This window comes from Bradyrhizobium sp. CCBAU 53415, assembly GCF_028128735.1.
In the GTDB taxonomy this organism is placed as follows: Bacteria; Pseudomonadota; Alphaproteobacteria; order Rhizobiales; family Xanthobacteraceae; genus Bradyrhizobium.
The window spans coordinates 170,245-227,286 of record NZ_LBJF01000027.1 but is presented as its reverse complement, the minus strand read 5'-3'; the positions used below and the strand labels follow the sequence as shown (position 1 = coordinate 227,286).

48 protein-coding genes are annotated in these 57,042 nt (G+C 65.8%); 24 read left to right on the top strand and 24 right to left on the bottom strand.

Annotation, left to right across the window (positions count from 1 at the left end; genetic code table 11):
• Positions 1-414 precede the first annotated feature (414 nt).
• The 4 genes from XH87_RS29330 to XH87_RS29315 are packed head-to-tail and all read left to right on the top strand — an operon-like array spanning position 415 to position 3,742.
• Positions 415-930: a winged helix-turn-helix transcriptional regulator gene (locus XH87_RS29330; protein ID WP_271589915.1), complete on the top strand. Its 516-nt coding sequence runs from the start codon at positions 415-417 to the stop codon at positions 928-930.
• A 1-nt stretch (position 931) separates the two neighbouring features.
• Positions 932-2,194, top strand: a complete 1,263-nt coding sequence (gene fabF, locus XH87_RS29325; RefSeq protein WP_271589914.1) for a beta-ketoacyl-ACP synthase II — start codon at positions 932-934, stop codon at positions 2,192-2,194.
• Positions 2,195-2,238: 44 nt separating this feature from the next.
• Entirely contained in the window at positions 2,239-2,871 is a 633-nt protein-coding gene (locus XH87_RS29320; protein WP_271589913.1) for a LysE family translocator, read from the top strand.
• Complete coding sequence (locus tag XH87_RS29315; RefSeq protein WP_271589912.1) at positions 2,864-3,742, top strand: alpha/beta fold hydrolase; 879 nt, start codon at positions 2,864-2,866, stop codon at positions 3,740-3,742. Before XH87_RS29320 ends, XH87_RS29315 begins: the two co-directional genes overlap by 8 nt.
• A gap of 112 nt (positions 3,743-3,854) precedes the next feature.
• Here the strand turns inward: XH87_RS29315 and XH87_RS29310 are convergent, their stop codons facing one another.
• From XH87_RS29310 to XH87_RS29300, 3 genes are all read right to left on the bottom strand, one after another.
• Positions 3,855-4,739, bottom strand: coding sequence for a 4-(cytidine 5'-diphospho)-2-C-methyl-D-erythritol kinase (locus XH87_RS29310; protein WP_271589911.1), 885 nt, complete (start codon positions 4,737-4,739; stop codon positions 3,855-3,857).
• Between the two features lie 28 nt (positions 4,740-4,767).
• Positions 4,768-6,564 carry a tetratricopeptide repeat protein gene (locus XH87_RS29305; protein ID WP_085973531.1) on the bottom strand — a complete coding sequence of 599 codons (1,797 nt, stop codon included), beginning with the start codon at positions 6,562-6,564 and terminating at the stop codon, positions 4,768-4,770.
• Positions 6,565-6,853: 289 nt separating this feature from the next.
• Entirely contained in the window at positions 6,854-8,515 is a 1,662-nt protein-coding gene (locus XH87_RS29300; RefSeq protein WP_271589910.1) for an electron transfer flavoprotein-ubiquinone oxidoreductase, read from the bottom strand.
• Between the two features lie 135 nt (positions 8,516-8,650).
• Here XH87_RS29300 and XH87_RS29295 point away from each other — a divergent pair, with 135 nt between their 5' ends.
• The gene (locus tag XH87_RS29295; protein WP_271589909.1) at positions 8,651-9,457 is read left to right on the top strand and encodes a uracil-DNA glycosylase; all 807 of its coding nucleotides are present in this window, start codon (positions 8,651-8,653) and stop codon (positions 9,455-9,457) included.
• A gap of 145 nt (positions 9,458-9,602) precedes the next feature.
• On the opposite strand, the gene XH87_RS29290 is transcribed toward XH87_RS29295, so the two are convergent.
• From XH87_RS29290 to XH87_RS29275, 4 genes are all read right to left on the bottom strand, one after another.
• On the bottom strand, positions 9,603-11,111 hold the full coding sequence (locus XH87_RS29290; protein WP_271589908.1) for a glycosyltransferase family 39 protein: 1,509 nt from the start codon (positions 11,109-11,111) through the stop codon (positions 9,603-9,605).
• A gap of 147 nt (positions 11,112-11,258) precedes the next feature.
• On the bottom strand, positions 11,259-12,131 hold the full coding sequence (locus XH87_RS29285; protein ID WP_271589907.1) for a ribonuclease HII: 873 nt from the start codon (positions 12,129-12,131) through the stop codon (positions 11,259-11,261).
• A gap of 72 nt (positions 12,132-12,203) precedes the next feature.
• Positions 12,204-12,659, bottom strand: coding sequence for a VOC family protein (locus tag XH87_RS29280; RefSeq protein WP_197967985.1), 456 nt, complete (start codon positions 12,657-12,659; stop codon positions 12,204-12,206).
• Positions 12,660-12,682: 23 nt separating this feature from the next.
• On the bottom strand, positions 12,683-13,849 hold the full coding sequence (locus XH87_RS29275; protein WP_158671892.1) for a PA0069 family radical SAM protein: 1,167 nt from the start codon (positions 13,847-13,849) through the stop codon (positions 12,683-12,685).
• 218 nt (positions 13,850-14,067) lie between these two features.
• Here XH87_RS29275 and XH87_RS29270 point away from each other — a divergent pair, with 218 nt between their 5' ends.
• The 4 genes from XH87_RS29270 to XH87_RS29255 all read left to right on the top strand — a co-directional run bounded on the left by XH87_RS29270 (position 14,068) and on the right by XH87_RS29255 (position 21,310).
• The gene (locus XH87_RS29270; RefSeq protein WP_271589906.1) at positions 14,068-16,482 is read left to right on the top strand and encodes a phosphoketolase family protein; all 2,415 of its coding nucleotides are present in this window, start codon (positions 14,068-14,070) and stop codon (positions 16,480-16,482) included.
• A gap of 2 nt (positions 16,483-16,484) precedes the next feature.
• Positions 16,485-17,678 carry an acetate/propionate family kinase gene (locus XH87_RS29265; RefSeq protein ID WP_271589905.1) on the top strand — a complete coding sequence of 398 codons (1,194 nt, stop codon included), beginning with the start codon at positions 16,485-16,487 and terminating at the stop codon, positions 17,676-17,678.
• Positions 17,679-17,761: 83 nt separating this feature from the next.
• Positions 17,762-19,690, top strand: coding sequence for a hypothetical protein (locus XH87_RS29260; protein WP_271589904.1), 1,929 nt, complete (start codon positions 17,762-17,764; stop codon positions 19,688-19,690).
• A 9-nt stretch (positions 19,691-19,699) separates the two neighbouring features.
• Positions 19,700-21,310: a PEP/pyruvate-binding domain-containing protein gene (locus XH87_RS29255; RefSeq protein ID WP_271589903.1), complete on the top strand. Its 1,611-nt coding sequence runs from the start codon at positions 19,700-19,702 to the stop codon at positions 21,308-21,310.
• Here the strand turns inward: XH87_RS29255 and XH87_RS29250 are convergent.
• Positions 21,304-22,143, bottom strand: a complete 840-nt coding sequence (locus tag XH87_RS29250) for an RMD1 family protein (protein ID WP_271589902.1) — start codon at positions 22,141-22,143, stop codon at positions 21,304-21,306. The two genes, XH87_RS29255 and XH87_RS29250, sit on opposite strands and share 7 nt — an antisense overlap.
• A gap of 322 nt (positions 22,144-22,465) precedes the next feature.
• Between XH87_RS29250 and XH87_RS29245 the strand changes: the two genes are divergently transcribed.
• Together XH87_RS29245 and XH87_RS29240 are read left to right on the top strand one after the other, a co-directional pair.
• Positions 22,466-23,041, top strand: a complete 576-nt coding sequence (locus XH87_RS29245) for a glycosyl transferase (RefSeq protein ID WP_271589901.1) — start codon at positions 22,466-22,468, stop codon at positions 23,039-23,041.
• A 63-nt stretch (positions 23,042-23,104) separates the two neighbouring features.
• Positions 23,105-24,064, top strand: coding sequence for a bifunctional helix-turn-helix transcriptional regulator/GNAT family N-acetyltransferase (locus tag XH87_RS29240; protein ID WP_271526045.1), 960 nt, complete (start codon positions 23,105-23,107; stop codon positions 24,062-24,064).
• A 175-nt stretch (positions 24,065-24,239) separates the two neighbouring features.
• On the opposite strand, the gene moaB is transcribed toward XH87_RS29240, so the two are convergent.
• From moaB to XH87_RS29225, 3 genes are all read right to left on the bottom strand, one after another.
• Positions 24,240-24,803 carry a molybdenum cofactor biosynthesis protein B gene (gene moaB / locus XH87_RS29235; protein ID WP_271589900.1) on the bottom strand — a complete coding sequence of 188 codons (564 nt, stop codon included), beginning with the start codon at positions 24,801-24,803 and terminating at the stop codon, positions 24,240-24,242.
• 185 nt (positions 24,804-24,988) lie between these two features.
• Positions 24,989-25,930, bottom strand: a complete 942-nt coding sequence (ypfJ, locus tag XH87_RS29230) for a KPN_02809 family neutral zinc metallopeptidase (RefSeq protein ID WP_035699831.1) — start codon at positions 25,928-25,930, stop codon at positions 24,989-24,991.
• Positions 25,931-26,052: 122 nt separating this feature from the next.
• On the bottom strand, positions 26,053-26,199 hold the full coding sequence (locus tag XH87_RS29225; protein WP_271589899.1) for a hypothetical protein: 147 nt from the start codon (positions 26,197-26,199) through the stop codon (positions 26,053-26,055).
• 148 nt (positions 26,200-26,347) lie between these two features.
• Between XH87_RS29225 and XH87_RS29220 the strand changes: the two genes are divergently transcribed.
• The 3 genes from XH87_RS29220 to XH87_RS29210 all read left to right on the top strand — a co-directional run bounded on the left by XH87_RS29220 (position 26,348) and on the right by XH87_RS29210 (position 28,811).
• Positions 26,348-27,478 (top strand): site-specific DNA-methyltransferase, encoded by a 1,131-nt coding sequence (locus XH87_RS29220; protein WP_271589898.1) that lies wholly within the window; start codon positions 26,348-26,350, stop codon positions 27,476-27,478.
• 194 nt (positions 27,479-27,672) lie between these two features.
• Positions 27,673-27,999 (top strand): hypothetical protein, encoded by a 327-nt coding sequence (locus tag XH87_RS29215; RefSeq protein WP_271589897.1) that lies wholly within the window; start codon positions 27,673-27,675, stop codon positions 27,997-27,999.
• 125 nt (positions 28,000-28,124) lie between these two features.
• Complete coding sequence (locus XH87_RS29210) at positions 28,125-28,811, top strand: glutathione S-transferase family protein (RefSeq protein ID WP_158669029.1); 687 nt, start codon at positions 28,125-28,127, stop codon at positions 28,809-28,811.
• Positions 28,812-28,870: 59 nt separating this feature from the next.
• On the opposite strand, the gene XH87_RS29205 is transcribed toward XH87_RS29210, so the two are convergent.
• The 5 genes from XH87_RS29205 to XH87_RS29185 form a co-directional block, all read right to left on the bottom strand.
• Positions 28,871-30,880, bottom strand: coding sequence for a HAMP domain-containing methyl-accepting chemotaxis protein (locus tag XH87_RS29205; protein WP_271589896.1), 2,010 nt, complete (start codon positions 30,878-30,880; stop codon positions 28,871-28,873).
• A gap of 258 nt (positions 30,881-31,138) precedes the next feature.
• Positions 31,139-33,685: an HWE histidine kinase domain-containing protein gene (locus XH87_RS29200; protein ID WP_271589895.1), complete on the bottom strand. Its 2,547-nt coding sequence runs from the start codon at positions 33,683-33,685 to the stop codon at positions 31,139-31,141.
• Positions 33,682-34,266 carry a biliverdin-producing heme oxygenase gene (locus XH87_RS29195; RefSeq protein WP_271589894.1) on the bottom strand — a complete coding sequence of 195 codons (585 nt, stop codon included), beginning with the start codon at positions 34,264-34,266 and terminating at the stop codon, positions 33,682-33,684. Before XH87_RS29195 ends, XH87_RS29200 begins: the two co-directional genes overlap by 4 nt.
• Before the next feature lie 132 nt (positions 34,267-34,398).
• Positions 34,399-34,545, bottom strand: a complete 147-nt coding sequence (locus tag XH87_RS29190) for a DUF1127 domain-containing protein (protein WP_271590909.1) — start codon at positions 34,543-34,545, stop codon at positions 34,399-34,401.
• Positions 34,546-34,619: 74 nt separating this feature from the next.
• A complete protein-coding gene (locus XH87_RS29185; RefSeq protein WP_271589893.1) occupies positions 34,620-35,063 on the bottom strand; it encodes a nuclear transport factor 2 family protein in 444 nt (147 codons plus the stop codon).
• Between the two features lie 89 nt (positions 35,064-35,152).
• Between XH87_RS29185 and XH87_RS29180 the strand changes: the two genes are divergently transcribed.
• Complete coding sequence (locus XH87_RS29180; RefSeq protein WP_271589892.1) at positions 35,153-36,070, top strand: LysR family transcriptional regulator; 918 nt, start codon at positions 35,153-35,155, stop codon at positions 36,068-36,070.
• Positions 36,071-36,292: 222 nt separating this feature from the next.
• On the opposite strand, the gene XH87_RS29175 is transcribed toward XH87_RS29180, so the two are convergent.
• On the bottom strand, positions 36,293-36,913 hold the full coding sequence (locus XH87_RS29175; RefSeq protein ID WP_035699859.1) for a glutathione S-transferase family protein: 621 nt from the start codon (positions 36,911-36,913) through the stop codon (positions 36,293-36,295).
• Between the two features lie 126 nt (positions 36,914-37,039).
• On the opposite strand from XH87_RS29175, the gene XH87_RS29170 reads away from it, so the two are divergent.
• Entirely contained in the window at positions 37,040-38,320 is a 1,281-nt protein-coding gene (locus XH87_RS29170) for a flavin-dependent oxidoreductase (RefSeq protein ID WP_271589891.1), read from the top strand.
• Between the two features lie 207 nt (positions 38,321-38,527).
• Here the strand turns inward: XH87_RS29170 and XH87_RS29165 are convergent, their stop codons facing one another.
• Complete coding sequence (locus XH87_RS29165) at positions 38,528-38,950, bottom strand: PaaI family thioesterase (protein WP_271589890.1); 423 nt, start codon at positions 38,948-38,950, stop codon at positions 38,528-38,530.
• 53 nt (positions 38,951-39,003) lie between these two features.
• Positions 39,004-40,122 (bottom strand): A/G-specific adenine glycosylase, encoded by a 1,119-nt coding sequence (gene mutY, locus XH87_RS29160; RefSeq protein WP_271589889.1) that lies wholly within the window; start codon positions 40,120-40,122, stop codon positions 39,004-39,006.
• A 172-nt stretch (positions 40,123-40,294) separates the two neighbouring features.
• Between mutY and XH87_RS29155 the strand changes: the two genes are divergently transcribed.
• The 8 genes from XH87_RS29155 (at position 40,295) to XH87_RS29120 (ending at position 50,079) form a co-directional block, all read left to right on the top strand.
• Positions 40,295-40,786 carry a DUF721 domain-containing protein gene (locus XH87_RS29155; RefSeq protein ID WP_158669024.1) on the top strand — a complete coding sequence of 164 codons (492 nt, stop codon included), beginning with the start codon at positions 40,295-40,297 and terminating at the stop codon, positions 40,784-40,786.
• Positions 40,787-40,908: 122 nt separating this feature from the next.
• A complete protein-coding gene (locus XH87_RS29150) occupies positions 40,909-41,565 on the top strand; it encodes a DsbA family protein (RefSeq protein WP_158669023.1) in 657 nt (218 codons plus the stop codon).
• Between the two features lie 217 nt (positions 41,566-41,782).
• Positions 41,783-45,247 carry a chromosome segregation protein SMC gene (smc, locus tag XH87_RS29145; protein ID WP_271589888.1) on the top strand — a complete coding sequence of 1,155 codons (3,465 nt, stop codon included), beginning with the start codon at positions 41,783-41,785 and terminating at the stop codon, positions 45,245-45,247.
• Between the two features lie 112 nt (positions 45,248-45,359).
• Positions 45,360-46,337 carry a small ribosomal subunit Rsm22 family protein gene (locus XH87_RS29140; protein WP_271589887.1) on the top strand — a complete coding sequence of 326 codons (978 nt, stop codon included), beginning with the start codon at positions 45,360-45,362 and terminating at the stop codon, positions 46,335-46,337.
• A 138-nt stretch (positions 46,338-46,475) separates the two neighbouring features.
• Positions 46,476-47,036: a LemA family protein gene (locus XH87_RS29135; protein ID WP_271589886.1), complete on the top strand. Its 561-nt coding sequence runs from the start codon at positions 46,476-46,478 to the stop codon at positions 47,034-47,036.
• Between the two features lie 129 nt (positions 47,037-47,165).
• Positions 47,166-48,389 carry a M48 family metallopeptidase gene (locus tag XH87_RS29130; RefSeq protein ID WP_271589885.1) on the top strand — a complete coding sequence of 408 codons (1,224 nt, stop codon included), beginning with the start codon at positions 47,166-47,168 and terminating at the stop codon, positions 48,387-48,389.
• Positions 48,390-48,597: 208 nt separating this feature from the next.
• On the top strand, positions 48,598-49,350 hold the full coding sequence (locus tag XH87_RS29125; RefSeq protein WP_035699870.1) for a hypothetical protein: 753 nt from the start codon (positions 48,598-48,600) through the stop codon (positions 49,348-49,350).
• Between the two features lie 60 nt (positions 49,351-49,410).
• Positions 49,411-50,079 (top strand): hypothetical protein, encoded by a 669-nt coding sequence (locus XH87_RS29120; RefSeq protein ID WP_035699876.1) that lies wholly within the window; start codon positions 49,411-49,413, stop codon positions 50,077-50,079.
• A 40-nt stretch (positions 50,080-50,119) separates the two neighbouring features.
• On the opposite strand, the gene XH87_RS29115 is transcribed toward XH87_RS29120, so the two are convergent.
• The 5 genes from XH87_RS29115 to petA form a co-directional block, all read right to left on the bottom strand.
• Positions 50,120-50,659 (bottom strand): adenine phosphoribosyltransferase, encoded by a 540-nt coding sequence (locus XH87_RS29115; protein WP_018323310.1) that lies wholly within the window; start codon positions 50,657-50,659, stop codon positions 50,120-50,122.
• 140 nt (positions 50,660-50,799) lie between these two features.
• Positions 50,800-52,965 carry an anthranilate synthase component I gene (locus XH87_RS29110; RefSeq protein ID WP_271589884.1) on the bottom strand — a complete coding sequence of 722 codons (2,166 nt, stop codon included), beginning with the start codon at positions 52,963-52,965 and terminating at the stop codon, positions 50,800-50,802.
• A 390-nt stretch (positions 52,966-53,355) separates the two neighbouring features.
• A complete protein-coding gene (locus XH87_RS29105; protein ID WP_158670283.1) occupies positions 53,356-54,030 on the bottom strand; it encodes a dienelactone hydrolase family protein in 675 nt (224 codons plus the stop codon).
• 285 nt (positions 54,031-54,315) lie between these two features.
• Positions 54,316-56,388: a cytochrome b/c1 gene (gene fbcH / locus XH87_RS29100; protein ID WP_271589883.1), complete on the bottom strand. Its 2,073-nt coding sequence runs from the start codon at positions 56,386-56,388 to the stop codon at positions 54,316-54,318.
• Between the two features lie 62 nt (positions 56,389-56,450).
• The gene (gene petA / locus XH87_RS29095) at positions 56,451-56,981 is read right to left on the bottom strand and encodes a ubiquinol-cytochrome c reductase iron-sulfur subunit (RefSeq protein ID WP_271589882.1); all 531 of its coding nucleotides are present in this window, start codon (positions 56,979-56,981) and stop codon (positions 56,451-56,453) included.
• Between the last annotated feature and the right edge of the window lie 61 nt (positions 56,982-57,042).

The window sequence follows — 57,042 nt, the reverse complement described above, 5'->3', positions numbered from 1 at the left end:
TGAGGCTCGCCGAAGAGGCGAGCGCCTCAGGGTGCCGGTGACGGACAAGTGCGCGCTGTCTCCACCCGTCATTGCGAGCGCAGCGAAGCAATCCAGAATCCCGCCGCGGATACGACCTGGATTGCTTATGACGGAGTATGGCGCGACGGTATCGCTCGCTCTCGTGTCCCGGACGCGCTGCAGCGTGAAACGCTGCTGCGCAGAGCCGGGACCCATGCGACATCCAACGATCAGCAGTATGGGCCCCGGCTCTGCAGCGCACCGCAAAGAGGCGCTGCGCTGCGTCCGGGGCACGAGAGCGTCTGTCCAGCAACTGCGCTTCGCGTCACCAGCAGAAGCCAGCTTCATTCGCTCCGCATGCTTGGGCCCATCCATTAACTTGCATTTTGCAAGTGATTGCCCTAACCTCCCACTATGCAGCCCAAATCCTCCTCCATCCAGGAATGCCCCGTCGGCCGCGCCGTGGAGACGGTCGGCGAATGGTGGAGCATCCTGATCCTGCGCGACGCGTTTCAGGGCGCGACGAAGTTCGACGAGTTCTCGGAAAGCCTCGGCATCGCGCCGAACATCCTGTCGCGGCGCCTCGCCCATCTCACCGAGAGCGGCATGTTCATCCGCCGCCGCTACAACGAGCGCCCGCCACGCTACGAATATGTGCTGACGGACAAGGCGCGGGATTTCTTTCCCGTCGTCGTGGCGCTGCTCGCCTGGGGCAACAAGCATCTCGCGCCGAAAGGCCCATCCATCGTGCTGGCGAACCGGAGCGACGCTCGCCCGTTCGATCCGATCGTGGTCGACGTGACCGACATGCGGCCAATCACGCTCGCCAACACGATCGCCATTCCCGGTCCCCGCGCCAGCCGCGGGATGCGCGCGCGGCTCGCTTCGCTGAGGGCCATGAACCCGGCCGTCGCGCCGGCTGGAGACTGACATGCGTCGTATCGTCGTGACCGGCATGGGTGCGGTGTCGCCGCTCGGCTGCGGTGTCGAACTGTCGTGGCGGCGTCTGCTCGCCGGCCAAAGCGGGCTGCGCCCGCTACCCGAATGGGCACAGGCGCTGCCGGCACGCATTGCCGGCCTCGTGCCCGACAAGGTCGATGACGCTGAGGGCGGATTCGATCCGGCGCAGGCCGCGGCGCCGAAAGACCAGCGCAAGATGGACCGCTTCATCCTGTTTGCGCTGCTCGCCACTGCAGAAGCGGTCGCGCAGGCCAAATGGACGCCGCAGGATGCGGCGGCGCTGGAGCGGACCGCGACGATCATCGCTTCCGGCGTCGGCGGCTTCCCGGCGATGGCGGAAGCGGTGCGCATCACCGAGCACCGCGGCGCGCGCCGGCTTTCCCCGTTCACGATCCCTTCGTTCCTCGCCAACCTCGCCGCGGGGCACGTCTCGATCAAATACGGCTACAAGGGCGCGCTCGGCACACCGGTCACCGCCTGTGCCGCCGGCGTGCAGGCGATCGGCGATGCAGCGCGGATGATCCGCGCCGGCGAGGCCGATGTCGCGATCTGCGGCGGCGCGGAAGCCTGCATCGACATCGTCAGCCTCGGCGGCTTCGCCGCGGCCCGCGCGCTGTCGGGCGGCTTCAACGACGAGCCCACCCGCGCCTCGCGCCCGTTCGATCGCGATCGCGACGGATTTGTGATGGGCGAAGGCGCGGGCATTCTCGTGATCGAGGCGCTGGAGCATGCGCTGGCGCGCGGTGCCTTGCCGACCGCCGAGATCGTCGGCTACGGCACGACGGCTGACGCCTATCACATGACGTCGGGTCCACCGGATGGCGAGGGCGCCCGACGCGCCATGGCGATCGCGCTTCGGCAGGCGAACCTTGCGCCCGCCGATGTGCAGCACCTGAACGCACATGCGACCTCGACGCCAGCCGGCGACGAGAGCGAGCTTGGCGCGATCGGCGCGCTGTTCGGCCGTAACCGCGGCATCGCTGTCAGCGCAACCAAATCGGCCACCGGTCATTTGCTTGGCGCCGCCGGCGGCCTGGAGGCGATCTTCACCGTACTCGCCCTACGCGACCAGATCGCGCCGCCGACACTCAATCTCGAAAATCCGGATCCCGGAGCTGAAGGCATCGACATCGTTGCCGGCGCAGCGAGAGCAATGCCGATGCAGAGCGCCATCTCCAACGGGTTCGGCTTCGGCGGAGTGAATGCCAGCGTGATCTTCCGCCGGATGGGTTGAGCGAGAGGCCTTGCAATCGCCGCTCGCTCCGTTACGAAAACAGGATGATCGAAACGAACTTCTGGCCGTTCCTGGCCGCAGCCTGTCTCATTGCCGCCGTTCCGGGCCCCGGCATTTTCTACGTCGCTGCACGGACCCTGTCGGAGGGACGCGCCTGCGGCTTCGCATCGACTGCAGGGACGGCGCTCGGCGGGCTCGTTCATGTCGTCGCGGGCAGCCTCGGCATCTCCGCGATCATCCTGGCCAGCTCGGAACTGTTTGCCGCCGTGAAATTCGTCGGCGCGCTTTACTTGGTCTGGCTTGGGATCGAGACGTTTCGCAGCGCCGGTCGCGCGCGGGCGCTCGAGAGCGGAGCCGTCGGCGACAAGCGTGCCTTCCGCGACGGCGTGCTGGTCGAAGCGTTGAACCCGAAGACCGCGGCATTCTTCCTCGCCTTCATTCCGCAATTCCTCGATCCCTCGGGATCGAACCCGACGCTGCAATTCCTCATGCTCGGTGCGATATCGGTCACGCTGAACACGCTCGCCGACGTCGCGGTGGTGCTGATGGCCTCCGCGACACGTACGCAGCTGACCGGAAGGCCGCATCTGATGCGGCACCTCACCCATGGCTCCGGCGTCTTCATCGCCAGCCTCGGCCTCTCGCTCGCATTGGCGCGGCGTCCGGCAAATGGCTAGCCCCCCGCAAGACCGTTTCTACGAGTCTCACGGCCTGCGGCTGCATTTCGCCGATTGGGGCAATGAGAGCGCGCCGCCTCTCATCCTGGTCCATGGCGGGCGCGACCATTGCCGGAGCTGGGACGTCATCGCCCGATCGTTGCAGCCGCATTTTCACGTGGTTGCGCCCGATCTGCGCGGCCACGGCGATTCCGACTGGACCCGAGGCGGCAGCTACGCGCTGACGGAATATGTCTACGATCTCGCCCAGCTCGTCCGCAATATCGCAGCACCTCAAGTCACTCTCATCGGCCATTCGATGGGCGGCATGGTGAGCCTGATCTTTTCGGGCTCATTCCCCGAGCAGGTCACGAAACTCGTCGTCCTCGACGGCGTGACCATGTTGCCGGATACAGCAAAGCCGCCGGTGCATGAGCGCATCGGCAAATGGGTCGGCCAGCTCGACAGACTGCACGACCGTACGCCGCGCCGCTATGCCACGCTCGAGGACGCCGCCGCGCAGATGATGCTTCACAACAAGCGCCTGTCCCGCGAGCTCGCCCTGCATCTTGCAACGCATGGTGCGCGGCAGAACGAGGATGGCACCTATAGCTGGAAGTTCGATCCCTATCAGCGCGCCGCTGCGCCGCACCGGCTCTGGCCTGACGATCACATCGAGCTCTGGTCGCGCATCACGTGTCCGACGCTGCTGCTCAATGCCGGTGAAAGCTTTCTCGCCGGCGCCAGGGCGGTAGGCCTGGAGCGGTACTTCCCGCAGGCGCGCATCGAGACCATCGCGGGCGCAGGACACTGGCTGCAGCACGACAAGCCGCAGCAGGTGCTGGGCGAGATCCGGCAGTTTCTGGGATTGGCCGCGGAAGGCGTAGCCTAGCTCATCTTGTAGCCCGCATGAGCGCAGCGACATGCGGGAAGCCGCCATGAAGAATCCCGGACATCGCTTCGCTCATCCGGGCTACGCAGCTCCATCGCAATGACGAACAGACCTAGCTCAAGGTCCCCGCATGCACCCACCAGCCGTGGTGATCGCGCCGGATCTTCTCGGCAGCGGCATGCGCCTCGTTTGCCGCGCCATAGATCGCAAAGCAGGTCGCGCCGGAGCCGGACATGCGGGCGAGCTTGACGCCGGAGGAGTCGCGCAAGGCTTTCAGCACCTCGCCGATGACGGGTTCGATCCGCAGTGCGGGGGCTTCGAGATCGTTGGCGACGGTTTCGAGAACATCGACCCAATCGGCGATTGATCCGCCCTCCTCCGGCCAGGCCGGAGCCCCGAGGACCGAGGTGGCGCCGACCAGGAGCTCGCCATTGCGCAGGCCGAGCTCCTGGAACACGTCCTTGGTGGCGACAGGCACGCGCGGATTGACCATCACGCAGGGCATGCTCGGCAACGCGAGCGGCAGCAACTGCTCGCCGACACCGGTCATGTCGCAGGCACGAGAAACCAGGCACACCGGCACGTCGGCGCCGGTCGCGAGCGCGACCTTCTGCAGCCTGGAATCGTCGAGCGACAGATTGTTGAGACGCGCCAGGAGCCGCAGCGCCGCCGCGGCGTCGGCCGAGCCGCCGCCAATGCCGGCCGCCACCGGCAGCACCTTGTCGAGCGCGAAGGCGCCCAGCTTCAGGCCCGGCACGGCCTCGGCCAGAAGCCTGGCGGCCTTGAACACGAGATTGTCGGTTGTGTCGCCGCAGGCCGCGGCCAGCGGCCCGGTGGTGGTGAGCTTCAGCTCGGCTCCCGGCTCCAGCGTCAGCCGGTCGGCGCAGTCGGCAAACGCAACTACGCTTTCGAGATCATGATAGCCGTCGGCACGACGACCGACGACGCGAAGGCTCAAGTTGACCTTCGCCCGCCCCTCTTCAATCAACGCCGGCATCGGCGACACGCCCCCAACTTCACCCGGACTAGCCGCCCTTGCCGTCGTCCTTCTTCTTCTCGGCCTGCGCCGCCGAGGAGTTCGAATTGTCCTCCGAGAGGCCATTGGCGATCTTGGCCTCGATCTTCGGCAGTTCTTCCGGCTCGGGCTTGAGATCACGCGCATGCGACCACTGGAACTTTGCTTCCAGCGTGCGGCCGACGCGCCAATAAGCGTCGCCGAGATGGTCGTTGATGGTGGGATCCTCGGGCTTGAGATCGATCGCGCGCTCGAGGTTCTTCACCGCCTCTTCGTAATTGCCGATGCGGTAATAGGCCCAGCCGAGGGAATCGACGATGTAGCCGTCGTCGGGACGCTGCTCGACGGCGCGCTTGATCATCTTCATGCCTTCGTCGAGATTCACGCCTTGGTCGATCCAGGAATAGCCGAGATAGTTGAGGACGTGCGGCTGGTCGGGCTGGAGCTCCAGCGCCTTCTTCATGTCGGCCTCGGCCTTGGCCCACTGCTTGGAGCGCTCCTCGCAGATACCGCGATAATAGTACCAGACGCTGTTGGCCTTGTCGTTGCCCGCAGGCAGCACGTCGATGCCCTGCGAATAGGTCGCACCGCAGTCGCCGAACCTCTTGCGACCGCGCTCGATGTTGCCGAGCGCCATGATAGCTTCGAGGTCCTTGGCATCCTCCGTGGTGACCCCCTTGAGAATCTTGATCGCCTCGTCGGTGCGGTCGGCGGAATCGAGATCAATGGCGAGCTGGATCTGCGCGTTGCGCTTGAGCGGCGAGGTCGACGGCACGCGCTCATAGACCTTGATCGCCATCTGCGGCCGCTTCACCGATTCATAGAGATCGGCGAGCGAGAGCAACGCCAGCGGATGCGTCGGCTGGAGATAGAGCGAGAGCTGGAGATAGACCAGCGCCAGGTCCTCGCCGCCGCGGCGGGTCAGCGTGGCGCCGATGCCATAGAGCGCTTCGGCGGCGCCGGCTTGTGCGGAATCGACGAGCGGCGGCATCTTCTTGCCGGCCTTGGTCTCGCGCAGACCTTGCTGGATCAGCGGATGGCGCGCGAGCTTCTTGTCGAAGGCCTGATAGACGGTGGTCGCGGCGGCGGAATCCTTGTTGCGCGAGAGCCAGCGCGCATAGGCCTCGGTCACGCGGAGCATGGAATCGTCGAGCTTGTAGGCGCGCTCGAAGCGGGTGCCGGCGTCCTTCTCCCTGCCGGAGAGTTCCAGGATCATGCCGGCGTGAAGATCCTTGAACAGCGGATACCATTCGGGGCCTGCCAGCTTGTCGATGGTGGCGACACCACCCTTGGCATCGCCGGCACCATAGGCGGCCCAGCCCGACAGCAGCGTGGCGACGAGATCGGTGATCGGGCCGCGGATCGACTGGTTGATATTGGTCTGCGCGGCCGCATATTTCTTCAGCTTGAGATCATGCACGCCGACGACGAGACGCGCGACGCGGTTGGTCTTGTCGATGGTGAGGATGCGCTCGGCGAGCTTGACGGCTTCGTCGATGTCGCCGTCGGCGACCGACGAGATGAAGGCGCGGTCGAGCAGTTCGTTGTTCTTCGGATCGGTGCGGAGCGCCGAACGGTAGAATGCGGCGGCGGAGGCCGCGTCACGCTCGACGCTGGCGTGGCGGGCGGCGAGATAGCTGCCGGCGCCGGTAAGCGACTTCAGATCGTTTCGGGTCGGAAACTGCGCCGCCGTGTTCTCCGGGTGATCCGGCGTCTGCGCCAGGACCGCACCGGGGACGGCCACGAGCGCAGTGCCCATGAGGGCGATGGCAGCGGCAGTCCAGCGGTTGAAACGATTTGAAAACATCAGGGCTCGCCTTGAGTTGGTAGTGCCTGGGTTGCAGCAGAAGGCCGTGTCGCATGCGAACGCGGCCGGTGGCATCGGGACCCGGAACCGTCAGGCCGACAATGCCGCTTTTGGCGCTTCGCCGCAAGGATTCGGACCGGGCGATCCCCCTCCGCACGCCCAAATCGGCCAAATGAATCCGCCACGGGCGCCCCAAGACGCCGCTACTATGGCCTTATCGTGGCCGCGGCGGGTGGCCGCAGCCGGGTCCTCACGCGAACGTGCGTCAGGTCACCTTTTGTGGCCCGTCTTACATCGCTTCGTAGTTCGGGCCACCGCCGCCCTCCGGGGGAACCCAGGTAATGTTGCCGTTGGGGTCCTTCACGTCGCAGGTTTTGCAATGAACGCAGTTCTGGGCATTGATCTGGAAGCGCGGGCCAGAGCCTTCCTCGATCCATTCATAGACGCCGGCCGGGCAGTAGCGATTCGAGGGGCCGGCGAAGACGTCATGCTCGGAGGTCTTCTGCAGGTTCATGTCCGCCACCTTCAGATGGACCGGCTGGTCCTCCTCGTGATTGGTGTTGGACAGGAACACCGAGGACAGCTTGTCGAAAGTGATCTTGCCGTCGGGCTTCGGGTAGTTTTTCGGAGCATGCTGCTTGGCCGGATCGAGCGTGGCGCGATCGGGCTTGGCGTGCGACTGGGTCCCAAATAGCGAGGTGCCGAACAGCGAGTTGCACCACATGTCGAAGCCTCCGAGCGCGACGCCGAGCACGGTGCCGAACTTCGACCACAGCGGCTTGACGTTGCGCACCAGGAACAGGTCCTTGCCAACGGAGGACGAGCGCCAGGCGTTCTCGTACTCGACGAGTTCGTCATTGGCGCGATCGGCGGCGAGCGCTGCAGCGACGTGCTCCGCCGCAAGGATGCCGGTGCCCATCGCATTGTGCACGCCCTTGATGCGCGGCACGTTGACAAAGCCGGCCGCGCAACCGATCAGCGCGCCGCCGGGGAAGCTGAGTTTCGGCACCGACTGATAACCACCCTCGGTGATGGCACGCGCACCGTAGGCGAGGCGCTTGGCGCCTTCGAAGGTACCGCGGATCGAGGGGTGGGTCTTGAAGCGCTGGAACTCGTCGAACGGCGAAAGATAGGGATCGTCGTAGTTCAGATGCACGACGAAGCCGACGGCGACGAGATTCTCGTCGTAGTGATAGAGGAAAGAGCCGCCGCCGGTCTTCATGTCGAGCGGCCAGCCAAAGGAATGCTGTATCATCCCCTTTTGATGCTTCGCCGGGTCGATCTGCCAGACCTCCTTGAGGCCGATGCCGAACTTCGCCGGCTCGCTCTTGGCATCCAGCGCGAACTTCGCGATCAGCTGCTTGGTCAGGCTGCCGCGGGCGCCTTCGGCGAACAGCGTGTACTTGCCGAGCAATTCCATGCCACGGGTATAGGAGTCCTTCGGCTTGCCGTCGCGGCCAATGCCCATGTCGCCGGTGGCAATGCCCTTGACCTTGCCCTCCTCGTCATAGAGCACCTCGGCGGCGGCAAAGCCTGGATAGATCTCGACGCCCAGCGCCTCCGCCTTGCGCGCGAGCCAGCGGCAAACATTGCCGAGCGAGCCGATATAGCAGTGATGATTGTTCATCAGCGGCGGCATCATGAAATTCGGCAGCTTGATCGCACCGCCAGCCGTCATCCAGTAGAAGCGGTCATCCTTCACCTGGGTCTTGAGCGGGCAGTCGGCATCCTCGCGCCAGTCCGGGATCAGCTTGTCGAGGCCCGCGGGATCGATCACGGCGCCCGAGAGAATGTGCGCGCCGACCTCGGAGCCCTTCTCCACCACGACGACGTTGAGATCGGCGTTGAGCTGCTTCAGCCGGATCGCGGCCGACAGGCCGGAAGGGCCGGCGCCGACGATGACGACGTCGAATTCCATGGATTCGCGCGGGGGAAGTTCTTCGGTGCTCATCTGATCTCAGCCCTTGAGACGGTCCTCGGTCGTTTGCGCCCCCTTGTTTCCGATTTTTCCGGACAGGACAACCTCGGAAATGCGTTTCGCCGGGGTGCAAGACCGTCCAAGGTGATATAAAAGTCAGACTTTCCCATGATCCCCGAACCCGCACCCACCGTCCGCGAGCTTCTCGCCTTCTATCTGGAGGCCGGTGTCGACTGCGCGCTCGTGGAGGAGCCGATCGACCGCCTGGCGGAATTGGATGCCCCCCCGCCGGCACCGCGCGCGGCACCTCCGGTCGAGGCGCCGCGGCCGGGCGCCGCGCCCGCGGTCATGCGCGGCGAAGCGGCGCCTGCGCCTGATGTCGCGATCGCTTCCGCACGCGAGGCCGCGCGCACCGCGCCGACACTCGAGGCGTTGCGCGAACTGATGCAGGGTTTCGAGGGCTGCGCGCTGAAGCACACCGCAACGCGGCTGGTGTTCGCCGACGGCAATCCGCAGGCGCGCATCATGTTCGTCGGCGAGGCGCCGGGCCGCGACGAGGACATCGAGGGACTGCCTTTCGTCGGACGCAGCGGCAAGCTGCTCGACCTCATGATCGGCGCGATCGGGCTCAACCGTACCACCGCCTACATCGCGAACGTCATTCCCTGGCGACCGCCCGGCAACCGCACGCCAACGCCGCAGGAGACGCAAATCTGCCTGCCCTTCATCCAGCGCCAGATCGAACTCGTGAACCCGGACGTGCTGGTGACGCTCGGCAATCCCTCGACGCAGACGCTGCTCGGAACGCGCGAGGGCATCATGCGGACCCGCGGACGCTGGTTCGACTACGACGCCGGCGGGCGGACCATCCGCGCGCTGCCGACGTTCCATCCGGCCTATCTGCTCCGCTCGCCATCCTACAAGCGATTGGCCTGGCAGGATCTGCGGTCGATCGCGAAAGCGCTGGCGGGTTGATGCTCTCGTGTCCCGGACGCGGTGCGGCACGTAGTGACGCTCCGCAGAGCCGGGATCCAAAGCGCACCACGTACCGTGCGGCAAGATAGGCCCCGGCTCTGCAGCGCACCACTTCCTGCTGCGCAGCGTCCGGGGCACGTGAGCGTCACGTCCCCTTCGGCCGAACGATGGCCCAGCCGATACGCAGCAGCTGCTGGCGGCCCGTCACCAGCCATTCGAAGGCGCGCGGGACTTCCGGCACGATGCCGGGAAAGCGCTTGAGGATGTCCGGCGGCGGGGTGCCGGCGGTATCGGAGGCGCGCCAGACCACGACGCCGCCGGTCTCGCTGAATTTGGTCTGATTCATCCACGGCGTGCGCGCAGGATCGGCATCGATGAACAGATGCGGCCGGCCGGAGTGCAGCGCGATCAGGCTGGCGAGCTGGGTCTCGCCGGCGACGGCACGCAGGCGATGGTTGGTGCGACGGGCAAAGCTCTCGTCGAAGAAATCCGAGATCGCGCGCGCCGGCATCGAGGTCGCAATCTCGTTGGCGCCGGTCCAGGGCAGGAACAGGACGGCGAGCACCACGCCGGCGGCGGGCGCGATGATGGCAGCAGCCCATACCGTACGCAGCATCCGCGTGCGGCGCATCGCGATGAGATCGCCGGCCGCAACGACCACGGCAAGCCCGGGCATGACCAGCACGACACCGGCGCCGCCGATGACGGAGTCGAGCCCGAGCAGGCCGGAGATCAGCACCGCGCCGAGCGGCGGAGCCAGCGCGAAGAAATAGACGAAGTTGCGCGCGAGCGGCTCGACCGGCGGGCGGCAGATGATCGGCGGTTCCTCGCTCTTGCCGTCGAACAGCCCGGTGTTGAGGAAGGTCAGCGCCGGGATCGCAGCAGCCCCGAGCATGAGTCCGCCGAACAGCCAAGCCGCATGCAGCGCGCGGGCGTCGAGCTCGGCGACTTGCGGCAAGGTCGGTATCGTCAACGTCTCGGCCCGCATCAGCCAGACCGCATAGGGCAGCGCCAGCACGGCGACGACGATCAGTGCAAATAGCGGATCGAGCCCGCGCAGCGTCCGCCGGCCGCCGGCGGTCGAGACCGCGAAGACGACGATCAGCAGGAGGAGAAAGATCGCCGCCGGTGTCGTCAGAAGCAAAAGGCCTGCTTCGATCGACCAGGCGAACCAGGCATTGCCGCGGCGCTGGCCGATGATCTGCCAGGAATGCAGCAGGAGTAGCGCCCAGAGCGGCCGCGCCAGCACCAGGGGGCCGAAGTCGAGCGCAGGCGAGGAGAAGGCCAGCACTGTCATCGTCAGCAGCACGGCGAGCACCGCCTGCTGCGAGCCGATTACGGCACGGGAGAGATGATAGAGCGCGATGAAGGTCGTGATCTCGCAGAGCTGGGCGAGGACATAGACGCCCAGCATGTGGCCGCCGGCGGCGCGATAGGCGATGTCGGCGAGCCAGACCGGTAGCGGCGGGCCGAGATCGGTGCCGACCTGGTATTCCCTGCCGAAGGCCAGGAGGGTCGCGAGGTTGCCGGGCGGGCTGCGGTAGAACACCAGCGCCACGAACAGCCACATCAAAGCCTGGAGCAGCACGGCAATCCACACGATCAGCCGCGGCCGGGCGCGAATGAGCTCGATGACCAGGGAGGTAAACCGCATGCAACGTCCGAATGATGCAGCCAGTCCAGCCGGCCCTTTTCGCTCACATCCGTTTTGATAATCGGCGTCACGCGCCGTGGCAACCGCGTCTCTTGTCCCTCTCCCCACTTGCGGAAGAGGCGAAGAGCTCCGCGGCGGCCATGGAAGCTAGAGGCCCGTGGGAGCGTCGATCTCGATTTGCGCTTCTACCCGCACCTCGACCTCCGTGACCGAGAACAAGTCCTGCACCGGCTCGACGGTCCACGGCATGTGCTTGGCACGGGCGGCGGCGACGGGGGCGAAGAAGCTGCGGTGGTGGACGGAGGGGCCGAGGCGGTCGAGCGCCTCGAGATGTTCGGGGACGGCGTAGCCCTTGTGCTGCTCGAAGCCGTAGCCGGGGCAATCCTGCGCCAGCGCGCACATCAGCCGGTCGCGCGTGACCTTGGCGACGATGGAGGCCGCGGCGATCGACAGCACGATGCCGTCGCCGCCGATCACGGCCTCGCAATCGCATTCGGTGTCGAGCCGGTCGCGGCCGTCGACGAAGACGTGCCTGGGCGCATCGGGCAGCGCCACCACGGCGCGCTTCAGCGCCCACAGCGAGGCACGCAGGATGTTGTCGCGGTCGATCCGCGAGGGCGAGGCGACGGCGACCGAGACCTGCGCGGTGGCGCAGATCTTGTCGAACAGCCTTTCGCGCTCCTCGGCAGTCAGCCGCTTGGAATCATCGATGCCGCGCGGAATGCGGTCGGGATCGAGAATGACCGCGGCCGCAACGACGGGGCCCGCCAGCGGGCCGCGGCCGGCCTCGTCGCACCCGGCAACCGGCCAGACGCCGCGCTTGATGAGCGCGCGCTCGCGGCGGAAGCTGGGGGGAGCAATGGCAATGATGGCTTTCTTGCCGGCAGGAACCCTGGGAGCCTTGACTGCAGATGTTTTGGCCGCAGGTGTCTCAGCCGGCTTGGCAGACGCAGCCTTCTTCGCAGACGCCTTTTCTGGCGCATCCTTGGCTGTGTTCTTGGCGGACGTGTCCCGAATCATGGCCGGGATCGTGCGCAAGGGGCTTCGCCGGCGCAACCGGGAACCCAGGATATTCCCACTATTCAGGCTGTCCTAGTCCGCCAGATGCACCCGGCGATCCTCGCCCACCTCGATACCGGGCGCGACCACGACCTCCCAAGCATGGCCGTCGGGGTCGGTGAAATAGCCGGAATAGCCGCCGTAGTCGGTCTCGTGTGCCGCCTTCAGCAAGCTGGCCCCCTTCCCGATGGCGAAGGCCAGCACCGCATCGACCTCCTCACGCGTCCGGCAGTTCCAGGCGAGCGTCATGCCGCGAAAAGTCGACGGCCTCGGCGCGTCCTGCAAGACCGCATCTGCCGCGAGCTGATCCCACGGATACAGGGCGAGCACCGGACCGCCGGTATCGTAGAAGGCGACGGCCTCGCCGGTTGCCTTCAGCCGGCGCGAGAAGCCGAGTGCATCGTAAAAGGCGATGCTGGCGCGGATGTCGCTCACGCCAAGCGTGACGACGGTGAGCCTCGGCACTGGGGCCGCCAATTCCTGACTCATGCCATGCCTCTTCCACCTTCTCCTCAGAACAGGCTGAGCTGGTCGCCGTTCTGCTTCGGCCGCGCAAAGTGGTCCGTTGTCAGCTTGGAGCGCCGCTTGTTGAGGCCGAGCCTGTCGCATGCGATCTCGAAGCGGCGGCCGATGGTCCAGGCCATGGGGCCGGTGCCCTTCATCCGCTCGCCCCATTTCGCATCGTAGTCGCGCCCGCCGCGCATGTCGCGAATCAGGGTGAAGACGTGGCGGTAGCGGTCCGGGTAGTTCGCCATCAGCCATTCACGGAAGAGATCGCGGACCTCCAGCGGCAGCCGCAGAAGCACATAGGAGGCTTCCTTGACGCCGGCATGGGCGGCGGCATCGAGGATGCGCTCGATCTCGGAATCGTTCAGCGCGGGGATCACGGGCGCGACCATCACCGTGGTCGGAATGCCGGCATCGGAGAGCCGCTTCAGCGCCTCCAGCCGTTTCGGCGGCGTCGAGGCGCGCGGTTCCATGGTGCGCGCCAGCTTCGGGTCGAGCGAGGTGACCGAAATCGCGACCTTGGCGAGGTTGCGCTTGGCCATGCGCGCGAGAACGTCGATGTCGCGCAGCACCAACGCCGATTTGGTGACGATGCCGACGGGATGGCTGGCGCGTTCCAGCACTTCGAGGATGCCGCGCATGATTTTGTGCTCGCGCTCGATCGGCTGGTAGGGGTCGGTGTTGGTGCCGATCGCGATCATCCGCGGCTCGTAGCCGGGTGCGGCGAGCTCCTTCTCCAGCAGCGACGGCGCCTCGGGCTTGGCGAACAGTTTCGACTCGAAGTCGAGCCCCGGCGACAGGCCGAGATAGGCGTGGGTCGGCCGCGCGAAACAATAGACACAGCCGTGCTCGCAGCCGCGATAAGGATTGATCGAACGGTCGAAGCCGATATCGGGGGAATCGTTGCGGGTGATCACCTTGCGCGACGTGTCGACCGCGACCGTGGTCTTGAATGGCGGCAGCTCTTCCAGGCTCTGCCAGCCGTCGTCGAAGGCGACGCGCGCCTCGGCCTCGTAGCGGCCGCTGGCGTTGGACTGCGCCCCCCGCCCTCGCCTTCGCGCGCGCTCGATGGCGACGCCGAGTTCCGGAAAATCAGAGTCCGCACCCGCCGGCTCGGAGGGCGCCTTGACCGGCGGGTGCTTGAGAGCATGAGAGGATGCTGCTGGACTCATGACGCCAAGATAGCATGCAAAAGGAACAAATCAAGAACACAAACGAAAATTGGGAAAACAACCCACGCAAAGGTGCCGCTCAAATTTCGGGCGCGATCTTTTGACCTCACGCAACATGCCTGTCGCAACGATCCCGTTTGATGCCGGACACGGATCGATCGCGCCGGAACACAGTTGGTGACGATCTCGGGCATAGCTCGGCAACAATCGGCAAGAACATGAAAAATCAACAACAATCAGCTGCCGCGAGCAGCGATCTCGATCTCCTTGATCGCTATTGGCGCGCCGCCAACTACCTCTCCGTCGGGCAAATCTACCTGCTCGATAATCCGTTGCTGCGCGAGCCGTTGCGGCCCGAGCACATCAAGCCGCGTTTGCTCGGCCATTGGGGTACCACGCCCGGCCTGAACTTCATCTATGCTCATCTCAATCGCGTGATCCGCGCCCTGGACCTCAACGTGATCTATGTCTGCGGCCCCGGCCATGGCGGCCCCGGCATGATCGCCAACACCTATCTCGAAGGCAGCTACAGCGAGATTTATCCCGACATCGCGCGCGATGCGGACGGATTGCGCAAGCTGTTCAGGCAGTTCTCCTTTCCCGGGGGCATTCCGAGCCATGCGGCGCCGGAAACGCCGGGCTCGATCCACGAAGGCGGCGAACTCGGCTACGCGCTGGTGCACGCCTACGGCGCGGCATTCGACAATCCTGATCTGATCGTCGCCTGTGTCGTCGGCGACGGCGAGGCCGAAACCGGCCCCCTCGCCGCGTCCTGGCACTCGAACAAGTTCCTGAACCCGGCGCATGACGGCGCGGTGCTGCCGATCCTGCATCTCAACGGCTACAAGATCGCCAACCCCACTGTGCTCGGACGGATGGGAGACGCGGAGATCCGCGATCTCTTCCGCGGGTTCGGCCATGAGCCGCTGTTCGTCGCGGGCGACGATCCAAAATTGATGCACCGTGTCATGGCGGATGCACTCGATGTCGCGCTCGCCAGCATCCGCTCGATCCAGCAGCATGCCCGCGACGGGCGCACGGGCGTCGAGCGGCCGCGTTGGCCGATGATCGTGCTGCGCAGCCCGAAAGGCTGGACCGGCCCGAAGGAAGTCGACGGCAAGAAGGTGGAGGGCTTTTGGCGCGCGCATCAAGTGCCGGTCGCCGGCTGCCGCGAAAATCCGGCGCATCTGAAGGTACTCGAAGACTGGATGCGCAGCTACGAGCCGGAAAAACTGTTCGACGCGAACGGCGCGCTCGTTCCCGAGCTTCGGGCGCTCGCCCCCGAAGGTATCAGCCGCATGGGCGCCAATCCTCACGCCAATGGCGGCCTGTTGAAGAAGGAGCTGAAGCTGCCCGACTTCCGCAGCTTCGCAATCGAGGTGCCGCGGCCCGGCGGCGTCATCGCCGAGGCGACGCGCGAGCTCGGCAAATTCCTGCGCGACGTCATCCGCCTCAACGCACAACAGCGCAATTTCCGCATCATGGGGCCGGACGAGACCGCGTCGAACCGGCTGGATGCCGTGTTCGAAGCCACCGAACGCGTCTGGATGGAGCCGATCGAACCTTACGACGTCCATCTCGCCCAGGACGGCCGGGTGATGGAGGTCTTGAGCGAGCATCTCTGCCAGGGCTGGCTCGAGGGTTATCTGCTCACGGGACGGCACGGCTTCTTCTCCTGCTATGAGGCCTTCATCCACATCGTGGATTCCATGTTCAACCAGCATGCCAAATGGCTGAAGGTCACGCGCGACCTGCCGTGGCGGCGCCCGATCGCCTCGCTCAATTATCTCTTGACCTCGCATGTCTGGCGCCAGGACCATAACGGCTTCAGCCATCAGGACCCCGGATTCGTCGATCTCGTCGCCAACAAGAAAGCGGACATCGTCCGCATCTACTTCCCGCCGGATGCCAACACGCTGTTGTGGATCGCCGATCACTGCCTGCGCACCTACAACCGCATCAACGTCATCGTCGCCGGCAAACAGCCGGCGCCGCAATGGCTCTCGATGCGGAACGCGGCGACGCATTGCGATGCCGGGATCGGCATCTGGACCTGGGCCGGAACGGAGGACGGAAAGGGCGAGCCCGACGTGGTGATGGCCTGCGCCGGCGACGTGCCGACGCTGGAGACGCTCGCCGCCGTCGACCTCCTGCGCAAGGCGCTGCCTGACTTGAAGATCCGCGTCGTCAACGTCGTCGATCTCATGACGCTGCAACCCAGGGAGCGGCACCCGCACGGCCTCTCCGACCGCGACTTCGACGGGCTGTTCACGTCGGACAAGCCCGTGATCTTCGCCTATCACGGCTATCCCTATCTCATTCACCGGCTGACCTATAACCGCACCAACCATGCCGGCATGCATGTGCGCGGCTTTGCCGAGGAAGGCACCACGACGACGCCGTTCGACATGGTCGTGCTCAATGGGCTCGACCGTTATCATCTCGCGATCGAGGCGATCGAACGCGTTCCGGGTCTGGCGACCAGGGCCGCGCAGGTGAAGCAGCAGTTCCGCGACAAACTGATCGAACATTCCCGCTATGTCCGCGAGCATGGCGAGGACATGCCGGAGATCCGCGACTGGGTCTGGCCGAACAGCGCCGGCGGCAACACGCCGGCCGAAGCCGGCGACTAGCCATGCCGGACACGATCCTCGTCCTCAACTCGGGATCGTCGAGCATCAAGTTCGGCCTGTTCGATGTCTCGGCAGCCGAGCCCTCCCTGCTCTGCAAGGGCCTGCTCGACGAGCACGAGGCAAGACCCCGGCTCGTGGTGAAGGGCCCCGCCGGCGAAGACCTGTTCGAGACGCGGAGGGAGACGCCGGACGCGGCCGGCGGTGGCCATCTGTTCGCCGACGTGCTCGCCTTCATCGAAGACCGGTTCGGCGAACGCAGCCTGCGGGCCGTCGGCCACCGCATCGTTCACGGCGGGCCGGATTATTCGGGCCCGGTCGTCCTGACGGACGACATCACCGCGAAGCTGGAGGCATTGACGCCGCTGGCACCGCTGCACCAGCCGCGCTGCCTTACCCCGGTCCGTTCGCTCGCGGCGATCCGGCCCGAATTGACGCAGATCGCGTGTTTCGACACCGCCTTCCACCACGGCCTCACACCGCCCGCGAGCCGCTTCGCCATTCCTGGGCGATTCGAGGCACGTGGCGTCAGGCGCTATGGCTTTCACGGCCTCTCATTCGAATATGTCGCGGGACGCCTCGCCGAGATCGCACCCGAGCTCGCGGCCAGGCGCACCGTCATCGCGCATCTCGGCAACGGCGCCAGCCTTTGCGCATTGCGCGATGGCCGCAGCATCGACACCACGATGGGGCTGACGCCGCTCGACGGCCTCGTGATGGGCACGCGCTGCGGCACGATCGATCCCGGCGTGCTGCTCTATCTGCAACAGCACGAGAAAATGTCGGCCGAGGACGTCCAGCATCTGCTCTATCACGAGTCAGGCCTCTTCGGCGTCTCCGGCACCTCAGCGGACATGCGCACGCTGCTGGCGAGCAGCGAGGTTGCGGCGCGAGAAGCGGTCGATCTCTTCACCTTCCGTGCGGCGCAGCAGGTCGCGATGATGGTGACCACGCTCGGCGGCCTGGACTGCCTCGTCTTCACCGGCGGCATCGGCGAGCATGCCAAGGAGATCCGCGGCGCGATCGGCGAGCGTCTCGCATGGATGGGCGTGCGGATCGATGCCGCTGCAAATGACGAGGCGCGCGGACGCATCAATCGCGCCGACAGCGTCGTCGAAATCTTCGTCATTCCAACCAATGAAGAGGTGACGATCGCGCGCCATTGCGCTGCTCTGGTCCGTGGCCGCCACGTCACGTGACACTTTTATGAATGATCTGCCGCAATGCTGCCGCCGCGGTTTCGCGGCACAGAGAACGCATCAACCCTGGTTGCGGACCGATCATGAAAACCCAGATCATCGAAGAGCTCGGACAAGGCAGCATCCTGCTGCCCGCGCTGGTGTCGGAAGGGCTCGCCGCCAACGACCGCATCAAGGTGCGGATGAGCGCATTGCAGGCGGCGGCCCAGCATGCGCAGGAACCTAACCGGCCCGCGAACGACCTTGTCGTCGAAAGTCAGACTGCAGGCATCGCTCCCGCGGGAATCGCGGCGCTGATCGGCGGCGCCCATCTGATCGGACAGGGCCGGCTCGCGGCCCCCGATCTTGCGAAGCTGATACAGGAGATTGGGGACGATGCAGCGACCATGATCCGCGCCGTCGGCGCCGGCGCCGTAAGCGAAGGCGAGAGGGCGCAGGCGCGGCTCGACGCGATCCGCACAGCCGGCCTGCTCGATCCCACCAGCGAAATCGAGATGTCCCGCATCTCGCGCCTGACCGGCGTGGCCGACGCAGGCGGCGACAGCCTGCATCGCCTCGTCATGGATCTGCACAAGCAGCTCAACAGGCTTGCGTCGAGTTGCTCCGAGGAAGCGCTGGACGGCGCCCATGTCTTCGGTCTGCACGGCGAAGACCGCGCTGCGGTCGCGGCCTTCATGAAGGGCCTGAACGCGACGCGAGGCCTCAAGTTCAATCACCCGGGCCTCGACACCATGGCCACACGCGCCGGCGGCCGGCTGCTGATCCAGAACGACATCGGCACCACGGACGCCCATGTCGTCGTGATCGCGGTGAAGAAGAACGCGGTCACCGTCACCTACACCGACGTGCATCTGGCACGGGCGAAGTTCTTCATCTCGCTGTTCGACAAATTCGAGGCGACGTGGAGCGGGCTCGATCGTCACACCGCCGCGGGCCTCGGCGAGGACAACTCTTTCTATCTCGTCACCGGCCAATATCAGGCCGAACACGCCGCCGATCGCAACGAATTCCTCGCGGCGGTCGGTGCCGCACTGGTTTTTCTGATCGACTGGAACAAGGCGCGCAAGCTGCTCAGGACCTGGGTTGCCAAGGAGGACGCGGCGCGCATCCTCGAATGGGCCGCGCGTCAGCGGATCGGCCATCGCGGCTTCCTCGAGCTCGGAGGCAACGATCTGCTGGGCTCTGCAGTCCGCAACGCCGCCCCCACCCGGATCGGCTTTGGCGAGCGGCTCGACCAGGCGCTCGGCCGCAACGCAGCAATCGATTTTCTGAAGGCATCTCTGCGCGCCTCCACCGAGGCACTGCTTGCAGGCCGCTCGGTCAGGACGGTGCGCGACCAGATCGAAGCCGATCTGATGCGGCACCTGGATCGCGTCGACGGGGCTCTGCTGGCAGCCGTGCTGCGTCAGATCGGCCTCGCCCACGATCTCGTCGCGGCGATCTCGCGCCATATCGCCGCGTTCCGCGCGGACCAGCCCGCCGACGGCAAGCTGCTGACGCAACGCTGCGGCGCGATCGAGCAGAAGGCCGACAGAATCGCGATCGAGAGCCGCAACGAGGTCGACCGCCTCAATGCCCGTCCGCTGATCGGACAATTGATCGATCGTGCCGAGGAAGCGGTCGACGAACTGGAGCAGGCTGCATTCATCGCCGCGTTGATGCCGGAGAGGACCGATCCATCCTTGCTGGCATCGCTGGCCGAGCTCTGCACAGTGGCAGAGACCGCGACCGAAGTGGCCGCGAGCGGCGTCGCCGCAGCGATCGACGTACCGGAAGGACGGCGCGCCGATTCCGAGGACGCGCTCTCCGCCGTGACCCGCCTGATCGACGCCGAACACGCCGCCGACAGCCGCGAACGCGCGATCACCGCACTGGTCTTCAGCGGCGGCTTCGGCGTCGCTACCTCGCTGTCGGTGATCGAGCTCGCCCGCGCCGTCGAGCGCGCCACCGACCGCTTCGCCGCGTTCGGTCATCTGCTCCGCCGTCACATCATGATCGACCTCGCAGCTTGAGGAGCCACCATGCATATCGTCCGTATCGGCGCTGAAGCCGCCGAATTGCGGCCCGCCGAAGAGATCGGCGCCAAGGCCGCCAACCTCGCCCGCATGGCGGCGCTGGGCCTGCCCGTGCCGCCTGCCTTCGTGCTCCCGGTCAAGCTCTGCGCCGAGCTCATTGCCGGTCATGCGCACGCCACGCGACACCTGCGCGACGGCTTGAAGGAGGGAATCTCGTTCCTGGAGAGCGCTACCGGAAAACGCTTCGGGGACCGCCGGCAGCCGCTGCTGGTCTCGGTGCGCTCGGGGGCGGCGCGATCGATGCCGGGCATGCTCGACACCGTTCTCAATGTCGGCTGCACGCCCGATGCCGTCCACGGCCTGATCCGTGCGACCGGCCGGCCGCGGCTCGCCTGGGATTGCCGGCGCCGTTTCCTGGAGAGCTTTGGCGAGACCGTGCTCGAGCTCGACCAGGCCGCCTTTGCCGCATGCATCTCGGAGCTCGTCGCAACCGAAGACGTCGGCAGCGACCGCGAGCTCGACAGCGAAGCGCTCGAGCAGCTCGCCAGCCGCGAGCAGGCGCTGATCGAGGATCGCGCCGATGGCTCGCTGGAGGACGCGTTCGCGCAGTTGGAGGCGGCAGCCCGAGCGGTCTATCGCTCCTGGATGAGCGAGCGCGCGATGACTTATCGAAGCCTCCAGCATCTCGAGGCGCTCGAGGGTACCGCCGTGACCGTGCAGGCGATGGTCTTCGGCAATGGCGGTCTTGCCTCCGGCGCGGGCGTGGCCTTCTCGCGCGATCCTTCGACGGGCGCGCCGCGGCCGATGATCGACCTCGTCCTCGATGCGCAGGGCGAAGACGTCGTTTCCGGAAGACGCGCGCCAGATACGGCCGAGGCGATCGCCCGCGAGCTGCCGCAGCTCGAATCGGAGCTTGGCGACGTCCTGAGGCGACTCGAGCACGCCTTCGCCGATGTCCAGGACGTCGAGTTCACGGTCGAGAACGGCAGGCTCTGGATCCTCCAGACCCGCACCGCCAAACGCACGCCGCGGGCCGCCGCCAGGATCGCGATCGACCTCGTGCATGAAGGCCTGATCTCGAAAGACGAGGCATTGGGGCGGATTACGGAGATCGACCTCGCCTCGCTCACCGAAACCAGATTGGTTGCTCCGGGCAGGCCCGCAGCGACCGGCATCGGGGCGTCCGGCGGCATCGGAATCGGACGCGCGGCGTTCTCGTCCGAAAGCGCCCGGAGCCTCTCGGCGGGAGGCGAGCCGGTCATCCTGCTGCGTTCCGATACCAGCACCGCCGACGTCGCAGGCTTCGCGCTTGCTGCCGGCATCGTAACGTCAGTCGGCGCGCGCACCTCGCACGCGGCCCTGGTGGCGCGGCAGATGGGCAAGCCCTGCGTGGTCGGCTGCCGTGAGCTGAAGATCGATCCTGTCGCGAAGCGGGCCCAGCTCGGCAATGTCGCATTTGCCGAAGGCGAGTGGATGACGATCGAGGGCGACGCCGGAGAGCTCTATCTCGGACGCTGCGAGACGATCCGGACACGGCCAGAAGCCGAGCTTGCCGAGATCGCGGCGTGGCAGGCGCACTGCAGCCAAAATGGCAGCCACGCCGCGGCGCCTCAGTGAGTGCCGGTCAGGATCTGAAAGCACCCGATCGCGACCTCGATCACGATCAGAACCACAACCGCAATCTCCAGGCGGAGCGAGCGCTGGGTGTCGATGATGTCGGTCAGTGCGTTGGCGGTCTCCGACACCGCGGTGAGCTTGCGCTTGAGCGTGTCGAGGCGCTCCTTCAGCTCGTACTCGTCCTCGAGACGGGAATAGAGCCGATCGAGCTCGGGCTTCTCCCAGAGCACGTCGGGCTTCTCGGCGATGGCGACGCGGCCGGCGACGCGTTGCTGCACCAGCAATGCGTTGCCGATCAGTTGCAGGATGCCCTTGCGCCGGCGCGGCGTGCGGCCGTGCTCGGCGAGCTCCCGTGCGAACGGCTCGATCACATCGAAGACCGCGGCGACACGGCGCTCGTCGCGCGCCAGCGACGTGCTCTTGGCGAGCGCATCCGCAACCAGCAGCAGCCGGTCGTCGGAGAATTTGGCGAGACAGATCGGCCCGCCCGGCTGGATCGCCTCGGCGGCTTCGTCGTTGCAGAGCTGCGCCTGCGCGATCTCCTCCTCGTACGGGCTGAGCTCTCCGGTCACGCGTGACCTCAGGTTGTCGATGAGGACCTTCTCCTCGGACGGAAGCAGCCCGATCAGCACGACGACACCGTAGCGAAAGATCACGGCAAGGCCGCCATGGACGCGGAAGGCGGCGGGCGTCGAGGACACCAGCGTGCCGATCTCCAGGCCAGAAGCATTGATGCGGTCGCCCAGCATCAACGCCCGGATCCGCAAGGTCGGCGCGGCCCCCTGCTTCGGCGCCGCCGGCGCCGTGCCAGCGGCGAGTTGATCGGCGTTCATGTGAGGCCTCCCCCGGCACCAGGATCACGCATTTTCCGTTCGACCTTTCTTGCAAGCCGCCCCCTCGTCCGAGAGAGGCCAACTGCCCGCGCGCAGCGAAGTGTCGCCATGACACTTCGGGTTAACCGTCGGGATGAGCTTGTGCCGAAACATTTGGCAATATTACCAGCCCGCGCGACATACTTGGCTGCGATGACCGGCTGCGGTTTACCATCGCACGCCGAAGCACCGCCAGAAAGTTGCACTCGGCAACGCGACGGGTTTATGACAACATCATACAACGCTACGCTTCTCCCGAAGTGCAGATACTGAAGCCTCAATCATGCTGAGCGTCATCATTCCGACCGAAGGTGTCGAGCAGACGGCGGTCGCAACCTTGGCCGCACTCGTCCCCGGCGCTGCCGCCGGCGTCATCCGGGAGGTCCTTCTGGTCGACCGCACCCGCAATGGCGTCATCGAGCGCGTTGCCGACGTCGCAGGCTGCCGTTTCATCGGGTTCGACGGGCCCTCGCAAGGCGCGGCGCTCGCCGCCGGCGCGCTCCAGGCCCGATCGCCATGGCTGATGTTCCTGCCCGCAGGTGCCGTGCTGGAAACCGGCTGGATCGAGGAAACCACCCAGTTCATCCAGGCCGTCGCCAGCAGCGGCCGGGATCGTGCGGCGGTGTTCCGCTATGCGCGCTCGCCTTACGCAAATACCGCATTGCGCGACATCGTCTGGGCCGTGGCGCGCACGCTCGCCGGTCCCCTCGGCGATCAGGGGCTATTGATCGCGCGTGATCACTACGACCGGATCGGCGGCTACCCGCCCCAGGCCCGCCATTCCGAGGCGCGGCTGCTGCGGCGGCTCGGCCGGTCCTCCCGCACCATGCTGCGCAGCCGGATCGTGATGGTCGGTTGAAGCACCGAGATACTTGCCAACGTCAACTAATTAATTGACAATGGCAAGTATCAAGGTGATCCCATGCTATCGCAATCTTCGCCATCAAACCCAGCGGCCGAACAGGTCGCCGACGACCAGATCGCAGCAGTCCGCGCCTTCAACCGCTTTTACACCCGCAAGCTTGGTGTGCTCGACCAGCACCTTGGAAAGAGTCCCTTTTCGCTCAGCGAGGCCCGGGTGCTCTATGAACTCGCGCATCGCGACGAGCTTGCGGCAAAGGAGATCGGAAACGAGCTTGGTCTCGATCCCGGCTATCTCAGCCGCATCGTCCAGAGCTTCGACGAAAAGGGGCTGATCACGCGAAGGCCCCTGCCCGCGGATCGCAGGCAATACCAGCTCAGCCTCACCGCCAAGGGCCGCCAGACCTTCGCCAAGCTGAACCTGAGCTCGCAAAACGAGGTTGCCGCAATGCTGGCCCGGCTTTCGGCCAGCGATGCGACACGGCTCACGCAGGCCATGACGACCATCGAGGCCGTGCTGGAGCAACGTCGAAGCCAGCCCGCGGCTTTCATGCTGCGCAGTCATCGCGTCGGCGACATGGGCTGGGTCATCTCCCGACAGGCTGCCGCCTACGCCGCGGACTACAACTGGGACATCAGCTACGAGGCGCTGGTTGCCGAGATCTGCGCGCAGTTCATCAAGAACTACGACGCCGCGCGCGAGCACTGCTGGATCGCGGAAGTGGGTGGCGAGCCGGTCGGCTCGATCTTTCTGGTCAAGGCCACGGACGAGATCGCCAAGCTCCGCCTGTTGCAGGTGGAGAAGAAAGCACGGGGACTCGGTGTCGGCCGCGCACTGGTCGAGCAATGCATCCAAGGCGCACGCGAGCGGGGCTACAGCAAGATGACGCTGTGGACCCAGAGCATTCTGGTTGCCGCACGAGGCATCTATCAAAGTACGGGCTTCAAGCTCGTGAAGGAAGAGAAGCACCACAGCTTCGGTGCCGATCTGGTTGGAGAAACGTGGGAGCGCGATCTGTAGCTGCGCAATGCGCATTGCTGCGCGCTCTCCCCTCCGCGAAAGTCGGTGCGCGCGGATGGGTACCCCTCATCCGGAGCCATAGCCGATGCGAAGCATCGGCGTTCTTCAGAACGGCGGCCGAAGGCCGCCTATGCCACCTTCTCCCGCGAGGGGAGAAGGGAAGAAAGGCAAGAACTCAGACAGTCGCGCCTTGCGCCTTCGGCCTTCGCAGATGCTCGTCCAGCCGCGGCATGATCTCGACGAAATTGCACGGCCGCGTGCGGTAGTCGAGCTGGGCTGCGAGGATGCCGTCCCAGCCATCGCGGCAGGCGCCGGGGGAACCCGGCAGACAGAAGATGTAGGTGGCACCCGCGACACCTGCAGTCGCGCGGCTCTGGATCGTCGACGTGCCGATCTTGGCGTGGCTCAGCATGTGGAACGCGATCGAGAAACCGTCCATGCGCTTCTCGAACAGCGGCTCGATCGCCTCCGGCGTGACGTCGCGCCCAGTGAAGCCGGTCCCGCCGGTGGTGATGACGACGTCGACGCCGCCATCTGCAATCCAGCGGCGGATGATGGCGCGGATCGCCTCGACATCGTCGGTGACGATCTCGCGGGCGGCGAGATGATGGCCCGCCGCGGTGAGACGGTCGACCAGCGTCTGGCCGGACTTGTCGTCCGCGAGCGCGCGCGTGTCGGACATGGTGAGCACCGCGATATTGAGCGGGATGAACTGCTTCGTTTCGTCGATCGAGGCCATGGTGCGTCTCTCGTGTCCCGGACAAGATGCGACGCATCAGCGCCGCGCCGCAGAGCCGGGACCCATTTCAGAGGTTGGGAGACCGGCGTTGTGGGCCCGGCTCAGCAGCGCATCACCATAGCGTGTCGCAGACGCGCGTAAACGCGCTTATGGTGCTGCGCTGCGTCCGGGGCACGTCATAATCGCTACAACGCTCCGGCACCGAACGTGTTGCAGGCCTGGACCGTGCCCTGCTGGTAGCCAGTCATGAACCATTGCTTGCGTTGCGCCGCCGAGCCATGGGTGAAGGAATCGGGCACGACACGGCCCGTGGCCTGGCGCTGCAGCGTATCATCGCCGATCGCGCTCGCCGTGGTCAGCGCAGCGTCGATGTCGCCGGGCTCCAGGAAGTTCGGACGCTTCTTCGCCTCGCGATTGACCCAGACGCCGGACAGGCAGTCCGCCTGCAACTCGACCTTCACCTGGAGCGCATTCGCCTCGGCCTTCGAGCCGACCTGCTGCTGCAGCCGCGTCACGCGCGGAATGATGCCGAGCAGGTTCTGAATGTGATGGCCGGCTTCATGCGCGATGATGTAGGCCGTGGTGAAATTGCACGCCGACTTGCCGGAGCAGCCGCGAAAGCGCGTCTCGACCTCGCGGAAGAACGCGGTGTCGAGGAAGATGGTGCGATCCGGCGGACAATAGAACGGTCCCATCGCCGACTGCGCCATGCCGCAGCGGCCGCCATTGGTGGCATTGCGGAACAGCACGATCTTCGGACCGGTGTAGGACTGGCCACTGGCCTGGAAGATCTCGCTCCAGCGATCGTCGATCTCGCCGAGGATGCCGGAGATCATGCTGCCCATCTCGTCGGTCGGCGCGCCGCGCTTGCCCGAGGAGGCCTGGCGATCGGTCTGGTAGGTCGGCGCATGGCCGCCGCCGGTCAGAATTTCGGCACCGCCGATCAGGATGCGTGGATCGATGCCGAAGGCGTAGCCGAGCAGGCCGAGCACGATGATGGTGCCGATGCCGAGCCCGCCGCCGCCCATCGGCAGGCCGAACCCGCCTCCTCCGCCGCCGCCAAAGCCACCACCTTCGTCGCGACGATCCTCGATGTCGTCGCTGCGGCGGAAGTCATCGTAACGCATGGCGGCCTTCCCTCTGGGATCCCTGAATCAGTTTCGACGGCGCACAATGATGTGGAAGCTCAACGCGCCACACACGTAAAATTTCCGTTGCTTTTATCAATATCGTGGCCGGCAAAAATTGCCTAGTGCGACAGCATGTCGATGCCAGCAATTTTTTCCGAGGGTCGAGCAATTTTTTCCGAGAGAAATTTGGAGCCTTTTTGCAGCCATGATTGCTGCAGCAAGCCGGGCAAACGCGAAATACACTGCAAAATACGGCGAATGCGCATGACAACGTTCGCACAACCGGCGACGCGAGGGCTGCTCACGAAAGCGGCGGATTAAGCCGATTTTTACTTTGCCCCTTCAATGTAACGGCCAGTCGGTTGTTTGGTCCCGCGTCGCCGACAGCGTCGCCTGAGTCAGAGTTCTTGAGTCATGGTAGAGTCGCGTCGCGGGGCGTCTGCAAGGGCGCCCCGCACAAATTTTGAGTCCCCTTCGCATCGCATCATCCTCGGCGATTGCGTCGCCGAGATGTCGAAGCTTCAGGCTGGTTCGGTCGACCTGGTGTTCGCCGACCCGCCCTACAATCTCCAGCTCAAGGGCGATCTCAAGCGCCCCGACGAATCCCATGTCGATGCCGTCAACGACGACTGGGACAAGTTCGACTCGTTCTCCGCCTATGACGATTTCACCCGCGCCTGGCTGCTTGCCGCCCGCCGCGCGATGAAGCCATCGGCGACGATCTGGGTGATCGGCTCCTATCACAACATCTTCCGTGTCGGCGCGATCATGCAGGACCTCGGCTTCTGGCTCCTGAACGACATCGTCTGGCGCAAGACCAACCCGATGCCGAATTTCCGCGGCCGCCGCTTCACCAACGCGCACGAGACCATGATCTGGGCCGCGCGCGACGAGAAGGCCAAGGGCTATACGTTCAACTACGAGGCACTGAAGGCCGCCAACGAGGACGTGCAAGCGCGGTCCGACTGGCTGATCCCGCTCTGCACCGGCGAGGAGCGCCTCAAGGGCGCCGACGGCAAGAAGGTGCATCCGACGCAGAAGCCGGAAGGTCTGCTCGCGCGCGTGCTGCTGTCGTCGTCCAAGCCCGGCGATCTCGTGATCGATCCCTTCAACGGCACCGGCACGACTGGCGCCGTCGCAAAGCGCCTCGGCCGCTCCTATATCGGCTTCGAGCGCGACAAGACCTACGCCAAGGCGGCTGAGGCCCGCATCGCCGCGGTCGAGCCGCTGCCGGAAGAAAGCCTCGCCCCGTTCATGACCGCGCGCGAAGCGCCGCGGGTGGCGTTCTCCGAGCTGATCGAGCGCGGCATGATCATGCCCGGCACGAAACTGTTCGACGCCAAGAAGAAGCTCGGCGCGCTGGTGCGTGCCGACGGCGCCATCATGTTCGGCGACAAGGTCGGCTCGATCCACCGGATCGGCGCGGTCGCGCAAGGCGCGCAAGCCTGCAACGGCTGGACCTTCTGGCACGTTGAGACCAAGAAGGGCCTCAAACTGATCGACGAGCTGCGTGCCGAGATCCGCGCCGGCATGGCGGCGGAGTAGTTTTCCCTCTTACCGTCATTCCGGGGCGCGCGAAGCGCGAACCCGGAATCCATCCAGCAACAGCACATGCGGCCCAATGGATCCCGGGCTCGCGCCAAGAGGCGCGCCCCGGAATGACGGCGGCGGATGGTTGAAAGCCGCCGCTGCCGGGACTGGCTTTCCCCGATCAGCCTCCGTCCTGACGGCCGGCTCCCATGCGACGACAGTGCGAGACATTGCTGCTGGTGCCGCTGCTGCCGATCTTCCTGGTCGGGATGTTTCCGATGTTCCTGATCGCGCTGTTGGGATTTTTCGGCCTCGCGCTGTTCGGCGTGCTCGTGATCTGCGTCGGGCTCGCCAGCAGCAACGAGGCGCACGACAATTTCAACCACGACGTCATCGTGCATGGCTACGCGCGCGGATCGGAGCGGGCGGCGCGGGCGTCCGACATGCATCTCGCCGCCCGGCTCGGCCTGCGGCTGGAGGCCGTGGGCGCGGCCATGGTCCTTACGGCGGCAATCGGCCTTTGTTACGCTGCTTGATCTGCGTATCGCGCAGACGCCGCCCGGCAAACTCGCCGGTTGCTCTCCCGCAACGGCTTCAGGCAAGACAAGGCCCGCCCAACGATGCCACGCCTGCGCGCGGCAACAGACACCGGGAGTGCTCGATGCTCAAATTCTACTTCAACGGATCGCCGAATCCGACCAAGGTTGCGCTTTATCTGGAAGAATCCGGTCTGCCCTTTGAACCGGTCGCCGTCGACACCCGCAAGGGCGAGCAGTTCGCGCCGGACTATCTGAAGATCAATCCGAACGGCAAGGTACCGGCCATCGACGACAACGGCACCATCGTGTTCGACTCCAACGCGATCCTGCTCTACCTCGCCGAGAAGACCGGCAAGTTCCTGCCCGCCGCCAGCGTGCGCGGCGAGACGCTGTCCTGGCTGATGTTCGTGGCGAGCGGCGTCGGGCCGTATTCGGGTCAGGCCGTGCACTTCAAGCATTTCGCGCCGAAGGACCAGAACCACGACTACGCCCATAACCGCTACCAGTACGAGACCGATCGCCACTACAAGATTCTCGACGCTCGCCTCGAAGGCCGTCGCTACATGGTCGGCGACAGCTATTCGATCGTCGACATGGCGCTGTGGGGCTGGGCGCGGATGGTGCCGTTCAAGCTCGGCGACGGCGCCTTTGCCCGATACCCGAACGTGAAGCGGCTCGTGGACGAGATCTCGGCACGTCCCGCGGCGGCGCGGGCCATCGCCCTGAAGGACAAGTTCACCTTCAAGGCCGAGATGGACGACGAAGCACGCAGCAACATGTTCAAGCACATGACGGCCAAAGTGGCCTGATCGCCTCGCGCCGCCCTTCGAGGCCACGCGCATGCGCGTGGCCTCTTGCGTTTGAGAGTTCAGGCGGCGTGGACCGAGTTCAGGAACCTGGTCACCTCGAGCTTGAGGCGGTTGCTGTCGGCCGAGAGCGAGCGCGCCGCCGACAGCACCTGCGAGGAAGCCGAGCCGGTCTCGGAGGCGCCGCGCTGCACGTCGCCGATGTTGGACGACACGAGCTGTGTGCCCTGGGCCGCCTGCTGGACGTTGCGGGAGATCTCCTGCGTTGCCGCGCCCTGCTGCTCCACGGCGGCGGCGACCGTCGACGAAATCTCCGACAGCCGCTCGATGGTGCCGCTGATCTCCCTGATCGAGCCGACCGACTCCTCCGTCGCGGCCTGGATGCTGGAGACCTGCTGGGCGATCTCGCCGGTGGCCTTCGCCGTCTGCTCGGCGAGCGCCTTGACCTCGGAGGCGACCACCGCAAAGCCGCGGCCGGCTTCGCCGGCGCGCGCAGCCTCGATGGTGGCGTTCAGCGCCAGCAGGTTGGTCTGGCCGGCGATGGTGCTGATCAGCTCGACCACGTCACCGATCCGGGCGGCGGCCTTGGAGAGCGCGCCGACGCGCTCGTTGGTCCTGCTCGCCTGACCGACGGCCTCGCCCGCGATGCGGGCGGATTCCTGCACCTGGCGGGCAATCTCGGATACCGAGGAGGAGAGCTCCTCGGTCGCCGAGGCGACCGCCTGCACGTTGGCCGAGGCTTCCTGTGAGGCGCTGGCGACCTCCGTCGACAGGTCCTGGGCCCGCGCAGCGGTCGTGGTCAGAGTGCCTGCGGAGGCTTCGAGCTCGCTCGACGCCGACGACACCGTGTTGACGATCTCCCCGACCGCCTGCTCGAACTGATCGGCAAGCCTGGCCATGTCGGCCTTGCGGCTCTCGGCCTGCCGCGCCTCGAGCTCGGCCTGCTCGGAGCGCATACGCTCGGTCTCGACCATATTGTCCTTGAATACCTGGATCGCCTTGGCCATGTCGCCGATCTCGTCGGCCCTGCCGCGGCCGGGAATCTCGACCTGGAGATTGCCGCCTGCAAGCCGCCCCATCGCGCCCGTCATCGAGGTCAGGGGACCGACGATGCTGCGGGCGATCAAGAGGGCGACGATGCCGCCGAACAAGATGGCGAGGCCACCAGCGATCTCCTGAACGGTCGTCGTTCCCGCGATCACGACTTCGGCGGTGGTCCGCGATCGCTGGTAGTCCTGCTTCAGGGTCGTTTCCGCGGCCTTGAGCTTGCCGATGCTGTCGACGATGAGGGGCGCGAGGTTCTTGTGGTAGATCTCGTCGGCCTGAAGCATCGCGGCGGAGGTCGTCTCGAACGCGGATTTGTAGATGCCGAGCGAGGTTTTCACCGGCGGGAGCACGGTTCGCAATTCCGTCGCCTGCGGGCTCTTTTCCAGCGCCGAAAGGCGCTGCATCGCCCTGTCCACATTGGTCCTGAAATTGGCGGGTCCCTTGGTGTCGCGCAGGGCCAGGAAGCGCCAGTTGGCGATTTGAACCTGGAGAAGCCGGGATTCGAGGTCCGCGACGAGCGCCGCGGTGTCCTCATCGACGGCTGCGCGGGCGACATCAACGAGCTTGTTCATCTTGGCAGTCAGCTCATCTCCGCTCGGCAGCAGCGTCGCCTTGCCGGTTCGCGCCTCGTTGACGGCGTCCCCAAGATTGTCACGCAGGCTTCGCATTTTGGCGATTTCGGTGATGAGATCTTCGTAAAGCTTGCGCCGTTCCTCGGAGGCCGTCCCCTGGGCTCCGACCTTCAACAGCTCGGTCGCCGCGGTTTCCCGTTCCGAAGCCTCCTTCATCGCAGGCTCGCTGGCGTCGTAGATGTAGCGCAGATTGGCCCGCTGGATCGCCTGGAGATGGGTCGATATCTCCAGCACCCGCGCCGTGCTGTCAGAGAGGGCGGATTGTCTTGCGACCTGATCCTGCACGTCCCGCAAATTCCAGACGGCAACCACTGCCATCACGAGACCGACCGCCACCAGGGCCATGAAGCCTGCGTACAGGCGTCCCCTGATCCGCAAACGAAATTTCGGCATTCCCACTGTCCACCCGGATGCATGTGAATTCGAGGGGCCGAACAACTCCGGCGATCATTGCGGCCACTCCGGCAGCCGCACGTCCCGCCCTGGCGACTCGCGCTGCACCGCGACACAATGGGGGACACTCGTTAATTGAACCTTCAAATCTTTCGCGCGATTGAGATCGGCCGGCACGAAATTTGCTGTTTTTGTCGGCAGCTATGCAAAGTTCGCGCGTGAATGCGCAGCGTCATACAGGGCGCTGCATGCGAACGCTCACGAGGCGCCGGCCTTCTGCAATTTGTCGAGTGCATGCTCGATCACTTCCAGCGTGTAGGGCTTCTGGACCACCGGCGCCGACGCCAGTTGCTCCGGGAGCGGCGCGCGCTCGCCATAGCCGGTTGCGAAGATGAAGGGCACCCCGATCTCCTTCAGCTTCTCAGCCACCTTGATGCTGCTCTCGCTACCGAGGTTGAGATCGAGCAGGGCAAAGCTCGGCCGGGTGCGCTCGATCGATCGCAGTGCCTGATCGACGGTGGCGGCGGTGTCGACGTGGCGAGCGCCTAGATCGAGCAGGATGACCTCCGCCGCCATGGCGATGATCAGATTGTCCTCGACGATCAATGCCGTGTCGGAAATCCTGGGTCGGGTGGACTGCTGCTCCTCGACGCGCATGGCGGCTCCTGCGATGGACGGGACCAATTCGACGAAATTGGGGGGAATCACGAACTTTGCCTGCACGCCCAGGAGGTCGAAGCGGATCTCGGCATCGCCCTTGAGGTCGAACGGCACCGATCGCTCGATGATCGTGGTGCCGAAGCCGCGCCGCGACGGTGGCTGTACCGGCGGGCCGCCGCTCTCCTTCCATTCGATGACGAGGCTGGAGGATGGATCAAGGCGCCAGACCACTTCGACACTGCCGGTGGAATCGGCAAGTGCGCCGTACTTGGCGGAATTGGTCATCATCTCGTGCACGACCAGAGCCAGCGTGGCGAACGCCTTGGGATCCAGCGCGACGTCCGGACCGCCCATCTTCACCCGCCCCGCGCGCGCGCCGAGATAGGCGCCGGCCTCGGACTCGACCAAGGTGCGGAGCGCGACCGGGGCCCAGTTCAGGTTTGTGATCTGATCGTGGGCGCGCGCCAGAGCCTGGATGCGGCCGCCGAGCACGCCGGCGAACTCCTCGACGCTGGTCGCGGCGTCCTTGCTTTGCGCCACCAGGGCGCGCACGAGGCTCAGGATGTTGCGGACGCGGTGATTGAGTTCGGCGATCATCAATTCCTGCCGCTCCTGCGCCCCGCGGCGCTCGCGCGCGGCGAGGTCGGACATTTGCAGGATCACCTCCAGCAGCGTCACGCGCAGGCTCTCGGCGATGCGGATGTCGGCCGCCGACCACGGCTTGGACTGGCCCGCCACCGTCTCCTGCCAGAGCTCGAAACTCTTGCGCGGGGTCAGCCGAGGCCCGTTCGGACCCTCGTCGTAGACCTTGTCGGGAGCACCGGCCCAGTTCACCGAGCGCGTCAGCTCGCGGCGGAAGAAGATCAGGCAGTCGCGCGGGGTGCGCGAAATCGGGATGGCGAGAAAGCCCGCCGCACGGGCGCGGAACGCCTGGCCGGCGGCATAGACCTTGGCGATCTCTGCGCTGGCGAAGATTCTTCCCGGCGAGGTCCGGTTGATGAAGGCGACGAGGTCCTTGACCTCGTCCTCGGTCGGCGTCTCGCCTTGAAACGCGATCCTGTCGTCGGACCACACCGCGACGCCGTCGCATTCGATCATCTTGCGATAGTCGCCGAGGAAGTCGACGATGGCGCGGCGGCTGTGCTCGTGCGAGGCGGCGATCTCGATCAGCCGCTCCTGCACCTGGTGGGCGCGGGCCTCATAGGCGACGTCGCCCTCGCGTTCACGCGCCTCGACGATCCAGGAGAACATCTGCCCGAACAGCTCGGAGGCCGTGCGCTTGTCGAATGAGATATAGCGGGGCGAATAATGATGACAGGCAAACAGTCCCCAAAGCTTGCCGTCGCGCAGGATCGACACCGACATGGAGGCGGCGACGCCCATGTTGCGCAGATATTCGATGTGGATCGGCGAGACCGAGCGCAGCACGCTCATTGAAAGGTCGAGCAGGCCGGCATTGTGCGTGGCCGTCGATACCAGCGCTGCAGGCCTCGCATTGACGTCGGCGATGATGCGCAGCCAGTTGCGCTGATAGAGGGTGCGGGCCTGCCTCGGAATGTCCGAGGCGGGATAATGCAGGCCAAGGAAGGATTCCAGTTCCGCCTCCGCGGTCTCGGCGATCACCTCGCCCGAGCCGTCCGGGTGAAACTGATAGACCATGACCCGGTCGAAGCCGGTCAGCACCTTGAGCTGGCGCGCCGCCTCGCGCGCGAGGTCGCTCATGCCGCGCGTCTTGCGGATCCGGTCGAGCATCAGGCGGACGAGCTCGCCGGAATTGACGCCCTGCTCCTGCACGCTCGGCTCGGCCTCGACGACGAGGTAGACGCCGGAGAAATGGATTGAGAGATCATAGGGCGGCTTGCCGGCCTGCAGCTCGACCCCGAACAGGCGCTCGGTCGCGTCCGGCCCGCTCAAATAATCGACGCGGCTGCGGATGGTCTCGACGGCGGCTTCGGAGATGACGGACGACAAAGGCTGGTGCAGCACATCGGCGGCGTCGCTCCCGAGAAAGCTGCCGACATTGTCCGAGGCCATGCAGACGGTGAAATCCGAAAGCACGGCCAGCATGAAGCCGAACGGCTGCACGCTGCCGGGAATGTGGATCGGCTCGCGATCGCAATTGGTGAGATCGACCATCTCGTTCATGCGCGGTCCGCCGCCCGCTCGAACGCGGCGAAGGCGATGCGCGCCGATGCGATCGCCTCGACCTCGTCACACTCTTCCTCGCTTTCGAGCTTTGACAGGAAGCTTTGCCAGAGCCGCTTGCCCGCCCCGTGGCGGAGATAGCTGGTTGCCTCGCCGATGCGGGGATCGTTCGCATCGGCGACCGCCTTCAGCAGAAATTTCGCGCCGAGCCGGGAGCCCTCCAGCACGTACATGGTGCCGAGCATGCCGGCGCGCGTGAGCGGCGGCACGGACACCATCACCGCCACGCTTGCGCCGAGGCGTGCCAGATCGCTCGCGATGGCAGCGCTCCGCGACCGCTCCGGCCAGTCTGGAAAGACATGGTCCACACCAGCCTCCGCCAGCGCGGCCTCGAGCGGAAGAAGCGCACCGGCACTGGCATGAAGAAAGCGGCGATAACCGGAAATGCCGGCCAGGTCGAACGCACACAGTTGCGCATCGAGCTTGCGATGGGCATCCGATGTCGCATCTCTCAGGCGTTCACGGAGCCCGGAAGAGCTGCGGCCCGCATGTATCGTAACGTCCGAAGCCCCGACCAGCATACAACTCCCAAAAAGCCCGCGGTTTCGGGCGCGATTGCCCCAGCGCCCACGCAAACGTCAGGAAGCGGTAAAAGTTCCCGGGGTCCGGAATTGAAGGCGGAAGCGGCGCTCGTGGCGCCGCTTCCGGTCGATTTATGTCCGCCGGACAGGTTTCTTGAACTCGTAGTCGATGTCGGCTCGGGTCATCCCGCAGTCCTGAAGCTCCCGCTCGGTCATCGCAGCGAGCTGGCACCGGGCTCGGGACCGAAGTCGCCAAGTCCGCTTGTGGTCCCCGAGCATCCGCCACATCCGCACAAGCATCGGAAAGCATGATCGACGGGACCGGCCGGTGGAGACGACGTCGTCCAAGCCGGTCAGCTCGCCGCCCTCACGGGCGCGTGGGGGAACGGGCCCAGCGCCCTCTCGGTCAGGATCGAGTCGCAGTACTCGCGGATTTGCTTGATCTTGCCGTTCTCGAGACGGAACACCAGGCAATAGTCGTTGTCGTAGCGCACGCCCTCGGGCGTAACGTTGTCGCCCTTGGCCTCGACGACGACCACGTCGCCTTCGGCGATGAAGCGGTGCGCGACCGTGCGCGTGCGGTCGCGCAGGCGGGTACGGACATAGCCGTGCAGGTCGCTCAGGATCGACTGCTTGCCCGAGAACGTGCGTGACCAGGAATACTGGCCGGTCACGACCCATTCGGCATCCTCGGCAAGGCTCGCGGTGAACAGGGCGCGATCGCGCGCGGCCGGATCCGGATTGGCGGCGGCGGCGAAAATGTCCTGCATCAGCTTCTTGTTGGCGGCAGCGCTCATGGCGGCATCTCCTTGGTGAGAAGACGGAGATCATCGCTGCGCGCCGATAATTCTTCAAATCGATAGCTGGTATGATATCTATTCACTTCATGAATTTGAATTCGCTTGACCTCAACCTGCTGACCGCACTCGACGCGCTGCTGCGCGAGGCCAATGTCAGCCGCGCGGCGATGAGGATCGGCCTGTCGCAGCCGGCGGCAAGCCACGCGCTCCAGCGCCTGCGCGACATTTTTGGCGATCCGCTGCTGGTACGCACCGGCGCGCGGATGGAGCTGACGCCACGGGCCCTGGCGCTGCGCGCCCCGCTGGCCCAGGCGCTGGACCAGGTGCGCGGGCTGTTCGTGCCCGACGATTTCGACGCCGCGCGCAGCGAGCGGCAATTCCGCCTGATGATGCCGGATCTCGCGGTCGAGCTATTGATGCCGCGCTTCATGGAGAAGGTGACGCAGGCTGCGCCCAACGTCCGCATCGACGTCGTGCCGTGGCGGGGATCGGCGATCTTCCATGCCGAGTTCGCCCGCACCATCGATCTCGTGATCTCGATCGGAAACGCCTTCAAGGGTTTTCACCGCCAGCTGCTCTATACCGACAGCGACGCGCTGGCGGTGCGGCGCGGCCATCCGATAGGCGTGAAGCTGAAGCGGCGCGAGACGTTCCTGGCTGCGCGCCATGTCGGCGTGATCATCCGCGGCGGTGCCGAGGATCTGATCGACCCCTGGCTGCGAGCCAAGGGCATCGAGCGGCATATCTCGCTGGTGGTGTCAGGCTATCTCGAGGCGCTGCATGTCGCCGCCCGCACCGACCTGGTCGCCTTCGTGCCGCGCCGGCTGATCGCGGCGCTGTCGAAGCAGCTCGGCCTCGTCACGGTGACGCCGCCGCTCGACCCCGGGATCGACGAGCAGTTCATGTTTCATCCGACCCGCGCACAGATGGACCCCGGCTCGATCTGGCTGCGGCGGCTGATGCTGCAGACGGGACGGGAGTTGGAGAAAGGGAAGGCTGGATAAGTTTGCAGCTTCCACAAACCCGATGTCGTCCCGGACAAGCGCGCCCTAAGCCCGCGCCGATCCGGGACCTCTGCGCGAGCGCTTGCGCTCGTCGCGATAGCCAGAGGATGCAGTTTGGCGAAGACTGCTCGTTCGGAACTTTCTATCGAACACGATCGATAGATTCCGCGGTGTGGGTCCCGGGTCTGCGCTTACGCTTGCCCGGGACGACACCGAGATTTGCTACGCCTTCTGCGCCGCCATCACCTTTGCCACCGCGGGGCGGTCGGACATGCGCTTGAAATGGTCGGCGATCTTCGGCGTCGCCTTGATGTCGACGCTGTCGCCTTCGAGCCAGGTCGACAGCGTGTAGAGATAGGGATCGCAGATCGTGAACTGATCGCCCATCACCCACGGTCCCCTGAACATCTTCTGCTCCATCAGCGCAAAGCAGGCGGCCATGGTCTTCGGCACCATCGCCTTCATGTCGGCGAACGAGCTCTCCTGCGTCGCCCAGCGCGCGCCGCGCATCTTGTGGGCGTGGTTGATGTGCACGGTCGAGCAGAGATAGGAGTTGAACGACTGCACCTGGGCGAAATCGAAGGGATCGTCGAGCGGCGCGAGCTTCGCCTTGGGGAAGGTCTGTGCGACGTAAGCCAGCATCGCCGGCGTCTCGGTGAGCACGCCGCGATCGGTCACCAGCGCCGGCACGCGGCCCTTCGGGTTGATCGCGAGATAGTCCGGGCTGTTCTGCTGGTTGTCCTTGAAGCTCAGCCGTTCGGCCGTGTAGTCGGCGCCGGCCTCCTCCAAGGTGATGTAGGTGGCGAGCGCGCAGGTGCCGGTGGCGTAGTAGAGCTTGAGCATGTCGGACCTCATGGGGAAAACCCGAGGTTAACGGTCATCCGCCGCGCCGTCCATAGGCGACCTGTTCGCAGTTGCCCACGGCCGCCCAGCTGTGCGAAGACGCCGTCAATCGGAGGGGGATTTGTCATGACCGTACTCATCGCCGGCGGCGGCATCGGCGGGCTGACGCTTGCGCTCAGCCTGCACGGAATCGGCGTTCCCGCAAAAGTGTTCGAGAGCGTCGCGGAATTGAAGCCGCTGGGCGTCGGCATCAACGTGCTGCCGCATGCGGTGCGCGAGCTGATCGAGCTCGGGCTGATGGACCGACTGGACTCCAGCGGCGTGCGGACGCGCGAGCTCGCCTATTTCTCCAAGCACGGCAAGCCGATCTGGAGCGAGCCGCGCGGACTGGAGGCCGGCTACAAATGGCCGCAATTCTCGATCCATCGCGGCACCCTGCAGCAGCTCCTGCTCGACGCCGCGATCGAGCGCCTCGGCCGCGAGAACATCCTCACCAGCCACCATCTGACCGGCTGGACCGAGACGGCGGGTGGCATCCGCGCCGATTTCGTCGACAAGGCGACCGGCAAGGCCACAGGCAGCTACGACGGCGCGATCCTGATCGCCGCCGATGGCATCCATTCCGCCGTGCGCGAAAAGCTCTACCCCAATGAAGGCCCGCCGATCTGGAACGGCCGCATCCTCTGGCGCGGCGTCACGCCGGCGAAGGCCTTCCTGACCGGCCGCACCATGATCATGGCCGGCCACGAGATCCTGAAATTCGTCTGCTACCCGATCTCGAAGGAGCCGGATGCGGCGGGCAACCATCTGATCAACTGGGTCGCCGAGCGCCACATGCCGCCGACCTATCAGTGGCGCCGCGAGGACTATAATCGCACTGCACGCATCGAGGAGTTCCTGCCCTGGTTCGAGAGCTGGCAGTTCGACTGGCTCGATGTGCCCGGCCTGATCCGGAACTGCCCGCACGCCTATGAATATCCGCTGGTCGACCGCGATCCCGTGTCGCAATGGACTTTCGGCAAGGTCACGCTGATGGGCGATGCCGCGCATCCGATGTACCCGATCGGCTCGAACGGCGCCTCGCAGGCGATCCTCGATGCGCGCGTCATGACCCGCGAGATCCTGGCGCACGGTCCGACGCAAGCCGCGCTGCTCGCCTATGAAGCCGAGCGCCGGCCCGCGACCACCGACCTCGTCCTGCTCAACCGCAAGAACGGCCCCGAGCAGGTGATGCAGCTCGTCGAGGAGCGCGCGCCGGATGGGTACAAAGTGGTCACCGATGTGCTCTCGCAAAAGGAGCTGGAGGACATCGCCGCCAACTACAAGCGCGTCGCGGGGTTTCAGGTCGAGGCGTTGAACGCGAAGCCGCCGATCGTGAGCAAGGATGCGAAGCGGGTCGAGGCCTGAACTCTCGCATGAAGCGAGATGAGCATTGATGCGCCCTCGCCCCTTGTGGGAGAGGGCAGCGACGCCGGTAGATGCGGGCTCAGTTGGGTGAGGGGTCTGTCTCCGCAGACCAACTCGCAGCTTGATTTCGCTGAAGCGACCCCTCATCCGGCGCTTCGCGCCACCTTCTCCCGCAAGGGGGGAAGGGGTACCGCGCGCGCTGCCAGCTTATTTACTCACCACCCTCGCCGCCTCCAGCAAACGCTCGCTCGCGCTGGCTGTCGCCAGCACCGTGCCGTCCTCCGCCATGAGCTTCGCCTCGACGAACGCGACGGTCTTGCCGAGCTGCGTCACTCTCGCCTCGCCGATGATCGGGCCGGGCTTTGCAGGGCTGAGAAAATTCACGGTCATGCTGATGGTGGTGGTGTAGAGCCGGCCCTCGCTCATCACGAGCACGGCGGGGCCCATGGTGTCGTCGAGCATGGCCGAAAGCATGCCGCCCTGGATGAAGCCGGCCGGGTTGCAGAACTCCGGCTTGCCGTCGAAGCCGAGCCTGATCCAGCCCTCGTCGGGGCGGGCATCGAGCAGACGCCATCCGAGAAGCTCGGCGCAGGGCGGCCTTGGAAAATTGTCGAGCGCAGTCTTGACCATGGGGCAGCCTCCGTATCGCACGCCGATAACGTAACGCTGCTGCCAGCGTGCTGTCAGGAGGATGGCCCCGATGAAAGATCCAGCGCATGCGCGATGACCTTGCGCATGACATTGGGCAGCGCTTCCCCGGCAAGGGTTGCGATCGGCACCCAGCGCATGCCTTCAGGCGCGCGGGTGCGGGCTTCCACCTTCGCGGTGTAGACCACCAGCTCCAGCGGAAAATGCGTGAAGACGTGAGTGACGACGCCCACCTTGCGCTGCCAGCGCGTCAGCCCCTTCAGCTCCGGCGCCTGCTGCTTCGCCGCCGCATCGTCCTGGCCGGCGAGCCAGTCCGAGCCCGGCACTTCGGTCATGCCGCCAAGCAGGCCCTTTTCAGGCCGTGAGCGGACCAGCAGCTCGTTGCCACGCGTGACCACGAAGGCGGCGCCGCGCCTGAGCGTCCCGCTCTTCTTCGGCGCCTTGCGCGGAAACGTCTCCTGCGTGCCTAGCGCGCACGCCGTGCAATCCTCGTTCAGCGGACACAGCGAGCAAGCCGGCTTCTTCGGCGTGCAGATCGAGGCGCCGATATCCATCAGCGCCTGCGCGCTGTCGCCGGCGCGGGACTCCGCCAGCAACGTCGCTGCAAATTGCTGGATCAGAGGCTTTGCCTGCGGCAGCTCTTCCTCGACCGCGAACAGGCGCGTCACCACCCGCTCGATATTGCCGTCGACCGGCATGGTGCGGCGATCGAAGGCGATCGCCGCGATCGCCGCCGCCGTGTAGGGCCCGATCCCCGGCAGCGCGCGCAAACCTTCCTCCGTATCGGGGAAGACGCCGCCATGCTCGCGCATCACCGCGACCGCGCAGGCATGGAGGTTTCGGGCGCGCGAGTAATAGCCGAGCCCGGCCCACATACGCAGCACGTCGTCCAGCGAGGCGCGCCCGAGCCCCATGACATCCGGCCAGCGCGCGACGAACTTTTCGAAGTAGGGGCCGACCGCCTTCACCGTGGTCTGCTGGAGCATGATCTCGGACAGCCAGACGCGATAAGGATCCGATGCCTCGCCGGGCGCCGCGCGCCAGGGCAGCCGGCGGCGGTGGCGGTCGTACCAGGCGAGCAGGAGTTTCGGACGCGATGAGGCTTTCGACCGAACCGGTTTCGATGTCGGCTTCAGGGCAGATCTGGGACTCATGCTCTCAGTGTAACGACGTCACCCCAATCTCTCCACGTCATGCCCGCTCTCGTCGCGGGCATCCACGTCTTTCTTCGCCGGAGAACGTGGTTGGCCGGGACAAGCCAGGACAAGCCCGGCAATGACGACGAGGAGCCTGCGGCTCAGACCCCGAAGTGCTATAAGGTCCCCCATGTCCAAATTCCCTCCCAAGCCCGGTCCCATCAGCGCCAAGCCGCTCGGCATCCTGCTCAACGACGTCTTTGCCGAGGCCTATGCCAAGCAGGGTTTTGCGGCGCGCGAGCTGGTGACGCGGTGGGCGCAGATTGCCGGGCCGGAGATCGCGGCCCATGCCGAGCCGCTGAAGATGCAATGGCCGCGGCCGGTGGAGGGCCAGCCGCCGGAGCCGGCGACGCTGGTGCTGCGGGTCGAGGGGCCGATGGCGCTGGAGATCCAGCACTCCGCCGACGTGATCCTGGAGCGGGTCAACCGCTTCTTCGGCTGGAGCGCGGTGGGCAAGCTGGCCTTTCGCCAGGCCCCTCTGTCCCGGCCCCGGACCCGGAAGCGACCCGGCCCTCCAGACGCCAAGAGCGTCGCCAAAATGGCCGAGAGCCTGGGGGAGATCGAAGATGAAGAACTGAAGACGGCGCTGGCCCGGCTTGGGGCCGCCATCAAGCGAAATTGAGCCTTATTCCGCCGCTAATCTGGACCTGTCCTCGCCGCCCGCCATTGCCTCAATCGACGTTTCGAGCTAGCGACAGGCCGCCCGGGAACCCGGGCGGACCTTGCCAATCCCGGGAGCCGACCTTGATCATCACCCGCCGCGCCTTCACCACGATGTTGTCGCTGACCGGTCTTGCCGCACTCGCCGGGTTCTCGCCGCTGCGGCTCATCTCCGAAGCCATGGCGCAATCCGCCGCCGATGTCGCCAAGCCGGTGTCCCTGCCCGACATGGCGCTCGGGCCGAACGATGCCGCCGTCACCATCACCGAATACGCCTCGATGACCTGCCCGCACTGCGCGGCTTTCAATGAGCAGGTGTTCCCGAAGATCAAGAAGGAATATATCGACACCGGCAAGGTGCGTTACGTCTTCCGCGAGTTCCCGCTCGACATCAAAGCCGCCGCCGGCTCGATGCTGTCGCGCTGCATCGCCAATGGCGATGCGCCGAAATACTTCGCGGTCACCGACATGCTGTTCCGCCAGCAGAACGACTGGGTGCTGAAGAACACCACCGAGACCCTGACGCGGATCGGCAAGCAGGCCGGCCTCACCCAGCAGCAGGTCGAGGCCTGCCTGAAGGACCAGGCGCTGCTCGACAAGATCGCCGCCGACCAGAAATATGCCAGCGACGTGTTGAAAGTCGATTCGACGCCGACCTTCTTCATCAACGGCGAGAAGATCAAGGGCGAGGCCTCGTTCGAGGAATTCGCCAAGAAGATCAACCCGCTGCTGAAGAGCTGATTCGCACGCCACAATCCTGATTCGCGCATCTCAAGCCGCATTCTTCCCGGCATAAATCCCTTGGGAAAAGCGGCTTTCGCTGGTTGCCCTTGCGGCGCACCGCGGCCATTGTCCATCCGCATGAGCCGCCTCGCGCGACTCACCCAGACAGCGACATTGCCTTCCATGGTATTGTCCCGGCAGGGAGATTCGCGCCTGCCAACAGAGATGCGTGTTTATGAAAATCACCCGCCTGCGCCTTCACGGCTTCAAGTCCTTCGTTGAGCCCACGGACTTCGTCATCGAGCCCGGCCTGACCGGCGTGGTCGGTCCCAACGGTTGCGGTAAGTCGAATCTCGTCGAGGCGCTGCGCTGGGCAATGGGCGAGACCTCGTACAAGTCGCTGCGCGCCGCCGACATGGACGCGGTGATCTTCGCCGGCTCCGGCAACCGTCCGGCGCGCAACCACGCCGAAGTGACGATGACGATCGACAATGCCGATCGCACCGCGCCGGCTGCGATGAACGACAGCCAGCTGCTGGAAGTCTCCCGCCGCATCGAGCGCGAGGCCGGCTCGGTCTATCGCATCAACGGCCGTGACGTGCGCGCCCGCGACGTGCAGATCCTGTTCGCCGACGCCGCCACCGGCGCGCGCTCCCCGGCGCTCGTCCACCAGGGCAAGATCGGCGAGATCATCCAGGCCAAGCCGGAACAGCGCCGCCGCGTGCTGGAAGACGCCGCCGGCGTCGCCGGCCTGCACGCCCGCCGTCACGAGGCCGAGCTGCGGCTGAAGGCGGCCGAAACCAACCTCACCCGCGTCGAGGACGTGATCGGCCAGCTCTCCGGCCAGGTGGAGGGCCTGAAGAAGCAGGCCCGCCAGGCCGTGCGCTATCGCGAGGTCGCGGCCAAGGTCCGCAAGGCCGAAGCCACGCTGTACCATCTGCGCTGGATCGGCGCCCATGCCGACGTCAACGAGTCCGGGCAGACCCATGATCTCGCCGTGCGCGAGATGGCCGAGCGCACCCAGCACCAGGCCGAAGCCGCCCGCATCCAGGCCATCCGCGCCGCCGAGATGCCGGCGCTGCGCGATGCGGAAGCGCGCGCCGCGGCCGGGCTCCAGCGCCTGACCAATGCCCGCGAGCAGCTCGACCGCGAGGAAGAGCGCGCCAAGGAGCGCGTCGCCGAGCTCGAGCGCCGCCTCGCGCAGTTCGAAGGCGACATCTCCCGCGCCCAGCAGCAGACCATGGACGCCGATGTCGCCCTGCAGCGGCTCGACGCAGAAGACGCCGAGTTGAAGGAAGAGATCAAGTCGCGCGTCGAGAAGCGCTCCGGCGTCGACGAACGCGTCGCCGAAGCCGAGGCGGTGCTGACCGAAACCGAGCAGAAGTTCGCCGAGCTCACCACCGCGCTCGCCGACCTCACGGCGAAGCGCAACCAGCTCGAGGCCAATGTCCGCACCCACCGCGACAAGCTCGCCCGGCTCGACCAGGAAATCGCGAACGTCACCGCGGAAGAGCAGAAGCTTGCCGCCGAGACCGGCGGTTTCGGCGACCTCGACGAGCTGACCGCTCTGGCCGAGACCGCGGAGCAGACGCTGGCCGCTTCGGAAGCCGCGGCGCAGGCGAGCGAAGCGGCCCATCTCGCGGCGCGTCAGACGCTGGAATCCTCCCGCTCCCCGCTGGTCGAGGCCGACAAGCGCGTGCAGCGGCTCGAGACCGAGGCCCGAACGATCTCCAAGATCGTCAACGGCGAGACCAAGAATCTGTGGCCGCCGATCATCGACGGCATCACCGTCGACAAGGGGTTTGAAAAGGCGATCGGTGCCGCGCTGGGCGACGACCTCGATGCGCCGATCGACCCGTCGGCGCCGATGCGCTGGACCAATGTCGGCCACACCGAGGGCGATCCGGAGCTGCCCGAGGGCGCTGTTCCGCTCGCGAGCCACGTGCAGGCACCGGCCGAGCTGGCGCGACGCCTGGCCCAGATCGGCGTGGTGCCGCGCGAGCGCGGTGCCGGGCTGGTCTCGCAGCTCAAGACCGGCCAGCGGCTGGTCTCGCCCGAGGGCGACGTCTGGCGTTGGGACGGCTTCGTCGCGGCGGCGCATGCACCGACCGGCGCCGCGCGGCGCCTCGCCGAGCGCGCCCGCCTCGTCGACATCGAGAACGAGCTGGAGCAGGCCCGCATCGACGCGCAGATCAAGCGCCAGGCGCTGGAGAACGCCGAGTCCGAGCTACAGATGGCCGCGAGCACCGAAGGCGCCAGCCGCGAAGCCTGGCGCGCAGCGCAGCGCGAGCTGAACGTCGCGCGTGAGCGCCATGCCAACGCCGAGCGCGAGATCAGCCGCCATGCCGCGCGCAAGGCGACGCTGTCCGAAGCGCACAGCCGCCTCGCCGCCGACCGTGCCGAAGCCGAGGCCGCCTACGAATATGCCGAAGCCGGCATCAGCGAGCTGCCGTCGAGCGAGGACACCGAGACGCGTCTCGCCGCCGTCCGCAGCGACATCGAAGGCCACCGCCGCATGGCCGCCCAGGTCCGTGCCGAAGCGCAGGCGCTGGCGCGCGAAGCCGAGCTCGCCGACCGCCGCGTGCAGGCGATCCTCGCCGAGCGCACCGAGTGGCAGAACCGCAAGGAGAGCGCAGCCTCCCATATCGACACCATCCAGGCCCGCATCGCCGAGCTCACGATCGAGCGCAGCGAGCTCGAAAATGCGCCTGCCGTGTTTGCCGAGAAGCGCAGCGCGCTGATCACCGAGATCGAATACGCCGAGAACGACCGCCGCATGGCCGCCGACGCGCTCGCTACCGCCGAAAGCGCGATGGCCGAGACCGACCGCGTCGCCAAGCTGACGCTGGAAGCACTCTCCAGCGCCCGCGAGGCCACCGCCCGCGCCGAGGAGCGCATGGAAGGCGCCCGCCGGCGGCTGGAGGACATTGAGCGCGAGATCCGCGACATGCTCGAGGTCGAGCCGCAGGCCGTTGCCGGCCTTGCCGAGATCGAGCCCGGCGCCGAGCTGCCGCCGCTGCACGACATCGAGGAAGATCTCGAGAAGATGCGCCGCGACCGCGAGCGCCTCGGCGCGGTAAACCTGCGCGCCGAGGAAGAGCTGCGCGAGGTCGAGACCCAGCACACCGGCCTCGTCACCGAGCGCGACGACCTGGTCGAAGCCATCAAGCGGCTCCGCCAGGGCATCCAGAGCCTCAACAAGGAGGCGCGCGAACGGCTGCTGACCTCGTTCGAGGTCGTCAACAACCACTTCAAGCGCCTGTTCGTCGAGCTGTTCGGCGGCGGCGAGGCCGCGCTGCACCTGATCGAGAGCGACGACCCGCTGGAAGCCGGTCTCGAAATCATCGCCAAGCCGCCGGGCAAGAAGCCGCAGACGCTGTCGTTGCTCTCGGGCGGCGAGCAGGCGCTGACCGCGATGGCGCTGATCTTCGCGGTGTTCCTCACCAACCCCTCGCCGATCTGCGTGCTGGACGAAGTCGACGCGCCGCTCGACGACCACAACGTCGAACGGTACTGCAACCTGCTGCACGAGATGACCGGCTCGACCGACACGCGCTTCATCATCATCACCCATAACCCGATCACGATGGCGCGGATGAACCGCCTGTTCGGCGTCACCATGGCCGAGCGCGGCGTCTCGCAGCTGGTGTCGGTCAGCCTGCAAGAGGCGGTGGAGATCCTCGACCAGAACGTGGCGTGATATCTCCGGCGTCATTCCGGGGCTCGCGCAGCGAGAACCCGGAATCTCGCGCTGCAATCTCGAACTCCCGGGTTCGCGACTTCGTCGCGCCCCGGCATGACGGTGGGCCAACATGATCTCACCCACCCTTCCGGCCGAACTGAAAGCCGTCCTCGACGGCAAGCTCCAGGGCTTCTCGCGTACCGACGCGGCACAGCGCTCCGAGAAGATCTCGACCACCTATCGCGCCGGCGGCGGCTCCGGCACGATCAAGTCCGAAGCTGATGCCCTCGCCTACGCACTTGCGCGCATGCCGGCGACCTACGCGGCCGTCGCCGCGAGCCTGAACGCACTCACCGAGATCGCACCAAGCCTCGCCCCGGAGACGCTGCTCGACGTCGGCGCCGGTCCGGGGACCGCGAGCTGGGCCGCCGCGGAGGCGTTTCCGTCGCTGCAGGACTTTACCCTGCTCGACGCCAACGCCACCCTGAGCCGGCTCGCGCTCGATCTGGCACGCGGCAGCTCGCGCCTCGCGGAGTGCCGCTATCTGCCGGGGGACGCCGGCGGAAATCTCGCCGAGGTGTCACAGGCCGATCTCGTCGTTGCGAGCTACATCATCGGCGAGCTCAGCGAGGCCGATCAGCGCAAGCTCACGGATGCCATGTGGGCGAAGGCCCGCCACGCGCTGGTCGTGATCGAGCCCGGCACGCCCGCCGGCTACGCCCGCATCATCGCACTGCGCCAGCAGCTGATCGCGGCCGGCGCCTACGTCGCCGCGCCCTGCCCGTACGAGAAGCCCTGCCCGCTCGTCGCGCCCGACTGGTGCCATTTCAGCCAGCGCCTGCCGCGCTCGCAGGCGCACCGCCAGATCAAGGGCGCCGAGGTACCATTCGAGGACGAGCGCTTCATCTACGTCGCCCTGACCCGTACCCCGCCTGCCACGCGCGCGGCGCGCGTGCTGGCGCCGCCGGTTGTCGGCAAGGCCGAGATCACGGCAAAGCTCTGCACCGAGGAAGGTGTCGCGCTGACGAAGATCCCGCGACGCGACAAGGCCGCCTATGCAAGCGCGCGGCGCTGGCGCTGGGGCGACGCCGTCATTGCCGAAAGTTAACCTCGTCACCCGCTTTTGCCTTGAACTCGGGCAGCTTCCCGTTCGACCAAGTCCTACCTCCCCTCTGCGCCGGGCTCTCGCTTCGCGCCAATTTGGTCTACCCTAGCGCCCGCCTTCTTCCCTCTTCAGGAGTCCTCCATGTCGACCGGCTGGATCGTTCTCGGCGTCATCGTCGTCCTCGTGCTGTTCGCCTTCAGCGCCTACAACCGCCTTGTGGCGCTGAGCCAGCGCGTCGGCCAGGCCTTTGCCGATATCGACGTGCAGCTCAAGCAGCGCCACGATCTGGTCCCGAACCTGGTCGAGACCGTGAAGGGCTATGCTTCGCATGAGCGCGGCACGCTCGACGACGTCATCAAGGCACGCAATTCGGCGATGTCGGCACAGGGACCGGCGCAGGTGTCCGCGGCCGAGAACCAGTTGTCCGGCGCACTCGGCCGGCTGATCGCGTTGTCGGAGGCCTATCCGGATCTCAAGGCCAACGCCAATTTCCAGCAGCTCGCATCCGAGCTCTCCGACCTCGAGAACAAGATCGCGGCGAGCCGCCGTTTCTTCAACAACGCGGTCCAGGAATACAACACCGGCATCCAGCAGATGCCCGCCGCCCTGTTCGCCGGCATGTTCGGCTTCACCAGGAAGGACTTCTTCGATCTCGGCGCCAGCCGTACCGAGATCGAGGCGGCGCCGCAGGTGAAGTTCTGATTGCCTGACATGCCCATTGCTTTTCTCCGTCATTCCGGGGCGTCGCAAAGCGACGAAACCGGAATCTCGAGGTTCCGGGTTCACGCCTTCGGCGTGCCCCGGAACGACGGACTTTGACGAAGACGCGTCATGGCCGCGTATGGTCTCTACACGCACATCGCCTCGAACAAGTTTCGTTCGATGCTGCTGCTCGCCGGCCTGTTCATGCTCGTTTACGTGCTGGTCTATGCCGGCGCGCTGGTCGCCGAGGTCGTCATCGACGGCAATGGCACGGTCGCCTTCTATCTGAGCCGCGCCTTCGCCGACCTGCTCAAGGCCGCGCCGTTTGCGACAATTGCGGCGGCGCTCTGGATCGTGATCGCCTATTTCTTCCACCAGTCGATGATCGATGCCGTGACCGGCGGCCACGACGTGACCCGGCAGGAGCAGCCGCGGCTCTACAATCTGCTGGAAAACCTCTGCATCTCGCGCGGCATCACCATGCCGAAGCTGAAGATCATGGAGAGCCCGGCGCTGAACGCGTTCGCGACCGGGCTCAATCCGCGGCAATATTCCATCACAGTCACCACCGGTCTCCTCGCCGCGCTGAACGACAAGGAGATCGAGGCGGTGCTGGGCCACGAGCTGACCCACATCAAGAACGGCGACGTGCAGCTCATGGTCGTTGCCGTCATCATCGCCGGCGTGGTCGGATTCTTCGGCGAATTGTTCTTCCGCCTGTTCACGAACTTCAACTGGAGCTCCGGCTCCGGCGGCTCGTGGTCCTCGGGCTCCTCCTCGTCCCGGTCGTCCTCGTCATCGAGCGACAGCAAGAACTCCGGCGGCGGCGCAGTGATCGTGATCATCATCGCGATCGTGCTGATCGTGGTGGCCTGGCTGCTGTCCCAGGTGGTCAAGCTCGCTTTGTCGCGGTCGCGCGAATTTCTCGCCGACGCCGGCTCCGTCGAGCTGACGAAGGACCCCGACGCCATGATCTCAGCGTTGCGCAAGATCGAGGGCCGCGGCGAGCTGCCGGGCGCGACCTCGGCGGTGATGGAGCTCTGCGTCGACAATCCGCGCGAGGGCTTTGCCGATTTGTTCGCAACCCATCCCTCGGTGCAGGCCCGGGTCGACGCGCTGGTCAAGTTCGCCGGCGGCCACGACCCCGGTCGGCTGCCAGACCCCGTTGAAGAGACGGATCGGCCCGAGACGGAACAACCTGAGGCACAGGCCAACCCGCAGGATGCGCAGCCGCCGCTGCCGCATGGGCCGTGGAACGACGCGGGCAACCCGGCTGGACCGCCGCCCGTGCCGGCCCCAGGCCCCTCAGGAGCCCCGGCGGGCAATGCGATGGGACCCTGGGGCCGCCATTGAGCGCGTGATTTGCCGCTCCTCGCGGCGGGTTTCCGAGCGATCAGGAAAAACCTCGGGAATTGCCCTAACTGGGGCCCGCGGAATTGAATTCTCCCTTGTTTCTGCCATGTTCGCGCCCAACAGCAGACTTGGGACCATCTTTGGGACATCGATTTGGGGCCCGGCCGATTGCGACCTCGCGATCGGGGGCGCGCGTTAGGGGACAGCAATGGCAAAGCCGGCAGTGGTTGTGGTGGGGGCGGACAAGGGCGGGGTCGGCAAGACCACGGTATCGCGGACCTTGCTCGATTATTTCTCGGCCAACAACGTGCCGACGCGCGCGTTCGACACGGAATCCCCGCGCGGAACCCTGAAGCGCTTCCACCCCGACATCACCGAGATCGTCGACATGACGACGACGGCGGACCAGATGAAGATCTTTGACACGCTCAACGCCGTCAGCCCGTCGGTGACCGTGATCGACGTCCGCGCCGGCCTGCTCTCGCCGGCCCTCGCCTCGCTGCGCGACATCGGTTTCCTCGACGCCGCCAAGGCCGGCCAGATCACCTTTGCGGTGTTCCATATCCTCGGCCCCTCGATCGCCTCGCTGGAGGAGATCGCCGAGACCGCGGGCTTCATGAGCGGCGCAAAATATTTCCTGGTGAAGAACTTCATCAACGACACCCAGTTCTTCCAGTGGGACCAGGCCACCTACAACTCCTACTTCCACCGCATCAAGGACGCGACCGAGCTGACCATCCCCAAGCTCAACGAAATGGCATATGAGCAGGTCGAGGTGTCCTCCGTCCCGTTCCTGAAATTCGTCGCCAACAAGGGCATCAACGACGAAGCCGCGAACTATTCCTTCGTGCTGCGCGGCTATGTCCGGCACTGGCTGGCGAACGTCTGGAGCGAGTTCGACCGCATCCGCCTCACCGACATCGTCGGCTCGAAACCGGTGACCCGCAACAGCGAAAAATAGTTGCGAAGCCGGGGCTGATACGGCTGGATTGGGCGCTGACTTGGCCTGATATAGCTGTCGATGCCCGCAACGCCCGTCTACATCATCTGTTCGCCCCGCCCGCAGGTCGGCAAGACCCTGCTGGCGCGGCTGCTCAGCGAATTCCTGCTGCTCAAGAACGGCAACGTCGCAGCCTTCGACGTCAACCTGAAGGAGCCGTCGCTGCTCGACTATCTGCCGAAGATCACGGAAACCGCGGACGTGATCGACACCTACGGCAAGATGCAGCTGATGGACCGCGTCATCGTCGACGATGGCCTCGCCAAGGTGATCGACCTCGGCTTCCACGCCTTCGACGAGTTCTTCAAGATGACCGACGAGATCGGCCTATTGAAGGAAGCGGCGCGCCGGCACGTCGCACCGCAGATCCTGTTCGTCGCCGACACCGACCGCGTCTCGGCCCGCGCGCATGAGATGCTGAGGGGGCAGATCCCGCGGATGAACCTGATCACGGTGGACAACGAATATGTCGTGCGCGGCGAGCTGCCGCCCGCCATGGCCAGCGGCCGGCTGTTCCGCTTGCCCGCGCTGCCCGGTTTCCTCAAGACCTATATCGACCGGCTGAGCTTCTCCTTCACCGGTTATCTGCGCCAGGAAAAGGATTCCTCGACCGAGCTGCACCAGTGGACCCGGCGGAACTATATCGCCTTCCGGGAACTCGAGCTCAGCCTGATCCTGCAACGGTCTTGAGGTGGATGAGGTTCGGGCCGAGCGCCACGCCCGTCACCGCTCAGTGCCCCTCGAACGTCATCAGCGTGCGCACCGGCACGTCCATGGCGCGCAGCTTGGCGGCGCCGCCGAGCTCGGGCAGGTCGATGATGAAGCAGGCGGCGACGACGTTGGCGCCGATCTGGCGCAGCAGCTTCACAGCGCCTTCCGCGGTGCCGCCGGTGGCGATGAGATCATCGACCAGGATCACGCGCTCGCCGGGCTGGATCGCGTCGACATGCATCTCCATCTCGTCGATGCCATATTCCAGCGAATAGGCGATGCGCACGGTGGTGTGCGGCAACTTGCCCTTCTTCCGGATCGGCACGAAGCCGGCCGAGAGCTGGTGCGCCACAGCGCCGCCGATGATGAAGCCGCGCGCCTCCATGCCGGCAACCTTGTCGATCTTGTTGCCGGCCCAGGGGTTCACGAGCTCGTCCACCGCGCGGCGGAACGCGCGCGCGTCCGCGAGCAGGGTGGTGATGTCGCGGAACATGATGCCCGGCTTGGGATAGTCGGGGATGGTGCGGACGCTCGCCTTGATGTCGTGGTCGAAGGTCATTCGTTTCTCATCTCAGTTGTCATTCCGGGGCGATGCGTCAGCATCGAACTCCGGTGCGCAATGGCGCACCCGAGAATCTCGAGATTCCGGGTCTGGTGCTTGCGCACCATCCCGGAATGACGAGGTGAAATATCCTGCACTCAATTCGTCCCCGCATCCAGCCGGAACGCATTCTCAACAATACGCAAGCCCACCTCATTACCGAGCGACATCAGCGATTCCGGGTGGAATTGCACGCCGGCAACCGGCAGGGTCTTGTGCTCCAGCGCCATGGCGACGCCGTCCTCGGTGCTGGCGGTGACGGACAGCACCTCCGGCATGCTGTCGCGCTCGACGAACAGCGAGTGATAGCGGCCGATGACGATCTCGTTCGGCAGATTGCGCATCAAGCGCCCGCCGCGCACCTGCACCCGCGAGGGCCTTCCGTGCGCCGGATGGGTGAGCTGGCCGAGCTCGCCGCCAAAATATTCGCCGATCGCCTGCACGCCGAGGCAGACGCCGAACACCGGCAGCTTCTTCTCCAGCGCCGCATCGATCGTCTTCTTGATCCCGAAATCCTCGGGACGTCCGGGACCGGGCGACAGCACCAGCAAATCCCACCTCTTCTGCTTGAGCATGTCGAGCGCATGCACATAGCGGACCACGGTGACGCTGGCGCCTACCTGGCGGAAATAATCGGCGAGCATGTGCACGAAGCTGTCGTCATGGTCGATCAGCAGCACCTGCTTGCCTGAACCCGTCGCGTCGGGCGCGAAAGTCGACAGTGGCTTCGGCGGATCGCCGCGCAGCGCCTGGAACAGGGCTGCGGCCTTGACCTGGCACTCACGGTCTTCCGCGGCGGGATCGGAATCGAACAGGCAGGTGGCGCCGACGCGGACCTCGGCGAGGCCATCCTTCATGCGGATGGTGCGGATGGTGAGGCCGGTGTTGATGCTGCCGTCGAAATTGACCGCGCCGATCGCGCCGGCATACCAGCGGCGCGGCGAGCGCTCGTGATCCTCGACGAACTGCATCGCCCAGAGCTTGGGCGCGCCTGTGACGGTCACCGCCCAGGCATGGGTCAGGAAGGCGTCGAGGGCGTCGAAGCCAGGCCGCAGCATGCCCTCGACGTGATCGACCGTATGGAAAAGCTTTGAATAGGTCTCGATCTGCCGCCGCGCCAGCACCTTGATCGTGCCGGGGACGCAGACGCGCGCCTTGTCATTGCGATCGACGTCGGTGCACATGTTCAGCTCGAACTCGTCCTTCTCCGAGTTCAGGAGCTGGCGGATCTGCTCGGCATCGCCGATCGCATCGGTGCCGCGCGCGATCGTGCCCGAGATCGGGCAGGTCTCGACCCGGCGGCCGTCCGAGCGCACGAACATTTCCGGCGAAGCGGAGACGAGGAATTCGCCCTCGCCGAGATTCATCAGCGCGCCGTAGGGCGACGGATTGATGACGCAGAGCCGCTGGAAGACCTCCGCAGGCGAGCGGTCACAGGGCTCGGCAAACAGCTGGCCCGGCACGGCTTCGAACAGATCGCCCCGCGCAAAGGCGGCGCGCGCAGTCTCGACAGTCGCTTGATATTCGCCAGGCGCGTGATCGGCAAAGCCCTGGCGCGGTGTCTTCATATACGGGCTGTCGGCGGTCTCGCGCGGCAGGCCATCGGTAGATTTGCCCTTCCAGGCGAAGTCGTAGGCAAGCACGACGCCGCGGCCGGTGGCACGGTCATAGGCCAGCAGGCGATCCGGCACGTACAACACGATATCGCGCTGGTCGGCCTCGCGCGGGCGCTTCTGCACGAGGTCCTCGATCTGGAAGACGAGGTCGTAGGCGAAGGCGCCGAACAGGCCGAGCAGCCCGTCGTCATTGGCGGAGAAAGCGGCGATGATGTCGCGCACCAGCGACATCACGCTGGCGCGCCGCGTGCGCTGATCCTCCTCGACCGGCGCATCGCCACGGACGATGTGGCCGGCAAGGCGCGTCGCCGTCTTCTCGGAGATCACGACGCAGGGCTCGCGCAGGACGTCGCCGAGGAAGACGATCAGCACCTCTCCTCGCGCGTTGAGCGCTTCGAGCTTGAAATCGACTCCCGTGGTCTCGAGCTTGAGCGGCGGGTCGGAAAAGCCGAGATCGAAACTCTCGTAGCGGCCCGGCACCGTCGTGCCCGAGGACAGCACTACGCCCCGGCGGCGGTCGAGCAGATTGATCAGGTCGTCGAGCCGGTTCGCGCCACCGGTAAACTGCTCCGCCACGCGCGTGATCGCAAGACCCGCACGGGTCGCGTAGTCGCTTCTGGCCGGAAGGGCAAAGACTGTCCTGTTCATGTCGTCCTCTTACGAAACTTGCCGAGGGAACGCCACACAGGACAAACGATCGGGCCGCCGCACTGCGTTGGCGACCTCAGACGATTTTGGGAAAAGAAATCGCACCGGCCACCTCTTCAGGAGGCGCGCCACCAAAGACGGGCTGGGCGGAGGGCGGTGCTCATGGGGGGCGATACTCACCATGGCCCGGGGGCGGCGTCAAGGGCGGCCGGGCTGCGGGTCAGAGGCCACACTTCTTCCAGAAGTGCCACCATCTCGGCATCGCTGGCAAAACTCGCCGCGCTCAGCTTGATCGAGATCCTCGCGAACGGCCGCCCTGTGCTCCTCCGGGATCGCGAAGACACCTCGCGCTCCCGACGCCTGTTGTTCTCGCATCGGTCGGGCACGCCCCTACCCCAGATGCTTCCGGAAAAACTCCGTCGCCCGGCCCCAGGCGAGCTCGGCGGCTTCGCGATCGTGCACGGCCTGGCGCTGCTCGTTGACGAAGGCGTGCTCGGCGTCATAGCGGAACAGCTCCAGCGACTTGCCGGCGGCCTTCATGGCCTTCTCGAAGCCGTTGACCAGCTCCGGCGTGCACCAATCGTCCTTGTTGGCGAAATGGGCCTGGAGCGGGATCTTGACGTCGGCGGGCTTGGCGGCCTGCTCCGGCGGGATGCCGTAGAACACGACGCCGGCCGCAAGCTCCGGGATCTTGGTCGCGCCGATGATGGTCACGGCGCCGCCGAGGCAGAAGCCTGTCAGCCCGACCTTGGCGCCGTTGCGCGACAGATATTGCGCGGCGCCGCGCACGGTCTGCGTGGTGGCGTCCATGAAGTCGAGCGAGTTCATCTCCTTGTTGGCGCTCTCCGTGTCGTGATAGGGCACCACCTTGCCCTTGTAGAGATCGGGCGCCAGCGCGTCGAAGCCGGCCAGCGCAAAGCGGTCGCACAGGCCCTTGATCTGGTCCGACAAGCCCCACCATTCCTGGATCACGACCACGCCCGGCGCGTTGCCGCGCGCGGCGTTGGCGAGATAGCCCGAGGCGTCCTTGCCGTCCGGGCGCTTGAAGGTGATGGCGGTTCCCATGGTGTCCTCCGATGAGTTTCTGAGGGAGCGATTGGCGGTATTTTGGCGGGTGAGCGGCAGATAGGCAATCGCGCCAAACAACACACTCTCGTGCCCCGGATGCAATGCAGCGCGCCGCCCTTCGCGGCGCGGTGCGTTGCTGATCCGGGGCCCAGCCCATGAGTACGCTGGGTCCCGGCTCTGCGCAGCAGCGTTGCACGCTGCAGCGCGTCCGGGACACCGGCGACGCCAACAAAAAAGCCCCCTCGCGGGGGCTCTTTCATTTCTCGTCTCGGCGCGCGCCGCTCAGTGCGAGTCGGCCCAGACCTTCTTCTTGGTGAAGTACATCAGGCCCGCGAAGATGATCAGGAACACGAAGACCTGGAAGCCGAGCCTCTTGCGCGCTTCCATGTGCGGCTCGGCGGTCCACATCAGGAACGTGGTGACGTCCTTGGCGTACTGCGCGACCGTGGTCGGCGAGCCGTCGTCATAGGTCACCTGGCCGTCGCTCAGCGGCTTCGGCATCTTGATGGCGTGGCCCGGGAAGTACCTGTTGTAGTAGGAGCCCTCTGGGATTGTGACGCCCTCCGGCACCTTGTCCTCGAACCCCTGCAGCACGGCCGCCACGTAGTCCGGACCCTGCTCCTGGTACTGGGTAAAGAAGTCGAAGATGAACCAGGGGAAGCCGCGCTTGTAGGAGCGCGCCTTGGTGATCAGCGACAGGTCGGGCGGCGCCGCGCCGCCGTTCGCGGCACGCGCGGCCTGTTCGTTCGGGAATGGCGAAGGGAAATAATCCGCCGGCCGGCCCGGACGCTCGAACATGTCGCCCGCATCGTTCGGACCGTCCTTGATCTTGTAGTCGGAGGCGAACGCCGCCGCCTGCGCCACCGAATAGCCGGGGCCGCCGGCTTCCGCGAGGTTGCGGAAGGCGATGTAGGACAGGCCGTGGCAGCTGGAGCAGACCTCCTTGTAGACCTTCAGCCCGCGCTGCAGCGCGCCGCGATCATACTTGCCGAAAGGGCCCGAGAACGACCATTTGTTGCCCGGCGGCGTATCGCTGCCTTCAGACGCTTTCGCGCTGTCGATCGAGCCCACGAACAGCGAACCGGCGAGCGCCAGCACGATCGCGGTCGAGACCATCGGTGTCGACCTGCTGCCGGTCTTGGCCAGGACCGCATCCGAAATCGAGTTCGGGACTGGCCGCGGCTTCTCGATACGCGCGAGCAACGGCAGCACGATCAGGAAGTAGGCGAAGTAGCACACCGTCAGGACCCGGCCGGCAACGACGTAGATGCCCTCCGGCGGCTGCGCGCCGAGATAGCCGAGCAGGATGCAGACCACGACGAAGATCCAGAAGAACTGCTTGGCGAGCGGACGGTACTTCGACGACCTCGTCCTGGCGCTGTCGAGCCAGGGCAGGAAGGCAAGGATGATGATCGCCCCGAACATCGCGATGACGCCGGCGAGCTTGTTCGGGATCGAGCGCAGGATCGCGTAGAACGGCAGGTAATACCATTCCGGCACGATGTGCGGCGGCGTCACGCCCGGGTTCGCCGGAATGTAGTTGTCGGCGTCGCCGAGATAGTTCGGCATGTAGAAGATGAACCAGGCGTACAGCAGCATGAAGCAGGTGACGCCGAACATGTCCTTGATGGTGGCATGCGGCGTGAACGGCACCGTGTCCTTTTCCGTCTTCGGCTCGACGCCGTCAGGATTGTTCTGACCCGCGACGTGCAGCGCCCAGACGTGCAGCACGACGACGCCCGCGATCACGAAGGGCAACAGATAATGCAGCGAGAAGAAGCGGTTCAGCGTGGGGTTGCCGACCGAATAGCCGCCCCACAGCAGCGTCACGATGCTCTCGCCGACATAGGGAACGGCGGAGAACAGGTTGGTGATGACGGTAGCACCCCAGAAGCTCATCTGGCCCCACGGCAGCACGTAGCCCATGAAACCGGTCGCCATCATCAGGAGGTAGATGATGACGCCGAGGATCCACAGCACCTCGCGCGGCTCCTTGTACGACCCGTAGTAGAGGCCGCGGAACATATGGACATAGACCGCGACGAAGAACATCGAGGCGCCGACCGCATGCATGTTGCGCAGCAGCCAGCCGTAGTTCACGTCGCGGACGATCAGCTCGACCGACTTGAAGGCGAGATCGGCATTCGGCGTGTAGTGCATCGCCAGGATCACGCCGGTCAGGATCTGCATCCCCAGCATGAAGGAAAGGATGGCGCCGAAGGTCCACCAATAGTTCAGGTTGCGCGGAGTGGGATAGGCGACGAAGGAGGAGTGCATGAGACCAAAGATCGGCAGACGCCGCTCGATCCATTGCAGGGCCGGGTTGCTCGGCTGGTAGTCGGATGGTCCGCTCATGATGCGATCCTGAGGAAATAGTACGACGAGACGGCGCGAAGCTTCGGACGAAAGTCCGAAGCTCAGCCGATCTGGATTTTGGTGTCGGAAACGAACTGGTACGGCGGAACCAGCAGGTTCAAGGGCGCGGGCCCCTGGCGGATGCGGCCGGACGAATCGTACTGCGAACCATGGCAGGGGCAGAAGAACCCGTCGTAATTGCCTTCATGGGCGATCGGGATGCAGCCGAGATGGGTGCAGATGCCGATCACGACGAGCCACTGCTCGTGGCCGGATTTGACGCGGGCTTCGTCGGTCTGCGGATCGGGCAGGCTCGCCACGTTGACGGCGCGCGCCTCGTCGATCTGCTTCTTGGTGCGGTGGCTGATGTAGATCGGCTTGCCGCGCCAGAACACCTTGATGTCCTGGCCCTCTGCGATCGGGCTGAGATCGACCTCGATCGGCGCACCGGCGGCGATGGTCGAGGCATCAGGATTCATCTGGGAGATGAAGGGCCAGAGCGCAGCCGCGCCCCCTACTGCTGCAGCTGCCCCCGTTGCAACGAATAAGAAATCACGGCGTGTCGGATGGTCCGCCGAAGACGCTGTCGTCACGATTCCAACCCTTTCTTCTTGTGCTACCGGTGGAACCGCTCCGAGGGGCGCCCAAGAGGTC

What these genes read in the sequence shown, in the direction of transcription:
- mutY (WP_271589889.1), bottom strand. Translation starts at nt 40,122, where the DNA reads ATGAGTCCCAGATCTGCCCTGAAGCCGACATCGAAACCGGTTCGGTCG.
- fabF (WP_271589914.1), top strand. Translation starts at nt 932, where the DNA reads ATGCGTCGTATCGTCGTGACCGGCATGGGTGCGGTGTCGCCGCTCGGC.
- XH87_RS29165 (WP_271589890.1), bottom strand. Translation starts at nt 38,950, where the DNA reads ATGGTCAAGACTGCGCTCGACAATTTTCCAAGGCCGCCCTGCGCCGAG.
- XH87_RS29220 (WP_271589898.1), top strand. Translation starts at nt 26,348, where the DNA reads ATGGTAGAGTCGCGTCGCGGGGCGTCTGCAAGGGCGCCCCGCACAAAT.
- XH87_RS29125 (WP_035699870.1), top strand. Translation starts at nt 48,598, where the DNA reads ATGGCAAAGCCGGCAGTGGTTGTGGTGGGGGCGGACAAGGGCGGGGTC.
- XH87_RS29155 (WP_158669024.1), top strand. Translation starts at nt 40,295, where the DNA reads ATGTCCAAATTCCCTCCCAAGCCCGGTCCCATCAGCGCCAAGCCGCTC.
- XH87_RS29290 (WP_271589908.1), bottom strand. Translation starts at nt 11,111, where the DNA reads ATGCGGTTTACCTCCCTGGTCATCGAGCTCATTCGCGCCCGGCCGCGG.
- XH87_RS29265 (WP_271589905.1), top strand. Translation starts at nt 16,485, where the DNA reads ATGCCGGACACGATCCTCGTCCTCAACTCGGGATCGTCGAGCATCAAG.
- XH87_RS29240 (WP_271526045.1), top strand. Translation starts at nt 23,105, where the DNA reads ATGCTATCGCAATCTTCGCCATCAAACCCAGCGGCCGAACAGGTCGCC.
- XH87_RS29140 (WP_271589887.1), top strand. Translation starts at nt 45,360, where the DNA reads ATGATCTCACCCACCCTTCCGGCCGAACTGAAAGCCGTCCTCGACGGC.
- XH87_RS29330 (WP_271589915.1), top strand. Translation starts at nt 415, where the DNA reads ATGCAGCCCAAATCCTCCTCCATCCAGGAATGCCCCGTCGGCCGCGCC.
- XH87_RS29110 (WP_271589884.1), bottom strand. Translation starts at nt 52,965, where the DNA reads ATGAACAGGACAGTCTTTGCCCTTCCGGCCAGAAGCGACTACGCGACC.
- XH87_RS29195 (WP_271589894.1), bottom strand. Translation starts at nt 34,266, where the DNA reads ATGCTGGTCGGGGCTTCGGACGTTACGATACATGCGGGCCGCAGCTCT.
- moaB (WP_271589900.1), bottom strand. Translation starts at nt 24,803, where the DNA reads ATGGCCTCGATCGACGAAACGAAGCAGTTCATCCCGCTCAATATCGCG.
- XH87_RS29300 (WP_271589910.1), bottom strand. Translation starts at nt 8,515, where the DNA reads ATGAGCACCGAAGAACTTCCCCCGCGCGAATCCATGGAATTCGACGTC.
- XH87_RS29310 (WP_271589911.1), bottom strand. Translation starts at nt 4,739, where the DNA reads ATGCCGGCGTTGATTGAAGAGGGGCGGGCGAAGGTCAACTTGAGCCTT.
- XH87_RS29200 (WP_271589895.1), bottom strand. Translation starts at nt 33,685, where the DNA reads ATGAACGAGATGGTCGATCTCACCAATTGCGATCGCGAGCCGATCCAC.
- XH87_RS29295 (WP_271589909.1), top strand. Translation starts at nt 8,651, where the DNA reads ATGATCCCCGAACCCGCACCCACCGTCCGCGAGCTTCTCGCCTTCTAT.
- XH87_RS29315 (WP_271589912.1), top strand. Translation starts at nt 2,864, where the DNA reads ATGGCTAGCCCCCCGCAAGACCGTTTCTACGAGTCTCACGGCCTGCGG.
- XH87_RS29305 (WP_085973531.1), bottom strand. Translation starts at nt 6,564, where the DNA reads ATGTTTTCAAATCGTTTCAACCGCTGGACTGCCGCTGCCATCGCCCTC.
- XH87_RS29135 (WP_271589886.1), top strand. Translation starts at nt 46,476, where the DNA reads ATGTCGACCGGCTGGATCGTTCTCGGCGTCATCGTCGTCCTCGTGCTG.
- XH87_RS29280 (WP_197967985.1), bottom strand. Translation starts at nt 12,659, where the DNA reads ATGAGTCAGGAATTGGCGGCCCCAGTGCCGAGGCTCACCGTCGTCACG.
- XH87_RS29225 (WP_271589899.1), bottom strand. Translation starts at nt 26,199, where the DNA reads ATGCGCATTCGCCGTATTTTGCAGTGTATTTCGCGTTTGCCCGGCTTG.
- XH87_RS29180 (WP_271589892.1), top strand. Translation starts at nt 35,153, where the DNA reads ATGAATTTGAATTCGCTTGACCTCAACCTGCTGACCGCACTCGACGCG.
- XH87_RS29285 (WP_271589907.1), bottom strand. Translation starts at nt 12,131, where the DNA reads ATGATTCGGGACACGTCCGCCAAGAACACAGCCAAGGATGCGCCAGAA.
- XH87_RS29190 (WP_271590909.1), bottom strand. Translation starts at nt 34,545, where the DNA reads ATGCTCGGGGACCACAAGCGGACTTGGCGACTTCGGTCCCGAGCCCGG.
- XH87_RS29255 (WP_271589903.1), top strand. Translation starts at nt 19,700, where the DNA reads ATGCATATCGTCCGTATCGGCGCTGAAGCCGCCGAATTGCGGCCCGCC.
- XH87_RS29275 (WP_158671892.1), bottom strand. Translation starts at nt 13,849, where the DNA reads ATGAGTCCAGCAGCATCCTCTCATGCTCTCAAGCACCCGCCGGTCAAG.
- XH87_RS29215 (WP_271589897.1), top strand. Translation starts at nt 27,673, where the DNA reads ATGCGACGACAGTGCGAGACATTGCTGCTGGTGCCGCTGCTGCCGATC.
- XH87_RS29185 (WP_271589893.1), bottom strand. Translation starts at nt 35,063, where the DNA reads ATGAGCGCTGCCGCCAACAAGAAGCTGATGCAGGACATTTTCGCCGCC.
- smc (WP_271589888.1), top strand. Translation starts at nt 41,783, where the DNA reads ATGAAAATCACCCGCCTGCGCCTTCACGGCTTCAAGTCCTTCGTTGAG.
- XH87_RS29210 (WP_158669029.1), top strand. Translation starts at nt 28,125, where the DNA reads ATGCTCAAATTCTACTTCAACGGATCGCCGAATCCGACCAAGGTTGCG.
- XH87_RS29120 (WP_035699876.1), top strand. Translation starts at nt 49,411, where the DNA reads ATGCCCGCAACGCCCGTCTACATCATCTGTTCGCCCCGCCCGCAGGTC.
- XH87_RS29130 (WP_271589885.1), top strand. Translation starts at nt 47,166, where the DNA reads ATGGCCGCGTATGGTCTCTACACGCACATCGCCTCGAACAAGTTTCGT.
- ypfJ (WP_035699831.1), bottom strand. Translation starts at nt 25,930, where the DNA reads ATGCGTTACGATGACTTCCGCCGCAGCGACGACATCGAGGATCGTCGC.
- XH87_RS29245 (WP_271589901.1), top strand. Translation starts at nt 22,466, where the DNA reads ATGCTGAGCGTCATCATTCCGACCGAAGGTGTCGAGCAGACGGCGGTC.
- XH87_RS29175 (WP_035699859.1), bottom strand. Translation starts at nt 36,913, where the DNA reads ATGCTCAAGCTCTACTACGCCACCGGCACCTGCGCGCTCGCCACCTAC.
- XH87_RS29260 (WP_271589904.1), top strand. Translation starts at nt 17,762, where the DNA reads ATGAAAACCCAGATCATCGAAGAGCTCGGACAAGGCAGCATCCTGCTG.
- XH87_RS29170 (WP_271589891.1), top strand. Translation starts at nt 37,040, where the DNA reads ATGACCGTACTCATCGCCGGCGGCGGCATCGGCGGGCTGACGCTTGCG.
- fbcH (WP_271589883.1), bottom strand. Translation starts at nt 56,388, where the DNA reads ATGAGCGGACCATCCGACTACCAGCCGAGCAACCCGGCCCTGCAATGG.
- XH87_RS29250 (WP_271589902.1), bottom strand. Translation starts at nt 22,143, where the DNA reads ATGAACGCCGATCAACTCGCCGCTGGCACGGCGCCGGCGGCGCCGAAG.
- XH87_RS29205 (WP_271589896.1), bottom strand. Translation starts at nt 30,880, where the DNA reads ATGCCGAAATTTCGTTTGCGGATCAGGGGACGCCTGTACGCAGGCTTC.
- XH87_RS29105 (WP_158670283.1), bottom strand. Translation starts at nt 54,030, where the DNA reads ATGGGAACCGCCATCACCTTCAAGCGCCCGGACGGCAAGGACGCCTCG.
- XH87_RS29320 (WP_271589913.1), top strand. Translation starts at nt 2,239, where the DNA reads ATGATCGAAACGAACTTCTGGCCGTTCCTGGCCGCAGCCTGTCTCATT.
- XH87_RS29270 (WP_271589906.1), top strand. Translation starts at nt 14,068, where the DNA reads ATGAAAAATCAACAACAATCAGCTGCCGCGAGCAGCGATCTCGATCTC.
- XH87_RS29115 (WP_018323310.1), bottom strand. Translation starts at nt 50,659, where the DNA reads ATGACCTTCGACCACGACATCAAGGCGAGCGTCCGCACCATCCCCGAC.